At 37.9% G+C, this 51880-nt stretch carries 44 protein-coding genes and 3 pseudogenes; 37 read left to right on the forward strand and 10 right to left on the reverse strand.

Annotated elements, in window-relative coordinates:
• Positions 1-250: 250 nt before the first annotated feature.
• The gene (locus EAL44_RS06890; RefSeq protein ID WP_121076199.1) at positions 251-754 is read left to right on the forward strand and encodes a pyruvate kinase; all 504 of its coding nucleotides are present in this window, start codon (positions 251-253) and stop codon (positions 752-754) included.
• A 645-nt stretch (positions 755-1399) separates the two neighbouring features.
• Here EAL44_RS06890 and EAL44_RS06895 read toward each other — a convergent pair.
• Positions 1400-2278, reverse strand: a complete 879-nt coding sequence (locus tag EAL44_RS06895; RefSeq protein ID WP_121076201.1) for a YihY/virulence factor BrkB family protein — start codon at positions 2276-2278, stop codon at positions 1400-1402.
• Entirely contained in the window at positions 2278-3126 is an 849-nt protein-coding gene (locus tag EAL44_RS06900; RefSeq protein ID WP_001155601.1) for a biotin synthase, read from the reverse strand. Before EAL44_RS06900 ends, EAL44_RS06895 begins: the two co-directional genes overlap by 1 nt.
• A 199-nt stretch (positions 3127-3325) precedes the next feature.
• On the opposite strand from EAL44_RS06900, the gene EAL44_RS06905 reads away from it, so the two are divergent.
• The 3 genes from EAL44_RS06905 (at position 3326) to EAL44_RS06915 (ending at position 8966) form a co-directional block, all read left to right on the forward strand.
• Positions 3326-5872 carry a DEAD/DEAH box helicase family protein gene (locus EAL44_RS06905; RefSeq protein ID WP_240448914.1) on the forward strand — a complete coding sequence of 849 codons (2547 nt, stop codon included), beginning with the start codon at positions 3326-3328 and terminating at the stop codon, positions 5870-5872.
• On the forward strand, positions 5866-7824 hold the full coding sequence (locus tag EAL44_RS06910; protein WP_121076204.1) for a site-specific DNA-methyltransferase: 1959 nt from the start codon (positions 5866-5868) through the stop codon (positions 7822-7824). Before EAL44_RS06905 ends, EAL44_RS06910 begins: the two co-directional genes overlap by 7 nt.
• Positions 7825-8102: 278 nt before the next feature.
• Positions 8103-8966 carry a DNA/RNA non-specific endonuclease gene (locus EAL44_RS06915; protein WP_121076208.1) on the forward strand — a complete coding sequence of 288 codons (864 nt, stop codon included), beginning with the start codon at positions 8103-8105 and terminating at the stop codon, positions 8964-8966.
• Between the two features lie 57 nt (positions 8967-9023).
• Here EAL44_RS06915 and EAL44_RS06920 read toward each other — a convergent pair whose 3' ends face one another.
• The 4 genes from EAL44_RS06920 to EAL44_RS06935 all read right to left on the reverse strand — a co-directional run bounded on the left by EAL44_RS06920 (position 9024) and on the right by EAL44_RS06935 (position 13336).
• Positions 9024-9221, reverse strand: coding sequence for a hypothetical protein (locus EAL44_RS06920; RefSeq protein WP_162970401.1), 198 nt, complete (start codon positions 9219-9221; stop codon positions 9024-9026).
• Positions 9222-9293: 72 nt separating this feature from the next.
• Positions 9294-10121 (reverse strand): prephenate dehydrogenase, encoded by an 828-nt coding sequence (locus EAL44_RS06925; RefSeq protein ID WP_121076211.1) that lies wholly within the window; start codon positions 10119-10121, stop codon positions 9294-9296.
• Between the two features lie 8 nt (positions 10122-10129).
• Complete coding sequence (gene lon / locus EAL44_RS06930; protein ID WP_121076215.1) at positions 10130-12631, reverse strand: endopeptidase La; 2502 nt, start codon at positions 12629-12631, stop codon at positions 10130-10132.
• Positions 12632-12673: 42 nt separating this feature from the next.
• Positions 12674-13336 carry an outer membrane protein assembly factor BamD gene (locus EAL44_RS06935; protein ID WP_121076301.1) on the reverse strand — a complete coding sequence of 221 codons (663 nt, stop codon included), beginning with the start codon at positions 13334-13336 and terminating at the stop codon, positions 12674-12676.
• Positions 13337-13751: 415 nt separating this feature from the next.
• On the opposite strand from EAL44_RS06935, the gene fliW reads away from it, so the two are divergent.
• On the forward strand, positions 13752-14141 hold the full coding sequence (gene fliW, locus EAL44_RS06940; protein ID WP_120907546.1) for a flagellar assembly protein FliW: 390 nt from the start codon (positions 13752-13754) through the stop codon (positions 14139-14141).
• On the opposite strand, the gene EAL44_RS08010 is transcribed toward fliW, so the two are convergent.
• On the reverse strand, positions 14126-14275 hold the full coding sequence (locus tag EAL44_RS08010; protein WP_121076304.1) for a flavoprotein oxidoreductase: 150 nt from the start codon (positions 14273-14275) through the stop codon (positions 14126-14128). The genes fliW and EAL44_RS08010 overlap by 16 nt on opposite strands.
• A 47-nt stretch (positions 14276-14322) precedes the next feature.
• On the opposite strand from EAL44_RS08010, the gene fabZ reads away from it, so the two are divergent.
• From fabZ to mreC, 5 genes are read left to right on the forward strand one after another with little or no spacing between them, the layout of a single operon-like run.
• Positions 14323-14802 carry a 3-hydroxyacyl-ACP dehydratase FabZ gene (gene fabZ / locus EAL44_RS06950; RefSeq protein WP_121076218.1) on the forward strand — a complete coding sequence of 160 codons (480 nt, stop codon included), beginning with the start codon at positions 14323-14325 and terminating at the stop codon, positions 14800-14802.
• A gap of 2 nt (positions 14803-14804) precedes the next feature.
• On the forward strand, positions 14805-15617 hold the full coding sequence (gene lpxA, locus EAL44_RS06955; RefSeq protein WP_121076221.1) for an acyl-ACP--UDP-N-acetylglucosamine O-acyltransferase: 813 nt from the start codon (positions 14805-14807) through the stop codon (positions 15615-15617).
• 1 nt (position 15618) lies between these two features.
• Positions 15619-16965 carry an ATP-dependent protease ATP-binding subunit ClpX gene (gene clpX, locus EAL44_RS06960; RefSeq protein WP_121076224.1) on the forward strand — a complete coding sequence of 449 codons (1347 nt, stop codon included), beginning with the start codon at positions 15619-15621 and terminating at the stop codon, positions 16963-16965.
• A gap of 52 nt (positions 16966-17017) precedes the next feature.
• Positions 17018-18061: a rod shape-determining protein gene (locus EAL44_RS06965; protein ID WP_000577744.1), complete on the forward strand. Its 1044-nt coding sequence runs from the start codon at positions 17018-17020 to the stop codon at positions 18059-18061.
• A gap of 3 nt (positions 18062-18064) precedes the next feature.
• Positions 18065-18811: a rod shape-determining protein MreC gene (mreC, locus tag EAL44_RS06970; protein ID WP_121076227.1), complete on the forward strand. Its 747-nt coding sequence runs from the start codon at positions 18065-18067 to the stop codon at positions 18809-18811.
• 54 nt (positions 18812-18865) lie between these two features.
• Here the strand turns inward: mreC and EAL44_RS06975 are convergent, their stop codons facing one another.
• Positions 18866-21769: a DEAD/DEAH box helicase family protein gene (locus tag EAL44_RS06975; protein ID WP_121076230.1), complete on the reverse strand. Its 2904-nt coding sequence runs from the start codon at positions 21767-21769 to the stop codon at positions 18866-18868.
• Positions 21770-21778: 9 nt separating this feature from the next.
• A complete protein-coding gene (locus tag EAL44_RS06980; RefSeq protein ID WP_121076233.1) occupies positions 21779-24031 on the reverse strand; it encodes a site-specific DNA-methyltransferase in 2253 nt (750 codons plus the stop codon).
• 248 nt (positions 24032-24279) lie between these two features.
• Between EAL44_RS06980 and EAL44_RS06985 the strand changes: the two genes are divergently transcribed.
• The 27 genes and pseudogenes from EAL44_RS06985 (at position 24280) to EAL44_RS07115 (ending at position 51633) form a co-directional block, all read left to right on the forward strand.
• A complete protein-coding gene (locus EAL44_RS06985; protein WP_121076235.1) occupies positions 24280-25143 on the forward strand; it encodes a DNA-methyltransferase in 864 nt (287 codons plus the stop codon).
• Positions 25130-25912, forward strand: a complete 783-nt coding sequence (locus tag EAL44_RS06990) for a DNA methyltransferase (RefSeq protein ID WP_121076238.1) — start codon at positions 25130-25132, stop codon at positions 25910-25912. Before EAL44_RS06985 ends, EAL44_RS06990 begins: the two co-directional genes overlap by 14 nt.
• Positions 25913-25927: 15 nt before the next feature.
• Complete coding sequence (locus EAL44_RS06995; RefSeq protein ID WP_121076241.1) at positions 25928-27199, forward strand: restriction endonuclease subunit R; 1272 nt, start codon at positions 25928-25930, stop codon at positions 27197-27199.
• Positions 27200-27286: 87 nt separating this feature from the next.
• Complete coding sequence (gene crdR / locus EAL44_RS07000; protein ID WP_121076244.1) at positions 27287-27928, forward strand: copper response regulator transcription factor CrdR; 642 nt, start codon at positions 27287-27289, stop codon at positions 27926-27928.
• Entirely contained in the window at positions 27894-29096 is a 1203-nt protein-coding gene (crdS, locus tag EAL44_RS07005) for a copper-sensing histidine kinase CrdS (protein WP_121076247.1), read from the forward strand. Before crdR ends, crdS begins: the two co-directional genes overlap by 35 nt.
• Before the next feature lie 2 nt (positions 29097-29098).
• Positions 29099-30493, forward strand: coding sequence for an NAD(P)H-hydrate dehydratase (locus EAL44_RS07010; RefSeq protein ID WP_121076250.1), 1395 nt, complete (start codon positions 29099-29101; stop codon positions 30491-30493).
• Between the two features lie 10 nt (positions 30494-30503).
• Complete coding sequence (locus tag EAL44_RS07015; RefSeq protein WP_121076252.1) at positions 30504-31970, forward strand: replicative DNA helicase; 1467 nt, start codon at positions 30504-30506, stop codon at positions 31968-31970.
• Positions 31967-33280 (forward strand): ComEC/Rec2 family competence protein, encoded by a 1314-nt coding sequence (locus EAL44_RS07020; protein ID WP_162970402.1) that lies wholly within the window; start codon positions 31967-31969, stop codon positions 33278-33280. Before EAL44_RS07015 ends, EAL44_RS07020 begins: the two co-directional genes overlap by 4 nt.
• A gap of 26 nt (positions 33281-33306) precedes the next feature.
• Positions 33307-34191: a menaquinone biosynthesis prenyltransferase MqnP gene (gene mqnP / locus EAL44_RS07025; protein WP_121076254.1), complete on the forward strand. Its 885-nt coding sequence runs from the start codon at positions 33307-33309 to the stop codon at positions 34189-34191.
• Positions 34184-34678 carry a hypothetical protein gene (locus EAL44_RS07030; protein ID WP_171973282.1) on the forward strand — a complete coding sequence of 165 codons (495 nt, stop codon included), beginning with the start codon at positions 34184-34186 and terminating at the stop codon, positions 34676-34678. Before mqnP ends, EAL44_RS07030 begins: the two co-directional genes overlap by 8 nt.
• Before the next feature lie 12 nt (positions 34679-34690).
• Positions 34691-35197 (forward strand): DUF6115 domain-containing protein, encoded by a 507-nt coding sequence (locus tag EAL44_RS07035; RefSeq protein WP_000953090.1) that lies wholly within the window; start codon positions 34691-34693, stop codon positions 35195-35197.
• Positions 35191-35994, forward strand: coding sequence for a phosphatidylserine decarboxylase (locus EAL44_RS07040; protein ID WP_121076257.1), 804 nt, complete (start codon positions 35191-35193; stop codon positions 35992-35994). The genes EAL44_RS07035 and EAL44_RS07040 overlap by 7 nt, the downstream gene beginning before the upstream one ends.
• On the forward strand, positions 35984-36994 hold the full coding sequence (nadA, locus tag EAL44_RS07045) for a quinolinate synthase NadA (RefSeq protein ID WP_121076259.1): 1011 nt from the start codon (positions 35984-35986) through the stop codon (positions 36992-36994). The genes EAL44_RS07040 and nadA overlap by 11 nt, the downstream gene beginning before the upstream one ends.
• Entirely contained in the window at positions 36994-37815 is an 822-nt protein-coding gene (gene nadC / locus EAL44_RS07050; RefSeq protein WP_121076262.1) for a carboxylating nicotinate-nucleotide diphosphorylase, read from the forward strand. The genes nadA and nadC overlap by 1 nt, the downstream gene beginning before the upstream one ends.
• Before the next feature lie 24 nt (positions 37816-37839).
• Positions 37840-40323 (forward strand): annotated as a pseudogene (locus EAL44_RS07055) (N-6 DNA methylase).
• A complete protein-coding gene (locus tag EAL44_RS07870) occupies positions 40323-41384 on the forward strand; it encodes a type ISP restriction/modification enzyme (protein ID WP_240448916.1) in 1062 nt (353 codons plus the stop codon). Before EAL44_RS07055 ends, EAL44_RS07870 begins: the two are co-directional and overlap by 1 nt.
• A gap of 128 nt (positions 41385-41512) precedes the next feature.
• The gene (locus EAL44_RS07065; protein WP_121076265.1) at positions 41513-42592 is read left to right on the forward strand and encodes a DNA-methyltransferase; all 1080 of its coding nucleotides are present in this window, start codon (positions 41513-41515) and stop codon (positions 42590-42592) included.
• Positions 42592-43463 (forward strand): annotated as a pseudogene (locus EAL44_RS07070) (HpyAIV family type II restriction enzyme). The gene EAL44_RS07065 and the pseudogene EAL44_RS07070 overlap by 1 nt, the downstream one beginning before the upstream one ends.
• Positions 43453-43578 (forward strand): annotated as a pseudogene (locus EAL44_RS08015) (DNA methyltransferase); the annotation flags it as partial. The pseudogenes EAL44_RS07070 and EAL44_RS08015, both read left to right, overlap by 11 nt.
• A gap of 110 nt (positions 43579-43688) precedes the next feature.
• Positions 43689-45053, forward strand: coding sequence for a S41 family peptidase (locus EAL44_RS07075; protein WP_162970404.1), 1365 nt, complete (start codon positions 43689-43691; stop codon positions 45051-45053).
• Positions 45054-45059: 6 nt separating this feature from the next.
• Positions 45060-46223, forward strand: a complete 1164-nt coding sequence (locus EAL44_RS07080; RefSeq protein ID WP_121076271.1) for an SH3 domain-containing protein — start codon at positions 45060-45062, stop codon at positions 46221-46223.
• Positions 46210-46923 (forward strand): 1-acyl-sn-glycerol-3-phosphate acyltransferase, encoded by a 714-nt coding sequence (locus EAL44_RS07085; RefSeq protein ID WP_121076274.1) that lies wholly within the window; start codon positions 46210-46212, stop codon positions 46921-46923. Before EAL44_RS07080 ends, EAL44_RS07085 begins: the two co-directional genes overlap by 14 nt.
• The gene (ung, locus tag EAL44_RS07090) at positions 46920-47621 is read left to right on the forward strand and encodes a uracil-DNA glycosylase (protein ID WP_121076277.1); all 702 of its coding nucleotides are present in this window, start codon (positions 46920-46922) and stop codon (positions 47619-47621) included. The genes EAL44_RS07085 and ung overlap by 4 nt, the downstream gene beginning before the upstream one ends.
• A gap of 88 nt (positions 47622-47709) precedes the next feature.
• Complete coding sequence (gene gap, locus EAL44_RS07100; protein WP_121076283.1) at positions 47710-48702, forward strand: type I glyceraldehyde-3-phosphate dehydrogenase; 993 nt, start codon at positions 47710-47712, stop codon at positions 48700-48702.
• A gap of 15 nt (positions 48703-48717) precedes the next feature.
• Positions 48718-49926, forward strand: coding sequence for a phosphoglycerate kinase (locus EAL44_RS07105; RefSeq protein ID WP_121076286.1), 1209 nt, complete (start codon positions 48718-48720; stop codon positions 49924-49926).
• Positions 49927-49941: 15 nt separating this feature from the next.
• The gene (gene corA, locus EAL44_RS07110) at positions 49942-50898 is read left to right on the forward strand and encodes a magnesium/cobalt transporter CorA (protein ID WP_121076289.1); all 957 of its coding nucleotides are present in this window, start codon (positions 49942-49944) and stop codon (positions 50896-50898) included.
• Positions 50899-50904: 6 nt separating this feature from the next.
• Positions 50905-51633, forward strand: coding sequence for a TerC family protein (locus EAL44_RS07115; protein WP_121076292.1), 729 nt, complete (start codon positions 50905-50907; stop codon positions 51631-51633).
• 116 nt (positions 51634-51749) lie between these two features.
• Here the strand turns inward: EAL44_RS07115 and EAL44_RS07120 are convergent.
• The coding region (locus tag EAL44_RS07120; protein ID WP_120869318.1) for an outer membrane beta-barrel protein at positions 51750-51880 on the reverse strand (131 nt) is incomplete at its 5' end.

Genomic DNA, 51880 nt, shown 5'->3' on the forward strand with positions numbered 1-51880 from the left:
ATTCCGAACCTGGAAGTCAAGCTCTTCATCGCTGATAATACTGCTCTTTTCAAGAGTGGGAATGTAGGTCGGTGCAGGGATAGGGAAATGTTTTTTAGTCTTGCTTTTTATTTGATTTCATTATTGACTAATTGTTTTGTTTGTTTAGGGGTTATTTAGTTTTTTACGCTAAAGTTTCTCAGTTTCTGGAGATGAGAGGTATGGGCAATTAAGAAAATGGGTAGAGAATACCAACAATTAGGAGGTTTTTATGGTCGTAGATGTTTCAAGCATTCCTTTTCAAGAATTTTGGCACATGCAAATCCATCAGCAACATCTGCAAGTAAGATGGGATGTGCATGATGTGTGCCAAATTTTAGAAGAATACCACTTCATTGGTTTAGCGGATTGGGAAGAGAGCAAAGGACAAATTAGAGATTTTTTAGAAGTGATGCGGGTGAATGACATTGTAGCCATCAAGCATGGACAACAACTTGTAGCGCTCGCACAAGTCATCGGCGGGGCGTATAACATTCACAAAGATCGGGCATTATGTGTTAGCGAAGAAGAATACCCTTTAGTGGATTGGATACATTACAGGCGACCCGTTAAGATTTTAGATTGGGCAAAAGAGGGGCAGACGATCCCACAGGGTAGAGGCACTTTAAATAAGTGCGTAAGTCCGGGGACAGAAACCTCGCAAATCATTATGGGGTGGTATGAAAAGGTGCAAGAAGCCTTAAAAGCCAAAGGTGAAAGAGTTGTCTTAGTTTAAAAATCTCACATGTTACCCTTTGCAAGGGTGGGAATGTAGGTCGGTGCAGGGATAGGGAAATGTTTTTTTAGTCTTGCTTTTTATCTTATTTCATTATTGACTCATTGTTTTGTTTGTTTGGTGGTTTAATGTTTTATGGTTTTATTCAAAGTTTTTAGGGTTAAGAAAACGAGTTTGAAAACAAAATAAAATCTGAAGCGATAAAATAAAACTTAAAATCATAACATAAGATCTAAAATCCAATTTTTTAGGAAGTTTAATACCTTTGGTGAGAAAAGAGTCCGCATCAATTAAACATGGATTTAAGAAAAAAGTTTTATTCGTTAGGGAATATAAATAAAACTCTTATCTAAGCTTTTTTTTAAAGGAAGTTTATGAAGTTTTTAAAATCCCTAAACTGCACTTAAATTCTAAAGAGCGCTAAGAAATGTTTTTAGAAAGTTTTATTCTTTAAAAAGTTATCGCTTACAATCAAGCTCTTTAGTTTGATTGTAAGAAACGCTTCTAGCGTTTTAGATTTTTATTCTTTATTCTTTATTCCGTGAGTGTTGCTTTTTTATTTCTTTTGTTTTTAGCTTTTTAGTTTGGGGTGTTGTGGGGTTTGTGTTTAGATTTTTAGAACCGATCTAAAAGAAAACTTTTTCATCAAGTTTCTTTTGTAAAAAAGCCTAAAAATTTCTTAAACACTTCTTTAGGATCGAATGCATCACACACCTTGCACCCATACATGCCAATTAAAATCACAAACCAGCTCACATACACCCAACTCATCAAAAACCACAAAATAGAAACGCTCCCATACAGCTCATGGTAGGTGCGGTTGTATAACACATAATAGGTGAAAGCCCATTTTAACACATGCCAAGAAACGCTCGTAAAAAACACCCATAAAAACACCCAAAAATAATGTTTAAACACCTTATTCGTGGGAATGGTAAAAAGGATCAAAAAAAACGCGTAAGTACCTATCCATCTTAAAACATGCAACAAGCTTGAATCTTTATCTTCAAAAAACACTTGGATCTTAATATCAAAAAACACCACCAAAGGCAGAGCGAATAAAAACACTAAAGTCGTGCCAAACCCCCAAAATAAAAAGATTTCTTTACCCTTAAAATGCACATAATCTCTGGGCTTTGCGTCAAAAATTTTTGATGCGATGGAGCGGTAGTTTTCACAAAAAAGCACCAACGCCACCACAATGGACATCTCTTCAAGCGTGCCTAAAGTCATGTCTGTTTTTTTAAAATTTTCTAAAAAATCTTTAATCGCGCCAATGAGTTTAGGAGCGTTAGGGAAAATCAAGGCTTCCATTTCACCGCTGTGTGCTTGCAAGTAATGAGACACAAAAAGACTAAACACAAACAACAAAATAGGCGATAAAGACAAAATCGTATAAAAACTCAAGCTGGAAGCGTAGTAAAACAATTCGCTCAAGCCCAAAAAGGCGTTTTTCAGACGCTCGGGGAAAATCATTTTAAGAAGGCGTAAAAACCCTCTAACGCTTTTAAAAAGTTCTCTCATTAATGACAGCTTGTCGCCATTGTCAAGCCATAAGAGAGCAGTTTTTCTATATCTTTTTTAGGGGCTTTGCCTTTGGTGGTCAAATAGTCCCCTAACACCACCGCATTGATGCCGTATTCAAAAAGCTTGGCTTCCTGTTTGTCGTTATCTTTAAACACCACTTCACGCCCCCCAGCCACCATAAGCCTAGCGTTAGGCAAAAACTCTTTAGCCAAAAGCACGCATTCTAGGGCTTCATCCGCGCTTAAAGTCTCTGCATCAATGGGCAATACCGGGTTTTTAATGAAAAAATTAATCGGCGTGGTGTGCGGGGAGAGTGAAGCTAGCGCCCTGAGCATTTCAATCCGATCTTCCCAACTCTCATTAAGCCCAAAAATCCCCCCACTGCACAAGCCTAACCCCGCCCTTAAAGCGTTTTCGCATGTGATAAACCTTTCTTCCCATGTGTGCGTGGAACAAATCTTAGGGAAGAAATTTTGCGAAGTCTCTAAATTATGGTTATAGCTGTGAATGCCCGCATCTCTTAAAAACTCTAGTTGATCCAAATCCGCGCGCCCGCAGCATGCGATTAGATGCAAGCCCAATTCTTCTTTGTTGATGGCTTTAGCTAATTTAGCGATGTATTCGCATTTTTCATCGTCTAATTCGCGCCCTGAAGTAACCAGACAAAACCCTAAAGCCCCTAATTCCCTTAACGCTCTAGCCTCTTGTAAAACCACTTTTTCATCTTTAAATTTATAGCGCTTGATCGCTCCTTGGTGGTGTGAGCTTTGCGTGCAATAAGCGCAATCTTCCTTGCAATCCCCACTGCGCACATTGGAAATAGAACATAAAAAAATCTCTTGCATAATCATTCCTTTGTTTTAAAAAAGTTGGTTTTTTGAGATTGATTATAGCAAAGAAAAAGAATCGCTTTTGATTTTAAGGGCTTTATTCCATTAAATATTAAAACTAAAACTTTGTTTGATTTTAATTCAAGCTCGCACCTCTAAAGTCAATCTTAAAACTTTACGCTATAATTTCTTCACTTTTTCATTAAGGGATTTCATGCAAGATTCATCCATTCAAAGTTACCCCCCCCAATCAGCGATAAAAAATCACGCACCCAATAATAAAGAAAATAATGAAGAGATAGATCTACCCACCCATATCACCAGTAATTTAAAAAAAGAGCTTAGAGATTACCAAAAGCAAGCGATATATAATTATTTAGAAAAACGCCAATTTAACCCAACTCAAAAGCATTTCATGTTTGAAATGGCGACCGGTAGCGGCAAAACCTTAGTGATGGCGGGTTTGATTTTAGAATGCTACAAGCAAGGCTATCAAAACTTTATCTTTTTTGTGAATAGCGCCAGCATTTTAGAAAAAACGAAATTGAATTTTACAGACAGCGTTTCATCAAAATACCTTTTTAGCGAGAATATCAATATCAATGACAAAAACATAGAAATTAAAAGCATCAATAATTTAAACGAAAGCCATAACAACGCTATCAACATTTATTTTAGCACCATTCAAGGCTTGTTTTCATTATTCACTAGAGCTAAAGAAAACGCTATCACCATAGAGGATTTAAAAGATCAAAAATTAGTTTTTTTAGCGGATGAAGCGCACCATTTAAACACAGAGACTAAAAAGAAATTAAATGATAGTGAGGCTAACGAAAAACGCAACTGGGAAAGCGTGGTGAAATTAGCCCTAGAACAAAATAAAGACAATTTATTGCTGGAATTTAGCGCCACTATCCCTAAAGAAAAAAGCGTTAAAGAAAAATATGAAAACTTAAAAGTGATCACTTACACCTTAAAAGAATTTAGCGAGGATAAATTTTGCAAAAACATCTACTCCCTTTCCTATGAAAACAAAGAATTAGAAACGCGCTTTTTAGGGGCATGCGTTTCCAGTTTGTATAAAGAATTACTAGCCCAACACCACAATATTGAAAACTTTAAACCATGTATTTTGTTTAAAAGCGAGAGGATTGAAGAGAGTAAAAAAAATCAAGAGCGCTTCAACACCTTTTTAGAAAATTTAAGCCCTTTAGATTTAGAAAATTTTTTCAATCACAGCCGTAACGCTTTTTTTAAAAATGCTAAAAACTTTTTTGATGAGAAAAATTACACCGCTAATCTTGTGGCATTCTTGCAAACGAAATTCAAAAAAAGCACCCAGATCAACACCAATAACGAAAAAGAATTAGAAAAAGGCATGCTTTTACTAAACTCCCTAGAAGACAGAGACAACCCAAAAAGAGTGATTTTTAGCGTGGATAAGCTCAATGAAGGCTGGGATGTGTTGAATTTGTTTGACATTGTCAGGCTTAAAAATAAAGCGAATCAAAAAGATACCATTAAAGACGCCCAACTCATAGGGCGAGGAGCGAGATACTACCCCTTTAGTTACAACGATTTCAAGCCAAGCCGCATAGAGTTTTACCAACGCAAGTTTGATTTTTCCAACCCCTTAAGCGCGCTAGAGAGATTAGACTACCATGCCATTTATGACAGCGAGTTTATCGCTAAATTAAAAAAAGAGTTACAAGATTTAGGATTAGGATTCATTGAAAAGGAAAAAACAACTATCCCCTTAACGCCCACCAAGCGTTTCAAATGCTACTATGCGAGCAATACAAAAGACAAGAATAAAAACTTATTCAATATGGATTATTCAGGCTCTGTTGAAGCTAAAATCAAAAGTTTGCATGTCCCTTTATTTGCTTTTGATGTGCGTGAAAAGCAAGTGGATTTTAAAGAAGAAAATAAAGGCGATAGAACTTACTATATACCCCACACCTTAGATAAAATCCCCCTAAACTATTTTTTAAAAGCCCTTAATTTAAAAAACCTGGATTTCAAAACGCTTAAAAAAGCCTTTAAAAAACATGCCTTTAACAATAAAGTGGGATTTATAGAGCGGTATGTTTCTTCATTAAAAACAAACTTTCATAAAAGCCAAAAGTTTGACGACAACAAAACGCTTTTAAAGCTCGCTGTTTATATCATTGAAAACTTAAAAGACACGCTTTTAAAAGAGCAAGATAAACCTAGCGTGAGCGCGTTAGAATTAAAAGAATTTGAAACGCACAATAAAAGCCTTAGCGCTAGCGAGTTGGAAAAAGACATTCCCTTTTATGAATGGCTGCTTTTTAAGGACATGCGAAAACTAGACAGCGATTTAGAAAGGGATTTTTTAGATTTTATCAATAAAAATAAAGAGGTTTTAGACAAGAAATTCAAAGAATGGTGCGTTTTAAGGAACGATCATTTCGCTGAATTAAAAATTTATTGCAATATAGAAAATAGCCCCTTTTACGCGCAAGGTTTTGAGCCGGATTTTATCCTTTTCGCTCAAACGCATGAAGATGAATTTTTAGGCTTCACTTGTTACATGGAAGCTAAAGGCGAACATTTAGAGCCTTCTAACGCTTGGAAAAAAGAATTTTTAGAAATGCTAGAAAACGCCACGCTTAAAAGCCATAACAAAAAACTCCATTTAAAAGGCTTGCCTTTTTTCACGCTCCATAATAATAAAGCAGTAAATGATGAATTTGCAACCGCTTTCCATCAAACTTTTAAGGACCACAAATGTTAAAAACCCCACTCAAAACCCTACTAGACACTTTAATTAATCATTTCACTAAAGAACGCTTAGAGACTTTAATCATACAACATGATGAAAAGCTTTTAACTTTCATGCTTGAGCATGAAAACGCTAACGACTATAAAAACGCTTTTTTTAAAACGATCGCTAATTCGCTCGTATTCAATAAAGAAGCACTATCGGAATGTTTAGAAAAATATTTAGAAATAAAAGAATTAGATCGCTCTTTCACAAGATTTAAAAATAAAATAGGATTATATTCACAAGGGCGTCCTATCAAATCCAGCGAATTAGTCGTTTTGAATTTCCCTTTTAAAGACAATGTTTTACTCGGTAACGCTAAAGATAACAACACCAAATCTAACGAGCTTTTTTACCATGAAATATTGCATAAAAAAGAAATTGACACGCTTTTAAGCCCGAAAGCGTTGTGTCATTTTGAAATGCATGGACAAGGCGATTTAGAAAGCGCCTTAAAAGATAAAAACACAAACTACCTTATCAAGGGTAATAATTTGATCGCTCTGCATTCTTTAAAAAAGAAATTCGCTAAACAAGTGAAATGCATCTACATTGATCCTCCTTATAATACCGGTAATGACAGCTTTAACTATAACGATAATTTTAACCACAGCTCTTGGCTAGTGTTTATGAAAAACAGGCTTGAAGCGGCTAGGGAGTTTTTAAGCGATGATGGCGTGATTTTTGTGCAATGCGATGACAACGAACAAGCCTATTTAAAGGTTTTAATGGATGAGATTTTTCTTAGAGAGAATTTTGTGAATTGTATAGTGTGTGAAATGAGCAATGAGTCAGGAAATAAAATTCAACATGCAATTCAAGGAAAAAAATTTCCAAAGGTTAAAGAGTATATATTGGTTTATGCAAAAAATAAGGAAAATGTATGCTTAACAATACAGAAAGTTCAAAAAAGAAAATGGGATAAAGAATATAACATTATCATTCCAACGCTGTCAAAATATATTTCTAATACAATAGATACTTTAATTGCTAGTAATAACGAAAAAGAACTTAATGAGATTTTATCTTGTCATAGGCTCATGCCTTTAAGTCAATATTTGCAAAATAATAATATCAAAGAACAAGATGAATGGAAGTTTGAAAACTCATATAGAATTTTTGCATCAAAACCTAATATAGCACTTAGGGATAAGGCAATTACTCTACATTTTAATTCTCAAATTTATGCTTTAAAAAATTCTCATGAAAATATTAAAATCATAAGGACAGATTTTAATAGAAACACAGATACGGCAAGAATTGAATTAGTTTCTGCAAAAAACAACCAATCTGTATTTTTAAGTGATATTTGGAAAAAAATTGTTACAACAGGAGGAGTTGCACAAGAAGGGGGTGTAATTTTAAAAAATGGTAAAAAGCCAGAACATTTACTAGAAATTATTTTAAGGTCAGCCACCCAAGAAAACGACCTCGTGTTAGACTTTTTTGCCGGGAGCGGGACGACTTGCGCGGTGGCGCACAAAATGAAACGCCGCTACATTGGCATCGAGCAAATGGACTATATAGAAACCATCACTAAAGAAAGGTTGAAAAAAGTCATAGAGGGCGAGCAAGGGGGCATTTCTAAAAAATGCGGTTTTAAAGGGGGCGGGAGTTTTGTCTATGCTGAATTGAAAGAAGTGAATCTAGAAATTAAAAAACAAATCCTTAACGCTAAAAGCGCGAGCGAATGCCTAAAAATCTTTAACGATCTAAATGAGCGCATTTTAAAACGCGCCGATAATAAGATGGATGAAATTGACAGCGAAGAGTTCCACAATTTAGATTTAAACGAGCAAAAAAGAAAATGTTGCGCTTCTTTAGACTCTAATGAAGACTATTTGAACTTGGGCGATATTGACGAAGACGCATGGGAGATAGATGAGATCACTAAAAAATACAATGAAATTTTTTATTCTTGAGTTTGATCATTCAATGCGTGCCATTTAACGCATCAAAACGCTATGCCTATTTAGTGGGCAAAAATAAACAATATAGAATAAACAATGTGGTTTAAAAGCTAGAGGAATTTAAACGCTTGGGCTAAAAAATTTTTAGCTCTGCTTGACATAAGGATAACTAATCCGCTAGTAGTAAGCATCCGCTCGCTATAAACTCGCTATAAAATAAAAAAGATCATTAAAAATAAACTATTAAAAATATTATTGTAGTATTCAAGCCAACCAACAAGGAGTGAAACATGAAAACCTTTAAAAACTGGCTCTGTTTTAGCCTGATCGCTATGAGTGGGCTCCAAGCGGACATGCTGGATAATTTCACTAAGGCTATTAACAGCTACACCGCTAAAAAGCTTAATGAAATCAAGGATCAAGTCAATAGCGCTAACCCCGCTAAAAATCACGATACCACTCATAACGCTAATGGCATGCTCATTAACATTGATTGTAAAGTCTTAAAAAATAACTTCTATTCGGTGTGTTATTCTAGCGAATTAAAAAACCCTATTTATGGCGTGAGCGTGTTGTTTGGGGATTTAGTGGATAAAAACAATATTGAAAAACGCTATGAGTTTAAAACGGACACACGATTAGCCGAATACCAACAAGCCACGACACAAGACTACACAAAAAGCGGTTTTGATAGGGGGCATTTTGTGGCGAATGACGCTTCTTTTGATTTTGCCTCTAACCCTTTAAGAGAGACTTACAGAATGACTAATATCACCCCTGAAGCCAAAAACACCAACAGGCATTCTGTTTTATTGGTGGAAAAAGAGGGCCGTAATTTGGCCAAAAAATACCATCAAGTTTTAGTAGAAGAACTCACCATCATCAAACAAGGTTATAAAACCTTTAGCTCTAAGAATATCGCTATCCCTAGCGGCTTTTGGTACCACTATGATACAAGCCTAACGGATAGCTATGAAAACGCTAAAAGCGAATGCTTTTATATCCCTAATGACAACCAAAAATATCCCTTACAAGAAATGAGAAAAGATTGTAAAGAATATGAGCGAGTTGAAAAGCAGGTGGTTTTTAAGAACAATAAAAACAATGAGTTGAATGAATTGCCTAAGTATCTTAACAACGCTAAGAAGTATTAAAACCGCTCTTAAAATGCCCGTAAAACACCGGTATTTTGGATAAAAAGGTTTAAGAAATCAAATTTCTAAATGGCTTAAAACTGGTTTTTTATTAGAAGCGATAAGGGTTTTATAGGCGTTAGAGGAATGAGATGAAATTATGATTACAATTATGGCAAACACAACAATGAATCCGAGTTTAAGATAATCTCTTAGGGTTGTTTGCTGGTTGCTGGGTAAATCCATGCTATCCATATGAAACAGCCTATAATCCATAAAAACAATCCAAATACCCCATTTCGCTTCTCGCACCCCTAAAAACAACAATATACAAAATTTTAAATTATTTTACATGAACTCCTGGAGCTTGTTCGCTTGTGCCATCCATTCTGCAAGGCTTTCATAATCGCTATTTTCTATCCAAGCCTTAGCTTGCGCGATTTCTTTTTCGCATTTTTCAATCGCTTCTAAGACATTGTCTCGGTTTTGTTTGAAAATATCTTTCCACATTAAAGGCGAGCTTTTAGACAAACGGCTCATATCCCTAAACCCCCCACCCGCTAAAGATAAAATCATCTCTGGGTCGTTTTGCTTTAAAACGCTATTGGCTAGAGCGTAGCTCAAAACATGGGGTAAATGGCTGATATAAGCCACATGGGTGTCATGCTCGTTGGATTGCATCTTAATCAAGCGCGCTTTAATGCCTAAAAAGATTTCTTTAGCGAGCTCTACTTGCTTGGTCCCTGAATCTTCTAAATCGCACAATATCACCAAAGCGTTTTCATACAGCCCCTTAACGCTCGCTTTAGGGCCATAAAATTCTGTCCCGCACATGGGGTGTGCGGCGATGAAATTTTGACGGATGCTTTTAGGGATATTGTGAATGATTTGCGCTTTTGCCCCCCCTAAATCAATAATCGTTGCGCTTTTTTTGATAGAGGTCATTTTTTTCAAACATCCAATGATGCCCTCAACCGGAATGGCCAGAAAAATCACATCGCATTCTAAAATCTTTTCAAATTCCACGCATTCATCTACAAGCCCCAAAGTCAAAGCCAATTGAGCATGCAAAGCGTTATGATCATAGCCTATAACCCTTTTAAAACGCCCCCATTCTTGTAAGGCTAGCCCTAAACTCCCCCCCATAAGCCCTAAACCAATAATGCCTGCTTTCATGCCAACTTCTAAAGTAAGGTTTTTTCTAACACTTCAGCGATGTTTTTCACCGCAACGATGTTTAAATTCTCTCGCACTTCAGCAGGGATCTCGTCTAAATCCCTTTCGTAATTTTTGATAGGAATGAGAGCGGTTTTAATGCCGGCTTTAAAAGCAGCGATCAATTTTTCTTTCAACCCTCCTATGGGTAAAACTTCCCCGCTCAAAGTCAATTCGCCCGTCATTGCCACTTCGCTTCTTGTGGCTCTATCGCACAAAATGCTCGCCATCACGCTCGCCATAGCGATCCCAGCGCTCGGTCCGTCTTTAGGCGTAGCCCCCTCAGGGACATGCAAATGCAAATCATAAGCGTTATAAACTTTCAGCGCTTTTTTCTTTTTCTTGCCCTCTGTGTCTTTAAGAGACTCGCTAGGGATTTTAGGCGCTATTAATTTTTCTTCATCTAGCAAGACTTTAACGACAGAAAAAGCGATGATAGCGGATTCTTTCATCACATCGCCTAAACTCCCGGTGAGTTTCAATTCCCCCTTACCCCTGATTTTAACCGCTTCAATTTTAAGCACATCACCGCCCACTGGCGTCCATGCCAAACCATTGACGATACCGATTTTATTTTCTTCATCTATGGGGTCAATTTCAAACACCATGCGTTCCAAATACTCTTTAAGGTTGTTGGGTGTGACAGAGACGCAGAAATCTTTACTCTCGCCTCCGCCTCTTTTTTTGTTTTCTTCATTTTCGCCTTTTTTATCTTCGTTTTTCTTGGTTCGCCCTTTTTTGTGCGGGTTATCTTCTAGGTATTTTAAAGCCGCTTTACGCATAATCGTTGCGATTTGTCTTCGTAAATCCCTAACGCCCGCTTCTCTAGTGTATTTTTCAATAATGAGTTTCAAACACTCATGGCTAATATCCACTTCGCTAGGCTTTAGGGCATGCTTTTCTAATTCTTGGGGGATGAGGTAGTTTTTAGCGATCTCTTCTTTTTCGCTAGGCGTGTAGCTGGACACGCTGATAAATTCCATTCTGTCTCTTAAGGGAGCTGGGATTCTGTCAATATTATTGGCGGTAGCGATAAAAATCACTTGCGACAAATCAATGCTGAAATTCGCATAATGATCCCTAAAAGCGATATTTTGCTCAGGGTCTAAAATCTCTAATAAAGCGCTCGCTGGATCGCCCCTAACGCTTCTATCCACCTTATCAATTTCATCTAAAACCATGACTGGATTCATCTTTTTAGCTTCAATAAGCCCTTGGACAATACGCCCAGGCATTGAGCCTATATAAGTGCGTCTGTGCCCTCTTAATTCATTCACATCTTCTAAGCCCCCTAAAGCGATCCGAACTAAAGGGCGCTCTATCGCTTTAGCGATGGAATTAGCTAGGCTCGTTTTACCCACGCCAGGAGGCCCATAAAAGCATAAAATCGTGCCTTTAGCTTTGTCTTTTTTTTCTGGATTTTTCTTGTGGCGTATTTCTAAAAGCTGCATGGTGGCAAAGTATTCTACAATGCGCTCTTTAGGCCTTTTTAAGGAATAATGATCGTTATCTAGTTGCTCCTTGACATGCTTAATGTCAAGCGCTTTTTTTTCATATTGCCCAAAAGGCACATCTAACATGGTTTCAATGTAATTTTGTAAAGTCGCGCTATCAGAGCTGTCCGCATGGGTTCGGCTTAATCGGTCAATTTGCTTTTTGATTTCCTTAAACGCTTCTTCTTTTAAAAAAGGCTTGATGCTTTCTAGTTTTTGGTAGTATTGGTTTAAATCTTCATCTCGCTGTTTGTCTGTGCCAAGCTCTTTTTGGATTTGTTTGAGCTGCTCTTTTAAGAAATATTCCTTATTGGTTTGCTCCATTTTTTGATGGACTTTGGATTTGATTTCTTTTTGGAGTTTTTGGGTTTTAGTTTCTTCTATCACAATATCAATCAAATCCAACAAGCGCTGTTCGGTGTTGTTGTTGGCAAAAAGAGAATACGCTTGATCTTTTTTTAAATGCAAGGCCGCTGCGATTAAATCAGCGATGCGGTTAGGATCGTCATTGTCTTCTAAAGCCTTGATCAAATCCGGGGGGAAGAGTGAGCTGACATTGGCTAGAGTGATCACCTTTTCTTTTAACACTTCCACGATCGCTTGAATGTTTTCTTTATCGTATTCTAAATATTCAATAGGGCTTATTTGAGCTTCCAAAAAGCCTTGCTCGTTTTCTTTGGCAGGCTCTAAAATACGCCCCTTAGCGATGCCATTAAAGAGCAATTTCACACGCCCGTTAGGCATGTTGGCTTCACGCATCACCGAGCCTATCACCCCCACATCATAATAGGGGGCTTCATTATCGTTCAATTTGTCTTTTTGGCATGCAATAAAGACTAATGATTTATTGTTTTTAGCGTAAGCCACCGCCTTAATGCTCGCGTTATTTTGTAAGAAAATAGGGGCTATCATAAAGGGGTATAAAAAAGTGTCTTCTTCTACCAATAAAGGCAGAATTTTAGGAAAATCTTCAGTCATTTTTCATCTCTCTGTTATAAATTTGTATGGTTTTGAAATATCCTACCAATCAAAAATTAACACATACCAAGGCATGTGCGATGGTTTGGGTTTAGTCTCTTTTTCTAAAGTCTCATCTATCCTTTCTAAATAGCGTTTCACGCCCTCAGGCTTGTGGCGTTTTTTATAGACATTCGCGATCGCGCGATTGAGCTCATTTTGCCCTAAAATGAATTTGATTTGCATGTATTCTACATAGGGGCGGTAACGGCTGTTAGGGTATTTTTCTATAAATTCGCCTAAACTCACAATAGCGTTAGAAATAAATTCCTGGTCTTTAGAATGGTTTTTGAAAGCGTAATAATGCGATTGCAGTTTCAAAAAGGTCAAATAATCCACATTGTCCTTAGTCCCAAAGCGCTTGATGTATTCATCAAAGTAAAAAGACGCTAAAACATACTCTTTCTTTTTCATGTGCGCTTGCCCTAAAGCTAGCATGGCTTCTGGGACAAGGGGGGAATTGATGTGTTCGCTCTGTAAAGAAGAATAATAATTGTCCGCTGTTTCTAAATTAGCAAAAAGGATTTCTCTTAAAATCCCTTGATACCAAAAAATCGCCGGTTTGTTGTATTCATCTTTTTTTTTCTTTTTGTTCGCGCAACCGGTGCCTATAACAAGAATTGCCATTGTGATAAAAAGGAAAGTTTTAAAATGTTTTAAACGCATGCCACCTGTCTTGTAAAGATTAAATTTTTTAAAAATAACTTTCATCACGCTCAAATTTATTTTTTCTTCGCTTTCTTAATTCCGTTGTATATTTTAAAGACCATTTCTCCAATCATACACACTGGGCACCACCCATCGCTAAAATGAGATTTACTAGGATTGTTTTTCTTGATTTGTGGTTTTATCTTGCTCATTCCTCACTCCTTCCTTAGTTACATTTTATAATTATTCAGTTAAACTTTCATCGTTATTCAGTCATTGAATTATACCCAAAACTAGCAAAAATTGATTTTACCAAAATTGTTTGATATAATACAGATTTTTAGTTTAGAAATCATTGAGCGCTGGTTTTAAGGCGGTCTTTTATTCTTTAAGGAGAAGATTTTGTGCTTTTTTAAAGGGAATGCAATCGCCTATGATTTTTGATGTGAAAGCGCCTATCTTAGGGTTTGAAACCATTCATAAAATGCGCTTACAAAAGGTTGATGAAATCTTTTTGCGTTTGAATAGCGCAGAAGACAATTCTGTCGTGTCTTTCACGCTAGTCAATCCCTTTGCTTTAAGAAAATACGAATTTGAAGTGCCTACCCCCTTAAAAATCCTTTTAGAATTAGAGGAAGCCAAGAGCGTTCTAGTCGCTAATATCATGGTGGTTCAAACCCCCATTGAGCTTTCCACCGTGAATTATTTAGCCCCTTTAATTTTCAATTTGGACAAGCAGCTCATGGGGCAAGTGGTTTTGGACTCTAACAAATACCCACACTATCATTTAAGAGAGAATATTCTAAGTCACACGCATGAATGATATATGAGCGGTGCATGAGTAGTGCTTGTGCAAAGCGTTTCTTTAAACTTATGGCGCAATGCATCGGCGTTTTTGCAAATACAAGCGAGCGGTTTTCTTGTGGTATAATAGCGGTTATTTTTTAGAATAACCAACGCTAAAAATGGCACTTTAGTCCAATTCAAAACAAGGAGTTTATTTTATGGAACAAAACCATCCAAACTTACAATCTCAATTTTTTATAGAGCATATCTTACAGATTTTACCTCACCGCTATCCCATGCTATTGATAGACAGAGTCGTGGAGTTAGAAGCCAATAAAAAAATTGTCGCTTATAAGAATATCACTTTTAATGAAGATGTGTTTAATGGGCATTTTCCGGATAAGCCCATTTTCCCAGGCGTTTTGATCGTAGAGGGCATGGCGCAAACGGGAGGGTTTTTAGCTTTCACTAGCTTGTGGGGGTTTGACCCTGAAATAGCCAAAACAAAAATCGTGTATTTCATGACGATTGATAAGGTTAAATTCCGCATTCCTGTAACCCCAGGCGATAAATTAGAATACCATTTAGAAGTCTTAAAGCATAAGGGCATGATCTGGCAAGTGGGCGGCACGGCTCAAGTGGATGGCAAAGTGGTCGCTGAAGCCGAATTAAAAGCCATGATCGCAGAGAGAGAATAAAAATGAGTAAGATTGCAAAAACAGCCATCATCTCTCCTAAAGCAGAGATTAATAAGGGCGTAGAGATCGGGGAATTTTGCGTGATTGGAGATGGCGTCAAACTAGATGAAGGCGTGAAACTCCATAACAATGTAACCTTACAAGGGCATACTTTTATTGGGAAAAACACCGAAATTTTCCCTTTTGCCGTGCTAGGCACACAGCCTCAAGATTTAAAATACAAGGGCGAATACAGCGAACTGATTGTTGGAGAAGACAACCTTATTCGTGAATTTTGCATGATAAATCCCGGCACTGAAGGGGGGATTAAAAAAACCCTTATTGGGGATAAAAACCTGCTCATGGCTTATGTGCATGTCGCCCATGATTGCGTGATTGGCAGCCATTGTATTTTGGCTAATGGCGTAACTTTAGCAGGGCATATTGAAATAGGCGATTATGTCAATATTGGCGGTCTTACTGCAATCCATCAGTTTGTGCGTATCGCTAAAGGCTGCATGATAGCCGGTAAGAGCGCTTTAGGCAAAGATGTGCCGCCTTATTGCACCGTAGAGGGCAATCGCGCTTTTATTAGGGGGTTAAACCGCCGCAAGATGCGCCAATTACTAGAGAGTAAGGATATTGATTTTATTTATGCGCTTTATAAAAGGTTGTTCCGCCCTATCCCCTCTTTAAGAGAGAGTGCTAAATTAGAGTTAGAAGAGCATGCCAATAACCCTTTTGTAAAAGAGATTTGCTCTTTTATTTTAGAGAGTTCTAGGGGCGTGGCGTATAAGTCAAGCGAATATTCTAGCGAAGAAAAACAAGAGGATTAAAATGAACGAAACGCTTTATTGCAGTTTTTGCAAAAAACCAGAATCCAGAGATCCCAAAAAACGCCGCATTATTTTTGCGAGCAATCTCAATAAAGATGTGTGCGTGTGCGAATATTGTATAGATGTGATGCATGGGGAATTGCACAAATACGACAGAACGGATTCTTTATTCGCGCTCAAAAGAGATAGACTAAGGAGAATGGAATCCAGCGCTTATGAAGAAGAGTTTTTGCTCTCTCGCATTCCAGCCCCTAAAGAGCTTAAGGCGGTTTTAGACAATTATGTGATAGGCCAAGAGCAGGCTAAAAAGGTTTTTTCCGTAGCCGTGTATAACCATTACAAACGCTTATCTTTTAAAGAAAAACTCAAAAAACAAGACAACCAAGACAGCAATGTGGAGTTGGAGCATTTAGAAGAAGTGGAGTTGAGCAAGTCTAATATTTTACTGATTGGGCCTACAGGATCGGGCAAGACTTTAATGGCGCAAACTCTCGCCAAGCATTTGGATATTCCTATCGCTATTAGCGATGCAACTAGCTTGACTGAAGCGGGCTATGTAGGCGAAGACGTGGAAAATATCCTTACAAGATTGTTGCAAGCGAGCGATTGGAATGTCCAAAAAGCCCAAAAAGGCATTGTGTTTATTGACGAGATTGATAAAATCAGCCGTTTGTCAGAAAACCGCTCTATCACTAGAGACGTTTCTGGCGAGGGTGTTCAGCAAGCGTTGTTGAAAATCGTTGAAGGTTCTTTGGTGAATATCCCCCCCAAAGGCGGCAGAAAGCACCCTGAGGGCAATTTCATTCAAATTGACACGAGCGACATTTTATTCATTTGCGCCGGAGCGTTTGACGGGCTAGCTGAAATCATTAAAAAACGCACCACGCAGAATGTGTTGGGTTTCACTCAAGAAAAGATGAACAAAAAAGAGCAAGAAGCGATCTTGCATTTAGTCCAAACCCATGACTTAGTAACTTATGGGCTTATCCCTGAGCTTATTGGCCGTTTGCCGGTTTTAAGCACGCTAGATAGCATCAGTTTAGAAGCGATGGTGGATATTTTACAAAAACCTAAAAACGCCCTAATCAAGCAATACCAGCAACTTTTCAAAATGGATGAAGTGGATTTGATTTTTGAAGAAGAAGCCATTAAAGAAATCGCTCAACTCGCTTTAGAGCGAAAAACCGGGGCTAGGGGCTTAAGGGCGATCATTGAAGATTTTTGTTTGGATATTATGTTTGATTTACCCAAGCTTAAGGGATCGGAAGTGCGTATCACTAAAGATTGCGTTTTAAAGCAAGCTGAACCTTTGATCATCGCTAAAACGCATTCTAAAATTCTTCCTTAAGGAATACGCTTATCAATTCAATTCAATTTAATAACAAAGGATCACAAAGGGCATGATTTTTAGCAAATTAATCGGTTTGTTTTCGCATGATATTGCCATAGATTTAGGCACGGCTAACACGATCGTGTTGGTCAAAGGGCAGGGCATTATTATCAATGAGCCTTCTATTGTGGCGGTGCGCATGGGGTTGTTTGATTCTAAAGCTTATGATATTTTGGCAGTGGGGAGCGAGGCTAAGGAAATGCTAGGCAAAACCCCTAACAGCATCAGAGCGATTCGCCCCATGAAAGATGGCGTGATTGCCGATTATGACATTACCGCTAAAATGATCCGCTATTTTATTGAAAAAGCACACAAACGAAAAACATGGATCCGACCGCGCATCATGGTGTGCGTGCCTTATGGATTGACAAGCGTGGAAAGGAATGCGGTTAAAGAGAGCGCTTTGAGCGCAGGAGCTAGAGAAGTCTTTTTAATTGAAGAGCCTATGGCAGCCGCGATCGGGGCAGGCTTGCCGGTCAAAGAGCCACAAGGGAGTTTGATTGTGGATATTGGCGGCGGCACGACTGAAATTGGCGTGATCAGCCTTGGGGGGCTAGTCATTTCTAAAAGCATTAGAGTGGCTGGGGATAAACTGGATCAAAGCATCGTGGAATACATCCGCAAAAAATTCAATTTGTTGATAGGCGAGCGCACCGGCGAAGAGATTAAAATTGAAATCGGGTGCGCGATCAAACTAGATCCGCCTCTCACAATGGAAGTGTCAGGGAGGGATCAAGTGAGCGGGCTGTTGCACACGATTGAATTGAGCTCTGATGATGTGTTTGAAGCCATTAAAGATCAGGTGAGAGAAATCTCTAGCGCTTTAAGGAGCGTGCTTGAAGAAGTGAAGCCGGATTTAGCGAAAGACATTGTGCAAAATGGCGTGGTGCTTACCGGCGGTGGGGCTTTGATTAAGGGCTTAGACAAGTATTTAAGCGATATGGTTAAACTCCCTGTGTATGTGGGCGATGAGCCTTTATTGGCGGTAGCCAAAGGCACAGGAGAAGCCATACAAGATTTGGATTTACTCAGCCGTGTGGGTTTTAGCGAATAATGCATGCGTTTTTATTTTAAATTCCTTTGGCTTTTAGGGATTTTTCTTATTTTTTATTTTTTAGACATTAAAGGCAGTTCTTCTTATATCAGCGACCGGATTAAAAACGCCTTGATGAGCGCTAAAAACAGCTTACTAGACAACATTCAAGCGTATTTTTTTCAAGCCCAAAACATTAAGGAATTTCAAAAAGAACGCTTGATTTTAGAAGCTTTAAAACTAGAAAACGCCGATTTGAAAGAGCGTTTGAATAGTATCTATCCTTTAGAAAATCCAAAAATGACTTATACCCCTACTTTCATGACTTCATTCATCAATTTAGAAGACACACACAGCGTTTCTCTCAACCCTATTGTGAATTTAGAAGAAAACAAGATTTATGGCCTTGTTTCTCACAACCAAGCCATAGGCATTGCGGTGTTAGAAAAAGGGCGCTTGAACGGGTTTTTGAACGCCCACAAGCGGTGCGCTTATAGCGTGATGATAGGCAAAAATCAAGTCTTAGGCTTTATAGGATCTAATTTCAAGCAAGAATTAGTCGTGGATTTCATTGTCCCAAGCGCTGAAATCAACATAGGCGATCAAGTGCTAACGAGCGGGCTAGATGGGATTTTTGGAGCGGGGGTGTTTGTGGGCGAAGTTTCAAGCGTTGAAGATCATTACACTTATAAAAGCGCGGTGTTGAAAAACGCTTTTTTAAGCGAAGCCAAACTTTTAAGGCATGTGTTTTTGAGCGGTGTGAAAAACTAGCGCTCTATTCAAGGCTATTCAAGCGCGTTTTTAACCCCTTTCAATGAAATCAGGCTAATCCTTTAAATCCAGAAAAAAATATTCTAGTTTCCCTTTTTCAATCCAAAGATCCCTATAACGCTCCCCCACATCATCCTTATCCCCATAAAATTTTAAAACCACTTTGATTTTGAGATTGGGATCGTCTTTAGGGTTAAAAACCTTATCTTCAAAAAGTTGATACGCATCTGCCTTATGCTCGTAATCAGTGTGTTTGCTCCCTTTAGGATCAATGAAGCAAATGATCTGCGTGCCGCCTTTTTGCAGCCAAAAGATAAAATCAGGGAAAAAGCGCCTTTCTGTAGCGTTGTCTATATAGGGAATAAACAAATTGTCTAAATGCTCATCAATCTTGCTGAACGCCCAAAAATCATAGTTTTCTTGCAGCGTTTCGGTAATCTTTAACAACTCTTCTAAAAAATCGCTCTCGCTCTTTACCTTAACCACATGCTTAAGCCAATCGCAGTTTTTGGCTTTAATGAGCGGGGTGTAGTAATGCTCTTTGAGTTTTAACAGCTCTGCATCACCAACTTTGAACGTTCTGTCTTGTTTGTGTTTTTCTGTATCATAAGGATCGATCTCGCCTTGTGCGATTTTTATTCTTTCTTTATCCAAAGGCGCATACTCTTTCACTTCTTGGATGGTTTGAATCAATTTTTCTTTTTTATCCGCCTTAACTTTAATCCTTTTAAAATGCACGATTTTCTCATTATCTAGGGCGTTAAACTCGTCTTTAGGCACTTTTTGATTGGGGTATAGCTTGCCTTTAATTTCAGAAATCATGTAGTCTAAATCTTTATAATGCCAAGTTGATACCTTTTTAAAATGTGCTTGTTGTATCATGTCTTTTAACAGCGTGTAATCTTTAGGGTCATAAATTTCATGCTTTAAAATAAAATGCTTTTCACTCATTAAATGAAAATACTCTTTTAAATCCTTAAAATTTTTTTCGCTCATTTTAAACGAAGCGCTTGGAGAAATTTGAAGAGCGTTGGTTTGTTCTTTTCGGTAGCAAGGCACGAATAAGGCGTGTTTTATGGTGGGCGTTTTTTCTAATTTGATTTCACGCCAAGAACCTCTATTCTCGCCCCTATTTTCGCTCTCTTTTTGGAACTTTAAAATCGCTTCAAGGCTTGCATGGTTAGTGGGTATCACAAAAAGCGTTTCTAGCATTGCAGCGTTTGGTTTCAATTTGTCTTTAATAGCTTCATCTATGTCTAAATACGCTAACCTTTGGCGTTGGTTTTTGACGCTTTCAATCCTCACACCCCTGCCAAAAGATTGTTTCACCAATTTTTTAGCGTCATCATCAAGCCCTATATTTAAAAATAAAATCACGCTAGGCCTTGTGCTATCCCACCCGGTATCAAAAGCGCGAGACCCCACTAAGATACTGATACTGCTCTTATCAATCTGGCTGAAATAGCTCTCTTCTTTAAAGCTCAAATTCTTACTCACCACCTTCACGCTCTTTAATTTTTCACGGATCCATTCTGTAATATCGCCTATTCTAATCAGGCAAAAGATTTTGTCGCTCGTGTTGAGCTTGAAAGCGATTTCTTGGTTGTTTTTAGGGTTAATAATGACTTCAATATGCCCGTTACTGGCATAAAAAACCTCTTCTTTTAAGCCTTTAAAATCCATGCTCTTTAAACCCTTTTTAAAAACTTCAGCCTTATATTCTTGTTCTTTGCCATCGCTAAAAAGAAATTCTGGGGCTTTCAATTCCTCTAATAAATCGTCTTTAGCCTTTAAAAAATCGCTTTCATCGTCATTTTCAATCACGCGCGCTAAAGTTTTAAAAAAGATTTCCGCATCGCTATTTTCCACGTTCACAGAATGCGTGAACACGAGCATTAAAGGGTCATGAAAATAGCCTTCTGTTTGATAGCGTTTTTGCATGCCTAAAAGCAATAACGCTTTTAAAAGCGCGATCTCTTTTTCCCTATCGTTTAAATCTTTCAATTCCTTAAAAGCGCCTAAATTGTTTTTCTTCAATAAAACAGACTCTTTACCATAGCCAAGCTTCACCCACTCGCCCACGCTCAAATTATACACCGCAGTGATGAGATCGCTTTCTTCAGTGAAAGTGGCGCTGAAATTGAATAAAAACCCTTTTTGAGATAATAGGCTAAAAATCGCCTGTCTTTTGCTTTCAGTCTTGTTCCCCTTATGCGCTTCATCTAAAATCACATAGTTTTCCCCATTATCCCAACAATCCTTATAATTTAAAAGGTTTTCCTTGCTTTCTTCATCGCTCATTAAATCCGCGCGGTAATAAAAAAGAGCGATTTTTTCCATTAAAAGATCTTTTGAGGTGCGGTAAAAATCCTTATTAGTAACGCTTTTAAGGTTTTTGAAATCAATTTGTTTGGAATAGTCCTTATAGCGGTTGTATTTTTCAATTTCTTTTTCAAATTGCTTGATCAAATGCTCGTTTGCACTAAAAAACATGATATTTTTCTTAGGGATCAAACCCATTCCCATAGCCACGCTTAAAAGCTCTACCAATTTGATAATGACAATCGTTTTACCGCTCCCTGTGGCCATGTAAAAGGCCAAGCGGTTGATAAAATTTTCAAACTTCACGCAATTATTTTCTACCTTAAAAGAGTTTTTTAACAAATGATTGAGTTTCTTTTTATTAAAATCGCAATTGGCGAATGAATAATGTTTTTGATAAAATGCGTAAAATTCTTTTTTATTTTCTTTGAAATCCCTAAAATAAGCGACAAGCATTCTAAAAGCGTTGATTAAGGCTTGCTGTTGGTAATCTAAAAGCTCCTTATTATTATCAAAGCTTTTAAAGTCCAGCATTTCTAACGGATCGTTAATCTCGTTAGCGTTCAATTCCTCTTCAGCGAGTTTTTGAGCGACAAAAATTTCATTATTCCTTACTTCTTGTTTTTTCTTTGCCATTGTTCTTCCTTACCAAATGAGCGCTTCTTTTAGGGCTTTTAAAATTTCTACTTCTTTATCATTCCCTTTAAATTTCACCACCCTTTCATTGAAAAACTCCACTCCAACGCCGTGTAAATTTTCTAAAGTCTCTTTAATATCCACGCCCGTTTTTTCTAGCGCTTCTATATTGAGCGTGTAAGATTCGTTTTTGCATTCCACTAAATCGCTGTATTGTTCATCATACGCTAGGGGTTTGATTTTGTCTTCATACTTGATTTTTCTTAAAATCTCTTCATAGCTTTCCAATTCATAAACTTTGACTACCCCACCTCCATTAAATTCTTTAATTGCACCGCTTTTAAAACCGCCTATAACCTTTTTAAGGCGAGGCAAAATCACGCTATCAAAATGCTCCCCCATTTCAATACCGATATACTTCCTCTTCATTTTGTGCGCCACCGCGCAAGTCGTCCCGCTCCCAGCGAAAAAGTCTAAAATAATAGAGTTTTCATTACTACTCGCTTTGATTATCCTTTCTAGCAATTTTTCCGGTTTTTGGGTTAAATTTTCATCACTTTTTACCCTTTCGGTTGAAGTAGAACCGATGATAGCTATATTCCATAAAGTATCTACATAACGCTCATGAGATAATTCATAAATAACCTTACCATTTTCATCTCTTGCTCTCATATTTTTACCATCTCGCCCTTCTCGTTTGCTTAAAAGGACTGGCTCGCTTCTTGGCTCTTTTTGTCTATAGAAAATATATTCTTCACCTTTAGAATAATTTAAAATTGTTTCGGTATTTTTAGCAAAACTATTACCACTGTTTGCCATTTTATTAGAGTAATACCATATAATTTCGTTCCTAAAATTTTCTTTACCAAAAATATCATTAAGTAGTATACGCCCCAAATAATTCGCATTGTTATCCAAATGCAAATAAAAGCTCCCTTGAGGGCTTAAAAAATCATAAGCGAGTTCCAAGCGGTTATGCATAAGGCTTAGCCATGTGCTATCTTGAAACCTATCTATGTAAGCAAAATCGCTACCGGTGTTAAAGGGCGGATCAATATAAATACAATCAATGGCTTCTTTATAGCGGTTTTTAAGGGAGTTTAGGGCTTGGTAGTTTTCGCTTTTAATGAGCGTGCCGTTGATTTCATTTTCGCTGAATAAGCTTTTAACCTCTTCTTCTAAATCTTTAAAATAGAGAGTGTCTAGGGGCAAAAACTCGTTTTCTAAAAGATTATCTGTAATTTTTAAATTCAAGTCTTGCCATTCTTTAACTTGTTTGGGGTAGTTTGGGTGGCTTGTGATCTTGTTCAAATCGTAGTTTTTAGCTTTGAGTTTGTCTAGGCTTACGATGAAATGCGAGTTTAACACAAAGCGAGGTTTGTTCCAGATCTTACAGAGTTCATTTTCAAACTCGCTCACTAATACAATCACTTCTAAAGCCACTTCTTTAATAATGTTGATTCCATTAAGGCGTTTGTGATCAAAATCAGTCATTTCTTTAAAAAGGTATTCAAACAGATACAAATCCAACTGCTCTTTTAAAAACCCTAGCGCGTTTTTATGGATGAAATAATCCATGCTGCCTTGCTTTTTGAATTTCACCAACGCTTTTTTTAACACTTCTTCATCAAGTTTGACGCCTTGATTGGAGCATTCTTTGAGGATTCCATTCGTTTTTGTTTGAGTCCCCTTGCTGCTGAGCGTAACCTTAAAGTTTAGGGTGTTAGTTTGTGTGTCTATATCTTTTAAATCAAAGATTAAATCTGTTTTTTCATTGTTCTTTTTGCTTTCTAGTAAAGAAGTATCAAAATTAAAAAGAATGCCCTCTAATTCAAAGCAAAAATCCTTATAAAGGGTTTCGCTTTTCACGTAATAAAGATCTTTAGTTTTATAAAATAAAGCGGTGTCTTTTTTAAGGGAACATTTTTCATAATCGCTTTTGGTATAAAGATTATCGTAAAGGGGCGTGTCGCTGAAATAAATCCCTCCATTAGCGCTGAAATAACGCTTGAAAAAGCTATAGAGTTTGTCAAACAATTCTTCTTTGAGATCGTTGTTGTTTTGGCATTTTGAATCAATGAGTTTTTTTAATTCTTGTTTTTTATGGTGGTAATACTGGCTTTTAGCCTTCATGAGGTTGATCATGCCATTTTTCACCGCTTTAGGGGTAGGATCTAAAAGGCTTTCTTGTTTGTCTTCAATCTTAACGCCTATGAAAAGGTTTTCTAAAACTTCATAAAATTGCGCTTCGTTCGTTTTCATCATCACGCTCCTTAAAAAACATGAAAAAGTATTATAACAAAGCCCACCCATTAAGCGCTACAATACCCCCATGCAAAAAAGATTTTTTTTACTAGAAGACGATTACCTTTTAAGCGAGAGTATCAAGGAGTTTGGCTTGTTGAAAATTTAGATTGCCTTGACTGACTCATTTTTTTAAAATACCCCTATTTCATTGTAAAATTATCTCTGTGAAACCCATTGAAGTTTAATAAAAGGTAAAAATAGGATTGAATATCAATAAAGTGTTTTATCATAGCAGCACCAACATGAATGAAGTGCCAGATAATAGCGTGGATTTGATCATCACAAGCCCGCCTTATTTCAACATTAAAGATTACACGAAAAATGGCACACAAGACTTACAGCATTCAGCCCAACATGTTGAAGATTTGGGGGCGTTAGAAAAATATGAAGATTATCTTTTAGGTCTTTTAAAAGTTTGGCTTGAGTGCTACAGGGTTCTAAAACCCAATGGTAAGTTATGCATCAATGTGCCTTTAATGCCCATGCTTAAAAAGGTTTTAAACACGCACTATAACCGCCATATTTTTGATTTGCATGCTGATATTCAACACTCCATTTTGCATGATTTAAATAATACGCTAGAAAACAAGCCTAAAATGTTCTTACTAGATGTCTATATTTGGAAACGCGCAAATCCTACTAAAAGATTGATGTTTGGGAGCTACCCTTATCCTAGAAATTTTTATGCGCAAAACACTATAGAATTTATCGGCGTGTTTGTCAAAGACGGCAAACCCAAACAACCCACAGAGGAGCAAAAAGAACAAAGCCAATTGACTCAAGAGGAATGGGTGGAATTTACCAAACAAATTTGGGAAATCCCAATCCCTAATAAAAACGATATTGCTTTTGGCAAGCATGCGGCTTTAATGCCGGCTGAATTAGCAAGGCGTTTGATTAGATTGTATAGTTGCGTGGGCGATGTGGTGCTAGATCCATTTAGCGGGAGCGGGACAACCTTAAGAGAAGCAAAACTTTTAAAAAGAAATTTTATAGGTTATGAACTCTATGAAAATTATAAGCCCTTGATTGAGCAAAAATTAGGAAACTTGTTTGATTTTGAATAAGATTTATATAGAAGATGTTTTCACATTTTTAGACAAATTAGAAGATAAAAGCGTTGATTTAGCCATTATTGATCCTCCTTACAATCTTAAAATTGCTTCATGGGATAGTTTTAAAAATGATGAAGAGTTTTTAACATTTTCTTACGCTTGGATTGATAAAGTACTACCCAAAATCAAAGACACAGGGAGTTTTTATATCTTTAATACCCCCTTTAATTGCGCTTTATTTTTAGCGTATTTGCGCCATAAAAAAGCGCATTTTTTAAATTTTATCACTTGGGTTAAAAAAGATGGGTTTGCCAACGCCAAAAAGCGTTATAACCATGCGCAAGAAAGCATTTTATTTTATAGCATGCACAAGAAAAACTACACCTTTAATGCCGATGAAATCCGCACCGCTTATGAATCCACCGAACGCATCAAACATGCTCAAAGTAAGGGGATTTTAAAAAACAACAAACGCTGGTTCCCTAACCCTAAGGGCAAATTATGCCTTGATGTGTGGGAAATCACTTCACAAAGGCATGTTGAAAAAGAGAAGGGTAAAATCCTTAAGCCAAAACACCCCAGCATTAAACCTAAAGCGCTCATTGAGCGCATGATAAAGGCTAGCTCTAATGAAAACGATTTGATTTTAGATTTATTTAGTGGCAGTGGCATGACTAGCTTAGTGGCTAAAAGTTTGGGGCGTAATTTTATAGGGTGTGAAACCCATGCTGAATATGTGCATGAGAGTTTGGAAATGTTTAGGTATAATGAATACAAATAAAAAAGGATATTTAACATGCCAAAATTAGAAAAAATTTTGCAAGAAATCGCACAGCTTGATCCTAGTAAAGAGTGTTTGAAATTCTTAGCCAATCGCATAAAAAGCTCTGATTATAGGGGCTTGCACTTATCCCAACACAATCGTTACAATCAAAATAAGATTAAAACCATTATTCAAGCTATTTTTAATGAAGTGGGAGGAGATTTTTTACAAATCCGCACCACCGATATGAGCAAACGCCCTAGCAATATCATAGGCGAAGAGGTTTATGCAAAAGTGGTGGATAATATCTGCAAGTCTGAAATGCCTCAAGATAATTCAGGAAAAAAGAATCAAGTAACCCAAGATAGCTTGAGGAAAAATCTTTTCGTAGATATGCATAGAATGGGGCTGATTGAACGCTACAATAAAAATAAAGAACCTACAAACCCCTACATTCAAAGCAATATTAAATATATCCGTTTAACTCCCTTAGCTATAGAATTTTTAAACGCGCAAGATTTGTCAAGAAAAAATTTTTGTTACACGCAAGCTTTAGAAAATCTTTTAAAAGGTTTTGGGGCAGAATGCAGAGAGGTGATGATAGAGCTTGAAAATCATTATTTAGACATTGAAGAAATGATGCTTTTTGTTACATTTTTAAATATTGAAAATTTTACTAGAAGTGAAATTATAGAATATGTTAAAGAATATAGGAGTTTAAGCCGTATCCAAAAAGAAAAATTAAAAGAGTTAGTGCAAGGCTATTGCAATCCTAATCATTTTAATGGGAATAAGTTAGAAAAGAGAGATTATCATAATTGGAAAAATCAAGCCCAACAAATTTTTAGTTTGCTAGAACAAAGCGTGTTTTTTGAAACCAATAAAGAGAGGCTTATTTTAAAAACGCTCAATGAAGAAAACAAACAAAACGATAAAAAGCTCAAACGCTCCATTAAAGAAAAAGCCCTTTATTTTGAAAAACATGGCGTAAAAAAAGAAAAGGGTTTTGAGTTGCACCATATTGTGCCTTTATGCTTGGCTCGCTCTATAGAAGAATTTGATCTTTTGGATAAATGGGAAAATTTAATCTATATTGACGCTTTTAACCATGCAAAAATATCTCAAACGCAGAATAAACATATTTGTTTGTATTTTAAAAATTGCGATGTGATTTTATCTAAAGGCTTAAAAGAAGAACAAGAAAGCCTTTATTTTACTTATATTGAAAATGTGTTATATAAACTTGATTTACAAAATGTCATGTTGAAATACAATAAAGATTTATTGCATTCTAAAAACGGCTGATAAAATAAGGCGGTGTCTTTTTTAAGAGAGCGTTTTTCATAACCGCTTTTGGTATAAAGGCTATAGAATTAGCGCTACAATACCCCCATGCAAAAAAAGATTTTTTTACTAGAAGACGATTACCTTTTAAGCGAGAGTATCAAGGAGTTTTTAGAGCATTTAGGCTATGAAGTGTTTTGCGCTTTTAACGGGAAAGAAGCTTATGAAAGGCTCTCTATTGAGCGTTTTAATCTCTTGCTTTTAGACGTGCAAGTGCCTGAAATGAATAGCTTGGAATTGTTCAAGCGCATCAAAAACGATTTTTTAATCTCTACGCCTGTGATTTTTATCACCGCCTTACAAGATAACGCTACCTTAAAAAACGCTTTTAATTTAGGGGCGAGCGATTATTTGAAAAAGCCTTTTGATTTGGACGAATTGGAAGCGCGCATTAAAAGGTTTTTCAATGATGATCCCATAGAAATTATGCCTAACATTTTTTATCACCAACACTCTTTGGATATTAAAGGGAAAAAGGAAATTCTAGCGCCCAAAACCGCCCAACTTTTAGAATACTTTTTAGAGCATAAGGGGCAAATCATCAGCTCTCAAGTGTTAGAGAATAACTTATGGGAGCAAGCGATTGATGATTCCACTTTGCGCACTTACATTAAAGTGTTGCGCAAGCTTTTGGGTAAAAATTGTATAGAAACGCATAAGGGGGTGGGCTATCGCTTTAACCCACTATGAAAAAAAATCCCTCAAACTCTTTTTAGGGACTTATTTAGGCTCTTCGTTTGTGTTAATGCTAGTGATTAGCGTTTTAGCGTTTAATTATGAAAAAAACGAAAAAATCAAAATGATACGCATGGACATGGACAAAATGGCTTCTAAGATCGCTAGTGAAGTGGTTGCCTTGCACATGCAAACGCATGGGGATTATCATAACGCTTTAAACGCTCTCATATCACGCTATAAAGACACTTCCATAGCCCTTTTTGATAATAAAAAGCGTGTTTTATACTCCAATATCCCTGAAAGCGCGGATCTGATTAAAACCCATAAAGAGGGGGGTTTTTTCAGTTTTAAGGGGGAATATTACCTGTTCAGCGATGAAACTTTCGCTCATTTAGGCGTGGCTAAAATGCTTTTTAAAAATTCTAAACCCCTTCGTTTTTCTTCTTTGTATCGTAATATTGTTTTAGTGTTTGTCATAGCGTTTTTATGCGTGATAGGGGTTTCTGTGTTTTTAGGGCGTTTGTTTTTAAAGCCCATTAGGAATGAAATCACGCGCATCGATCATTTTTTAAAAAACACCACGCATGAATTAAACACCCCCATGAGCGCTTTAGTCTTGTCTTTAAAAACCCTAGAAGACAACCAACAACACCGCCGCATTAAAATCGCTATCCAGCGCATGAGTTTTTTATACCGCTCGCTCTCTTATTTAGTGATGCAAGATATTGAGCGCGAATCCTTTGTGCTTTTAGATTTAAAAGCCCTAATTATTAAAGAAAACACGCTTTTTAGCGAGATGATAGACTACCACAAGCTGGAATTTAAAAGCGATCTAGTAGAGATGGCGTTTAAGGCTAAAGAGCAGGATTTTATTTCGCTTTATAGCAATTTGCTCATGAATGCGATCAAATACAGCGTCATGCACGGGTATATCCACATAGAGCTAACGCATGAGTTTTTGAAAGTGAAAAATTTGGGGTATGAAATCCCTAAAGACAAGATCACCGAATTAAGCGTTCGTTACGCGCGTTTCAATTCTAGCGTGTTGGGTTATGGTATAGGGTTAGATTTAGTGAAAAAAGTGTGCGAAAAGTATAAAATGCGTTTAGAAATTCATAGCGAACCCTCTTTAAAGGGATCGTTTCATGAAAATTCGTTCTGTATTCATTTTCAAGGATAAAGATGCTTTCAGTGTATGAAAAAGGGAATGCCCTAGACAAAAGGGCGCTTGAAGAATGGCTTTTAAGCGAAGACATTTTAATGGAAAACGCTGCTATGGCTTTAGAAAGGGTGGTTTTACAAAACGCTTCTTTAGGTGCTAAAGTCATTATCCTTTGTGGGAGTGGGGATAACGGAGGCGATGGCTATGCGTTAGCCAGGCGTTTAGCGGGGCGTTTTAAAGTGTTAGTCTTTGAAATGAAACTAGCCAAAAGCCCCATGTGCCAATTGCAAAAAGAAAGGGCCAAAAAAGTGGGGGTAATCATCAAAGCATGGGAAGAAAAGAATGAAGATTTAGAATGCGATGTTTTAGTGGATTGCGTGGTAGGGAGCGCTTTTAAGGGCGAATTAGAGCCGTTTTTAGACTTTGAAAGCCTTTCTCAAAAAGCGCGCTTTAAAATCGCTTGCGACATTCCTAGCGGGATAGATTCTAAAGGGAGGGTGGATAAGAGAGCGTTTAAAGCGGATATGACTATCAGCATGGGCGCTATCAAATCATGCTTACTAAGCGATAGGGCTAAAGACTATGTAGGGGAATTGAAAGTGGGGCATTTGGGGGTTTTTAATCAAATTTATGAGATCCCAACAGACACTTTTTTATTAGAAAAAAGCGATCTCAAACTGCCCTTAAGGGATAGAAAAAACGCTCATAAGGGCGATTACGGGCATGCGCATGTTCTTTTAGGCAAGCATAGTGGGGCGGGGTTATTGAGCGCTTTAAGCGCGTTGAGTTTTGGATCTGGGGTGGTGAGCGTTCAAGCGTTAGAATGCGAGATAACTTCTAATAACAAGCCTTTAGAATTGGTCTTTTGTGAAAATTTCCCTAAAAAGCTCAGCGCGTTCGCTCTTGGCATGGGTTTAGAAAATATTCCAAAGGATTTTAAGAAGTGGCTTGGATTAGCCCCATGCGTTTTAGATGCGGGCGTTTTTTACCATAAAGAGGTATTGCAAGCTTTAGAAAAAGAAGTGATCTTAACCCCTCACCCTAAAGAGTTTTTATCGTTATTAAAATCAGTGGGGATCAATATAAGCATGCTAGAATTATTAGACAATAAACTAGAAATCGCAAGGGATTTTTCTCAAAAATACCCCAAAGTGGTTTTGCTTTTAAAGGGGGCTAATACCCTAATCGCTCATCAAGGGCGAACTTTTATCAACAATTTAGGGAGCGTGGCTTTAGCCAAAGCTGGGAGTGGCGATGTGTTAGCGGGGCTGATTGTAAGCCTGCTTTCTCAAAATTATACGCCTTTAGACGCCGCTATTAACGCAAGCCTAGCGCACGCCCTAGCGGGTTTAGAATTTAAGAATAATTACGCTTTAACGCCCTTAGATTTGATAGAAAAGATCAAACGACTATAAAAGGATAAAAATGGATCATTTAAAGCATTTGCAGCAATTGCAAAACATTGAAAGGATCGTGCTTTCAGGCATTGTGTTGGCCAATCATAAGATTGAAGAGGTCCATAGCGTTTTAGAGCCTAGCGACTTTTACTACCCGCCTAACGGCTTGTTTTTTGAAATCGCTTTAAAACTGCATGAAGAAGATTGCCCCATTGATGAGAATTTTATCCGCCAAAAAATGCCTAAAGACAAGAAAATCAATGAAGAAGATCTAGTCGCTATTTTTGCAGCAAGCCCCATAGATAATATTGAAGCCTATGTGGAAGAGATTAAAAACGCTTCCATTAAACGAAAACTTTTTGGCTTGGCTAACACCATTAGAGAGCAAGCCCTAGAAAGCGCGCAAAAATCCAGCGATATTTTAGGCGCTGTGGAGCGAGAAGTCTATGCGCTATTGAATGGCAGCACCATAGAGGGCTTTAGGGATATTAAAGAAGTGCTTGAAAGCACGATGGATCTCATTACAGAAAACCAAAGAAAGGGGAGTTTGGAAGTTACTGGCATACCGACTGGCTTTGTCCAATTGGATAATTATACGAGCGGTTTCAATAAGGGGAGTTTAGTCATTATAGGGGCAAGGCCGTCTATGGGTAAAACCAGTTTGATGATGAACATGGTCTTATCCGCGCTCAATGACGATAGGGGGGTAGCGGTTTTTAGTTTGGAAATGTCCGCAGAGCAACTCGCTTTAAGGGCGTTATCGGATCTCACTTCTATTAACATGCATGATTTAGAAAGCGGGAGGCTTGATGATGATCAATGGGAAAATTTAGCCAAATGCTACGATCATCTTTCTTGCAAAAAACTCTTTTTCTACGATAAAAGCTATGTGAGGATAGAGCAAATCCGCTTGCAACTGCGAAAGCTTAAATCCCAACACAAGGAATTGGGTATCGCTTTTATTGACTATTTGCAACTCATGTCAGGGAGCAAAGCCACTAAAGAACGCCATGAGCAAATCGCTGAAATTTCAAGGGAGCTTAAAACCTTAGCCAGAGAGTTAGAAATCCCTATCATAGCGTTAGTCCAACTCAACCGTAGCCTAGAAAATAGGGACGATAAACGGCCCATTCTTTCGGATATTAAAGACAGCGGAGGGATTGAACAAGATGCGGATATTGTTTTATTTTTGTATAGAGGCTATATCTATCAAATGAGGGCTGAAGACAACAAAATAGACAAACTCAAAAAAGAAGGCAAAGTTGAAGAAGCGCAAGAGTTGCACCTGAAAGTTAATGAAGAAAGGCGTATCCACAAACAAAATGGCAGTATTGAAGAGGCTGAAATCATTGTGGCTAAAAACAGGAATGGGGCTACAGGAACGGTTTATACGCGCTTTAACGCTCCTTTCACGCGCTATGAAGACATGCCCATAGATTCTCATTTAGAAGAGGGACAAGAAACTAAAGTGGATTATGATATAGTTACAACTTGAAAGACAAAACTTTTCAGGGGGCGTTTGAACTTCTTGCAACCCCCAAAGAATACTTATGGTGTGGGGTTATTTTAAGCCTTTTGTTGGCGATCAATCTCTATTTAGAATACTTGAATTACCAAAAGCTTGATTTTTCAAAACCTACAAGCTTGAACGCTCAAATCTTATTACAATACCCTAAAACGAAAGATCAAAAAACCTATTTTGTTTTAAAGCTCCAATCAAAGGGCATGATCTTTTACACCACCATTAAAGAGCCCTTAAAAAACCTCCAATACCGCCACGCACATTTTTTTGGCAGGATCAAATCTTGTTCGTTCTTAGAATCGTTAAAATCATGCTTTTTTCAAACCTATTCTTTTTCTTTAACACGCAAACAAGATTTCAAATCGCATGCACGCCATTTCATTGATAGCGTTCATTCCAACGCTTTGGTGGGCAATTTGTATCGAGCGTTATTCATAGGGGATAGCTTGAATAAAGACTTAAGAGATAGGGCTAACGCGCTAGGGATCAACCACTTACTAGCCATTAGCGGGTTTCATTTAGGGATTTTGAGCGCGAGCGTGTATTTTCTTTTTTCTCTTTTTTATACCCCCTTACAAAAACGCTATTTCCCTTACAGGAACGCTTTTTATGATATAGGGGTTTTGGTGTGGGTTTTTTTGCTGGGGTATTTATTGCTATTAGATTTTTTACCCTCTTTTTTCAGGGCGTTTTTAATGGGCTTATTAGGGTTTTTGGCATGCTTTTTTGGGGTAAGGATTTTGAGTTTTAAACTTTTGATTTTAGCGTGCTGTATTGCAATAGCTCTGCTTCCTAAATTGCTTTTTAGCGTGGGGTTTTTGCTCTCTGTGTGTGGGGTATGGTATATCTTTTTATTTTTAAAACACACTCAAATTTTTTTTAAAGATTCTTCTTTTTTAATGCGATCTTTTCAAGCGATCGCTTTAAGCGTGTTAGTGTTTTTGAACATGCTCATTATCGCGCATGCCTTTTTCCCTATGTTTTCGCCCTACCAGCTCTTTAGCATTCCTTTAGGCTTGATTTTTATCGTGTTTTTCCCTTTGAGTTTGTTCTTGCATGCGGTGGGTTTGGGATCTTTATTGGATCATTTTTTAAGCATGCCTTTAACAATCCCTACGATTTCGGTTCCTTCACCCTTATGGCTTTTAGGGGCGCATTTGTTTTTAACGATTCTAAGTGCGCGTTTTTTTAAGGTTTATTTAAGCATGAATGTTTTAAGCGCGGGCTTTTTCTTGTATTGTTGCTATCAATATATTATAATGCCTAGTTCAATTGTAGGTTAGAAAAGTCATTTTTAGGGATCAAATAATTGCTTAAAAAAATCACGCACCAAATCAAAGCTTTAAGCGAATTGGTCGCTTTGGAGCATACGATATTTTCTAGCATGTTTTTACTCATGGCTATGGTCATAAGCTCCTATCAAAAAAATCAAACGCTCTTTTTTGGGTTAGAAACCTTAATCCTTTGCTTTTTAGCCTTATTAGGGGCAAGAAACTTCGCTATGGGGTTTAACCGCTTGGTGGATAGGGATATTGATAAGGATAACCCAAGGACGAAAAACCGCCCGAGCGTGGATGGTAGGATCAGCGTTAAAGGCATGGTCATTTTTAGCGCTTCAAACGCCCTTTTATTCGTGGGGGTGAGCTATTTCATTAACCCTTTAGCTTTCAAGCTCTCGTTACCTTTTTTAATCATTTTAGGGGGGTATTCGTATTTCAAGCGCTTTTCTTCTTTGGCGCATTTCATCGTGGGTTTGGCTTTGGGTTTAGCCCCTATTGCGGGAAGCGTGGCGGTTTTAGGGGATATTCCTTTATGGAATGTCTTTTTGGCTTTAGGGGTGATGCTGTGGGTGGCTGGGTTTGATTTGCTCTATTCTTTACAGGATATGGAGTTTGATAAACAAAGGGGCTTGTTTTCCATTCCTAGTCAATTAGGGGAAAAATGGTGCTTGAATCTTTCAAGGCTCTCGCACCTTGTAGCACTGATATGCTGGCTTTTTTTTGTGAAATGCTATCATGGGGGGCTTTTTGCGTATTTAGGCTTAGGGGTTTCAGCCTTGATCTTGCTCTATGAGCAGATCTTAGTGGCCAGAGATTATAAAAACATCCCTAAAGCCTTTTTTGTGAGTAATGGCTATTTGGGGGTGGTGTTTTTTATTTTCATCGTCCTTGATGTGGGGTTCAAACATGCATGAGTTGGTTTTAAGATCCCAAGCTTTAGGGTTTGAAACGCGCTTAGTCCAGTGCGATTTGTCGTTCTCTTATGAAAGGTTTATTTCTAAAAGCAAACGTTCTTTAGCGGTGTTAGAAGAATTTGATTGGTTAAATTCTGGCTTTGATTTTTCACGCTTGAACGTTGAAAATGACACTTTGGAATTGCTTAAAGCGCTGTATTTCAAATTAGAAAAATTAGAGAGCCTGCTTTTAAAAGAAAACTTGCTTGAATTGGAGCAAAATAACCGCATCATCGCTTTAGGGCATGGACTTATTTGCTTAAAAAAACAAAGCCTGATAGCGCCTCAAACTTATTATGGGCGTTGCGTGTTAGAGGGGAAAATCCTAGCCTTTTTTGGCGTGGCAAGGGATAAAGATTTTTTAGAAATCACGCGCATGCATGCCTTAGATATTAAGCGTTATGATTCTTTCATTGTCCATAGCGAAAGAAAAGGCTTAAAATTATGAACGGGAGCAATCATGTTATCTTCTAATGATTTGTTTATGGTCGTTTTAGGAGCGATTTTATTAGTATTGGTGTGCTTGGTGGGGTATTTGTATCTTAAAGAAAAAGAGTTTTACCATAAAATGAGGCGTTTAGAAAAAACCTTAGACGAATCCTATCAAGAAAATTATATTTATTCTAAGCGTTTGAAAGAATTAGAGGGGCGTTTGGAAGGCCTTTCTTTAGAAAAGAGCGCTAAAGAGGATAGCTCATTAAAAACGACCCTTTCACACCTTTATAACCAGCTGCAAGAAATCCAAAAATCCATGGACAAAGAACGCGATTATTTAGAAGAAAAAATCATTACTTTAGAAAACAAATTCAAAGACATGGGGCATTATGCCGCTAGCGATGAAATCAACGAAAAACAGGTTTTGAAAATGTATCAAGAGGGTTATAGCGTGGATTCTATTTCTAAAGAATTTAAAGTGAGTAAGGGCGAGGTGGAATTTATACTGAACATGGCAGGGTTAAAATGGTAGCTTTAAGCAACGCTCTTTCAAGGGTTTTTGGCTCTGTGGCTGGCTATAAATTCCCTTCTTTTATCCAAAAAGGCATCAACGCCCTTTACATTAAGATCTTTAAAATTGATTTGAGCGAGTTTGAGCCTTTAGAAAACTATAAGAGTTTGAACGCCCTTTTCACGCGCTCCTTAAAAAAAGAACGGCCCTTTGACAAAGCCCCTAATATTTGCATTGCGCCTTGCGACGCTTTGATCACCGAATGCGCTTTTTTAGACAACGATACCGCTTTACAGATTAAAGGCATGCCCTATAAAGCGCATGAATTAGTGGGCGAAATCAACCCCTTAAGCCCTTCTTTTTTCTATGCGAATTTTTACCTTTCGCCAAAAGATTACCACCACTACCACGCCCCTTGCGATTTAGAAATTGTAGAAGCTCGTTATTTTGCGGGGAAATTACTACCAGTCAATAAACCCTCATTACACAAAAACAACAATCTGTTTGTGGGCAATGAACGGGTGGTGCTTGTTGCAAAAGACATTCAAGGCAATAGGTTGTATTTTGTAGCGGTGGGAGCGTTAAATGTGGGTAAAATGCGTTTTAATTTTGATAAGAATATCCAAACTAACGCTAAAGTCCGTTTCATGCAAACCTACTCTTACAACCCCCCCATTAAGGTTAAAAAGGGGGATAATTTAGGGAATTTTGAAATGGGCTCTACTATCGTTTTATTCATTCAAAACACCGCTTTTAAAGATTTGAAAGAAAAAAGCGTGAAGTTTGGGGAAAGTATAGGGGAATTTCATGCCAACTGACAACGATTTAAAAACTTCTATTGTGGAATTGTTGAACGATTTAGACGCGCTTTTAGTGGCTCACTTTTATCAAAAAGATGAGATTGTAGAGTTAGCCCACCACACAGGCGATAGCTTGGAATTGGCCAAAATCGCAAGCCAGAGTGATAAAAACCTCATCGTGTTTTGCGGGGTGCATTTCATGGGTGAGAGCGTGAAAGCCCTAGCCTTTGACAAGCAAGTGATCATGCCCAAACTCTCATGCTGTTCTATGGCGAGGATGATAGACAGCCATTACTACGATAAAAGCGTTCATTTATTGAAAGAATACGGCGTTAAAGAATTTTACCCTATCACTTATATCAATTCTAACGCTGAAGTGAAAGCCAAAGTCGCTAAAGATAACGGCGTGGTCTGCACCAGCAGGAACGCTTCTAAAATCTTTAATCACGCTTTAAAACAAAATAAAAAAATCTTTTTTTTACCGGATAAATGCTTGGGGGAAAATCTAGCCTTAGAAAACGGCTTAAAAAGCGCGGTTTTAGGCGTGAATAATCAAGAAGAAATCAAAAACGCTGATGTGGTTTGTTATAACGGCTTTTGTTCGGTGCATCAGCTCTTCAAACTAGAAGACATTGAATTTTACCGCCAAAAATACCCAGATATTTTAATCGCTGTCCATCCAGAGTGCGAGCCTAGTGTAGTTTCTAATGCGGATTTTAGCGGATCAACGAGTCAAATCATAGAATTTGTAGAAAAGCTAAGCCCTAATCAAAAAGTCGCCATAGGCACTGAAAGCCATTTAGTCAATCGCTTGAAAGCCAAGCGCCATAATGAAAACACTTTCATTCTTTCTAGCACGCTCGCCTTTTGCCCCACCATGAACGAAACGACTTTAAAAGATTTGTTTGAAGTCTTAAAAGCCTATAAAAACCACAGGGCTTATAATACGATTGAATTAAAAGATGAGGTGGCGCGCTTAGCCAAACTCGCTTTAACTAAAATGATGGAGTTGTCCTAATGGAGATAAAAACCTTTTTAGAATGCGCTTTAAAAGAAGATTTAGGGCATGGGGATTTGTTTGAAAGGGTGTTAGAAAAGGATTTTAAAGCCACGGCTTTTGTTAGGGCTAAACAAGAGGGCGTGTTTTCAGGCGAAAAATACGCTTTAGAGTTGCTTCAAATGACCGGCATTGAATGCACTCAAACCATTAAAGATAAAGAGCGTTTCAAGCCTAAAGACACCCTAATGGAGATTAGGGGGGATTTTAGCATGCTTTTAAAGATTGAGCGCACCCTTTTAAATCTTTTGCAACACAGCAGCGGAATCGCCACTTTAACGAGTCGTTTTGTAGAAGCTTTAAATTCTCACAAAGTGCGTTTGTTGGACACGAGAAAAACCAGACCCCTTTTAAGGATCTTTGAAAAATATTCGGTGCTTAATGGGGGAGCGAGCAACCACCGCTTGGGGCTAGATGACGCTTTAATGCTTAAGGATACGCATTTAAAGCATGTGAAAGACTTAAAAAGCTTTTTAACGCATGCCAGAAAAAACTTGCCTTTCACAGCTAAAATTGAAATTGAATGCGAGAGCTTTGAAGAGGCCAAAAACGCCATGAATGCGGGAGCGGATATTGTGATGTGCGATAACATGAGCGTTGGAGAAACAAAAGAAATTGCCGCTTACAGAGAGGCGCATTACCCTTTTGTCTTATTGGAAGCGAGCGGGAACATCTCGCTAGAGAGTATCAACGCTTACGCCAAAAGCGGCGTGGATGCCATTAGCGTAGGGGCTTTAATCCATCAAGCCACTTTCATTGACATGCACATGAAGATGGCTTAAAAACTTTAAAAAGGGGTTATTGGCATGCTAAAAGAATATTTAGAAGGCATTAAAAACATCACGCCTGAAAGTAATGAACTCACGCACCGCCCTTCTTTATATACCTTGCTTAAGGGTTTAAAAGAAAATTTCAATAAAGAATTTAAGATTGAACATGAGCCTGAAAGAAAGCAAGGAAGCCAGCCTGATTTTCGCATCTCTTATCAAGGGCTAAACATTGGCTATATAGAAAATAAAAGGGTAGGGACTAATCTTAACCAGCTCTTAAAAAGCGATCAAGTTCTTAAATACTTAGAATTGAATCCTAACCTCATGCTCACCGATTACCTTAATTTCATGTGGGTAGGGAAAGATGAATAGAATAAACCTTTAATCAAAAGAGAAATTTCTATCGCTAGCCTTGATGAACTTTCTAAATCTCTAAAACCAAAACCACAAACCGAGCGCGATCTCATTGAATTTTTTAGAGGCTTTTTCAATTACGAACCAGCCCCTATTACTAACGCTAAAGATTTCGCAACGCATTTGAGCGCACCCACCAAGTATTTAAAAGACGCTTTAATCGCATACCAAAAAGACACGCATGTTTCTAGCATTTTTAACAATTTTAAAGAATATCTTTATGAAGAATTGAGTTTTGAAGACTTTAGCGATGCGTTCGCTCAAACGCTCACCTACAGCCTTTTTATAGCCAAGCTCAACCACCCTTTTGAAAAAATTAATTTGGATAACGTGAGAAGCTCCATCCCTAAAAATTTCGCTGTGATCAGAGAAATGGCGGATTTTTTAAAGAAGCTTGATGCAATCAAAGAAATCCAATGGCTTTTAAATGAAATTTTAAGCTTGATCAATCATGTTGATATGGACTCTATCATTAAAGATTTGAATGACGATAAAGACCCTTATTTACACTTTTATGAAACCTTTTTAAGCGCTTATGACCCTAAATTGCGAGAGAAAAAGGGCGTGTATTACACCCCAGATTCTGTGGTGAGATTCATCATTAACGCTTTGGATAGCCTGCTCAAAACGCATTTCAAAGACGCTCCCTTAGGCTTAAAAAGCGCTTTAGATAACGAAAACATCAAGCTCTTAGATTTTGCTACCGGCACCGGCACTTTTTTATTGGAAGCGTTTAGAAAGGCGCTAGAAACGAGACAAACAAGCGATGGAGGCACCTCCACTAAAGAGGACAAATACCAAAACCTCTTGAAGCAATTCTATGGGTTTGAATACTTGATCGCTCCTTATGCGATCGCTCATTTGAATCTCAGCCAAGCCTTTAAGGAGGAATTTAAAAAACCTCTCAAAGAAAACGATGCGCTTAAAATCATTTTAACCAACACCCTCATACAGCCTAGTGAAATCGTTGCTTATCGTGGGCTAAACCCGATTTTTGAAAAAGAACTTTCAAACGCTCAAGAAATTAAAAAAAATGAAAAGATTCTTGTCATCACCGGTAACCCCCCTTATAGCGGGGCGAGCAGTAATGAGGGCTTGTTTGAATGGGAAGTGAAAGCCACTTACGGCATAGAGCCTGAATTTCAAACCATAGAAATTGAAAAAAAGGTTAAACTCACCGACAAAATCCAAACGCTTTTAAAGAACATTCAAACCCAAAAAGAAAGCAACAGCAAAAAAGACCTAAAGGCCCTTAAAAGTCTCCATTCCAAATACAAACTACAAAAGGAGAAAAACCCTAAATGGCTCTTAGACGATTATGTGAAATTCATGCGTTTCGCTCAAAACAAGATCGAATCATTAGGGCATGGCCTTTTTGGCTTTATCTCTAACAACGCTTTTTTAGACAACCCTACTTTTAGGGGGTTAAGATGCTCTCTTTTAGAATGCTACGATGAGCTTTATATCCTAAACTTGCATGGAAACGCTAGGAAAAAGGAGAAAACCCCACAAGGCACAACAGATGAAAATGTTTTCAATATCATGCAAGGTGTGTCCATCAACCTCTTTGTCAAAAAGGTGCAAGCCACCAAGCAAAAAATTTTGCAAAAAATCTATTATTATGATGTGTATGGTGAAAGGGCTGAAAAATACGCTTTTTTAGACCAAAATGATTTGAATAGTATCAATTGGCTTGAGCTTGCCCCAAGAGAGCCTTTTTACTCACTCATACCCCAAGAAACGCCCTTGTTAGAGGAATACGAGCAAGGCTTTAGCGTTCAGGAGATGTTTCAAGTTGGAAGCACCGGTATCTGTTCGCAACGAGACCATGTCGTTTTCCATAAGGACAAAGAAAGCTTGCTAAAGCTTCTAAAAGATTTTTCAACTTTAGAGCCTAGCGAGTTACGCAGAAAATATGATATTAGCGACTCTGATGCCATTAATGGTTAGAGACTGTGCCAATACCGCCCTTTTGATTATCGTTGGACTTATTACACTGGTGAAAGTGGGTTTTTAGTTGGACCCGTATATCAAGTTTTTAAACACATGTTACCCCCCCAACAAACCCTAAAACACCCCATCAAACGCGCAAAAATATCGCGCTAATTACTTCTCGCAGATTTTGTCAATCACAAAAAAGCGGCGTAGGATTTGTTAGTAATAAAATTTCAGATTTGCGCACTTGGACATGTCCAGGAATGGAGGGAGGCGATTACGTAAATCCACTATACCATAACCCCAACTACACCGAAAATTTTACGCCAAAATTTAGAAGCTTTATAGACAAGCATTATAGCCACCATTTTGAGCCGCTAGAGGTTTTAGGCTATATCTATGCGCTATTGTATTCCCCAAACTACCGCAAGCGTTATGAAGACTTCCTCAAAATCGATTACCCTAAAATCCTTTTCACAAACAATAAAGATTTGTTCAGGGCTTTAAGCCTTTTAGGGATTGAACTGATCGGCTTGCATGTCTTAAATAAAGAAAGCTTGAATCACAGCTTTGACAAATTAAAAGATGCCACCATAGGCGAATCCTACTATAAAGAAGCGCATGATCGTAACCCCATTATCAAAAAACCCTCTCATAACGAACCAGAACAACGCCTTTATATCAACCATAGCGCTTATTTTAGGGGGGTGAGTAAAGAAATTTATCATTACATGATAGGGGGGTATAGCGTTTTAGAAAAATATTTAAAAAGCCATACAAACGAGCGTTGCGACTTTGATCATGTAAGCAACATCATTAAAGTCATCGCGCGCACGATTGAAATCCAAAAAACGCTTGGATTTTTGACGAGCGATTTGCCCCATTTAAAAGGGAATGACAGCAAAGCCTTAATGCAAGAAATCTTGCAAAATCCACCCCCCCCCCCCCATTTAATGCCAATATCGCCCTTATCTTATCGCGCCAAGCCAAAGCCATCGGAGATTTTGACTTTGATGCCGCATTCATCAGCAAAGAAGCAAGCGATAACAATATCTATCGCAGAGGCGGAGGTTCAGCCTTCCCTTTATTCTGCCTTATCTAATCTCGCTCTCATTTGCGATAGAGGCTCTAAAGTAAGCCCCATTTCTAATGTTTTTGTAACGGGCATGCTTTGCGATTTGCATTTGAATGGATCGGGGAGTTATGCGTTTTTGTTGTATCGTTTAAAATAGGTGGGGATAGATAGCTTCTATCATTTGATGCATTTGATGAGAACAAAGCTAGAGATTAAACATTAAGATAGCCTTAAAATGCTTGTGTTAAAATGGCTAGAGTAGCAGATATAAAAGGTTAGTCAATCATGGATTTTTTAAAAGAAAACTTAAATACTATCATAGAGGGGGATTGTTTAGAAAAATTAAAAGATTTTCCTGACAGAAGCGTTGATTTTATCTTTGCTGACCCCCCATATTTTATGCAAACAGAGGGGGAATTGAAGCGTTTTGAAGGCACAAAATTTCAAGGCGTTGAGGATCATTGGGATAAATTTGGATCTTTTGAAGAATACGATACCTTTTGTTTGGGTTGGCTAAAAGAATGCCAAAGGATTTTAAAAGATAATGGCAGTATTTGTGTGATAGGGAGTTTCCAAAATATTTTTAGAATTGGTTTTCATTTGCAAAATTTAGGGTTTTGGATACTCAATGATATTATTTGGCATAAGAGCAACCCGGTGCCTAATTTTGCTGGCAAGAGATTGTGTAACGCTCATGAAACGCTTATTTGGTGCGCTAAACACAAAAACAGCAAAGTTACCTTTAATTATAAAACAATGAAGTATCTCAATAATGACAAACAAGAAAAATCAGTTTGGCAAATCCCTATTTGCATTGGTAACGAAAGACTAAAAGATGCGCAAGGTAAAAAAGTGCATTCCACGCAAAAACCAGAAGCGCTCTTAAAAAAAATCATTTTAAGCGCGACTAAACCTAAAGATATTATTTTAGATCCCTTTTTTGGCACAGGCACAACAGGGGCTGTGGCTAAATCCATGAACAGGTATTTTATCGGCATTGAAAAAGATTCTTTTTATATTAAAGAAGCAGTAAAACGCCTTAATAACACTAAGGATAAAAGCGATTTTATCACTAATTTAGAATTAGAAACTAAACCCCCAAAAATCCCTATAAGTCTTTTAATTTCTAAACAATTATTAAAAATCGGGGATTTTTTATACTCGCCTAACAAAGAAAAAATTTGTCAAGTTTTAGAAAACGGACAAGTGAGGGATAATGAAAACTATGAAACTTCTATTCATAAGATGAGCGCTAAATATTTGAATAAAACCAACCATAATGGCTGGAAATTTTTTTATGCGTATTACCAAAATCAATTTTTATTGCTAGATGAATTGCGTTATATCTGCCAAAAGAACTCTTAATGGACTATCAAACCTTTAACGAGATTTTTAATCGTTTTGTTTTTGGAACATCTAAAGCAAAATTACTTGAAAATATTGCTGAAAACCCTGAACGCTATTTGGGGATTTTTAGACCCACTAAGCCTAAGACAAAACTATTACAAAATTTATTGACTTCCCATGAGATTAAGTTTGGCGATGCGTTTGAATGCTTAATAGAACAATATTTAAAAGAGCATAACTTTTCACCTTTATCTAAAAAAATTCCTTATTACAATAAGGATAAAGAAAAAAGGGAATCTTTAGAATTAGATCAGTTTGCTAAAAAAGATAACACCTATTATTTTATAGAACAAAAAATGCGAGACGACCATGACAGCGCCAAAAAGAGAGGGCAAATAGATAACTTTGAAAGAAAATTAGAGGCTTTAATCCATCGTTATGGCGAAAACATTCAAGGCTATTTTTACTTTATAGATGAGAGTTTGAATAAAAATCAAAATTATTATAAAGAAGAATTGCAAAAATTATCTGTTGATTATGGCGCGCCTTTGAAATTGTGTTATGGTAAGGGGTTGTTTGAATCTCTTAATATCCCGCAAGTTTGGGCTGAGGTTTTAAACCATTTAGTGCGATGGCGTGAAATTTTACCGGACTTACCCAGTTTGAATTTTGATGAAAATCCTTTAGAGAGCTTTAAAGAAATCAAAGATTTAGCGCCAAGCGTTTATAGAAAGCTTTTGGATAATGATGAAATTTTCAATCTTGTGTTAATTTTATTCCCAGAACAAAAAGTTTTAAAAATGTTAGTGGAGCATTTAGACGACAAAATAAAACGATTTATCAGCAATTAGCGTCAAAGTTAGAGGAAAAGTTATTGTCTTTGCGATAGAGGCTCTAAAGTAAGCCCTATTTCTAATGTTTTTGTAACGAACACGCTTTGTGATTTGCATTTGAATGGATCGGGGAGTTATGCGTTTTTGTTGTATCGTTTAGGCTCAAAATGAGTGAATGAATGGGCATGTTATCTAAATTTTAGATAGAATAAACGCAAAAAATTGAATAAAACCTTAAAGGTGATTCTTTCTAATCTCAAAAATGGGTGGTGCTATTAACAATGACAAAACGACTTTTTAAAGGGTTGTTAGCGATTTCTCTTGCGGTGAGTTTGCATGGTGGTGAAGTTAAGGAAAAAAAGCCGGTCAAGCCGGTTAAAGAAGATCCGCAAGAATTAGCAGCTAAAAGGGTGGAAGCGTTCAATCGTTTCACGAATGTGGTTACAGAAATTGAAAAAAAATATGTGGATAAAATCAGTATTTCTGAGATCATGACTAAAGCGATTGAAGGCTTGCTCTCTAATTTGGACGCGCATTCAGCGTATTTGAATGAAAAGAAGTTTAAGGAATTTCAAGCCCAAACCGAGGGCGAATTTGGGGGGCTTGGGATCACGGTGGGCATGCGCGATGGCGTTTTGACCGTTATTGCTCCCTTAGAAGGCACTCCCGCTTACAAGGCTGGGGTTAAAGCGGGCGATAACATTTTAAAAATCAATAACGAAAGCACGCTGAGCATGAGCATTGATGATGCGATCAACCTCATGCGCGGCAAGCCAAAAACCCCTATTCAGATCACCGTTGTAAGAAAAAACGAGCCAAAACCCTTGGTGTTTAACATTGTTAGAGACATCATTAAAGTCCCCTCTGTCTATGTGAAAAAGATTGAAAAAACCCCTTATTTGTATGTGAGAGTCAATTCTTTTGATAAAAATGTTACCAAATCGGTTTTAGACGGCTTGAAAGCTAACCCTAAAACTAAAGGGATCGTGTTGGATTTAAGAGGCAATCCTGGAGGGTTATTAAACCAAGCGGTAGGCTTGTCTAACCTCTTTATTAAAGAGGGGGTTTTAGTCTCTCAAAAAGGCAAAAACAAAGAAGAAAATTTAGAATACAAGGCTAACGGCAGAGCCCCTTATACCAATTTGCCTATAGCGGTGTTAGTCAATGGCGGTTCAGCGAGCGCGAGCGAGATTGTCGCAGGGGCACTGCAAGATCACAAACGGGCCATCATTATCGGTGAAAAAACCTTTGGTAAGGGAAGCGTGCAGATGCTGCTCCCTGTCAATAAAGATGAAGCCATTAAGATCACGACCGCGCGCTACTATTTGCCGAGCGGGCGCACCATTCAAGCTAAAGGGATCACGCCTGATATTGTGATTTATCCGGGTAAAGTGCCAGAAAATGAAAACAAATTCAGCTTGAAAGAAGCGGATTTGAAACATCATTTAGAGCAAGAGCTTAAAAAGATTGATGATAAAACCCCTAATTCCAAAGAGGCGGATAAAGACAAGAAAAATGAAGAGGAAAAAGAGGTTACTCCTAAAATGATCAATGATGACATTCAACTAAAAACCGCTATTGACAGCTTGAAAACCTGGTCTATCGTGGATGAGAAAATGGATGAAAAAGCGCCTAAGAAGAAATAAAAACTCATGGGGTTTTTATTTGAAAAATCGTTAATGGGTTTTTTAGCTCATTCAATCAAAACCCTTAAAATCATTGGCTTGATTTTAAGCTTTTTGGCCATTTTTTTGGCTGCTGAAAACACTCATGAGCCAGAAGAAATCAAGGCTAAAGTGGCTTATGTGAAAATCTCTCAATTAGAAGATTTGGAAAACAACCCGGTTTATATCGGTCAAACCATAGGCGTAACTTATGATTTATTATTGTTTGATGCTGAGTTTTTGGAAGCTAAAATCAAAGACGGGTTGGATAAAACCCAAATTGAGCTTTTAAACAAGATGCCTAAATGGAAAAAAGTGGAAAAAGAGCTTTTCAGAGCGACCTATTATTACAAGATTAAGGGCATAAAAGCGAGTATTCCGCCTTTAGAAGTGAGCGCGTTCTCCAATAAAGACAAATATATAGATCATTCCATAGCCCCAAAAGTTACTTTGCAAGTAACGGATTTATCCAAAAACCCTCGTTATGCAAAAATCATGGCTAAAGATTTGCAAGTCTTGCAATACAAAACCAAAGATTACGACGATAAAAACAATATTTTGGTGATGGAATTAGCGTTCAAAGAAGCCACTTGGGAAGATTTTCACATCAAAGAAGCGATCAAGCAAGGGTTTGATAACGCTTCTTTAAACCAGACCAAGGCTAAAGAAGGGAGCGTTTTTTATTATTGCGTGTTGCCTAAAACCCTTCAAAACCTTTCTTTTGATTATTTTTCGCTTTCAAATAGGCAGTTTAAGACCTTATCTTTTTCAACCATTCCCACTCAAGACACTACCGGTATTCAAAGCGATCTCATCCCTAAAAACAATTTTTTAGTCTTTTCTAATGTGGCGTTGCTCGCTTTGTGCGTGTTTTTCTTGGTGTTGTTTTTCATTTTTGGGCGCAAACTCATTTTTTTAGGGCTTGGGATTTTGTGCTTAGGGTTTGTTTTGTATCACCTTTTATTCACGCAAAAATCAGCCCTATTGCTCGCTCATAAAAAAATCCGCATTCTGCCCACGCAAAATTCCACCATTTTAGGGCTTTCTAAAAATGAAATGCCGATTAAAATTGTAGGTTCGCATGATGATTATTACAAAATCCTAACGCCGCATGAACAAATAGGATGGGTCAAAAAAGATGAAATCAAATAAAAAGTCAAATCGTTTGAGAGCGATTTATAGGGCTTTAGTGATCGCTATAGGACTAGCTGTTATCATTGTTTTCAATTATTTTAACCGCAAAAATAATAACGCGCGCTCCAGCCGTAAAACTTGCGCATGTTTTTTCACGCTCACAGGGGTTACTTTAGAAAAAATAGGCGCTTTTGATACGGACGCTAAACTCATTGTCTTAAACCACCAAAGCTTACTAGACATTATTTATTTAGAAGCCTACCATCCTAGTAATATTTGCTGGATCGCTAAAAAAGAACTAGGCGAAATCCCCTTTTATGGGCATGCCTTAACGGATACCGGAATGATTTTAATTGACAGAGAGGATAAAAAGGGGATTGTGAGCCTTTTGAAAGCGTGTAAGGAAAAGCTAGACCAAAACCGCCCCTTAGTGATTTTCCCTGAAGGCACTAGAGGTAAAGGGGGAGAAAAATTCCTCCCTTTCAAGCAAGGGGCTAAGATTATCGCCGAAAAATTCCAGCTCAAAATCCAGCCCATGGTGTTAATCAATTCCATTAAAATCTTTAATTCCAAGCCCCTAGAAGCCTATAAAGCGCGCACCCGTTTAGTCATGCTAGAAAGCTATACTCCTGATTTTAACTCGCCCACCTGGTATGAAGAATTACAAGAACGCATGCAAAAAGAGTATTTAAAACACTACCACGAACTAAACGCATGAAGCTTTTTGACTACGCTCCTTTGAGTTTGGTTTGGCGGGAGTTTTTGCAAAGCGAATTTAAAAAGCCTTATTTCTTAGAAATAGAAAAACGCTATTTAGAAGCCCTAAAAAGCCCTAAAACCATTTTCCCCAAAAGCTCCAATCTGTTTTATGCGCTCAATCTAACGCCCCCTAGCGCAGTTAAAATCATCCTTTTAGGGCAAGATCCCTACCATTCCACCTACCTAGACAATGAGCAAGAATTGCCGGTGGCGATAGGCTTGAGCTTTAGCGTGGAAAAAAACGCCCCCATCCCCCCAAGCTTAAAAAATATTTTTAAAGAATTGCATGCGAATTTAGGCGTGCCTGTGCCTTGTTGTGGGGATTTGAGCGCATGGGCTAAAAGGGGCATGCTGTTATTGAACGCCATTTTAAGCGTGGAAAAAAACCAAGCCGCTTCGCACAAACACATTGGCTGGGAAGCTTTTAGCGATCAAATACTGATGCGCCTTTTTGAAACGACCGCCCCTTTAATCGTGGTGTTACTAGGGAAAGTCGCCCAAAAAAAGATCGCGCTAATTCCCCCTAATAAGCATATCATCATCACAGCCCCTCACCCTAGCCCATTATCTAGGGGGTTTTTAGGGAGTGGGGTTTTTACAAGCGTTCAAAAAGCTTATAGAGAGGTTTATCGCAAGGATTTTGATTTTAGTTTGTGATGAATGCTTGATGAGACAGAACCCCTTAAGAATGCCTTCATTTAAAAGCATTTGTGATAAAATAGTAATTTTTAAATAAAGGGAAAACATGCCAATTAGAATCGCTATCAATGGGACCGGGCGCATCGGTTTGTGCGCTATAAGAATTGCTAGTCAAAGAAAAGATATAGAGATTGTAGCCATCAATTCTACCGCTGAATTAGAAACTCTTTTGCATTTGATCCGTCATGACAGCGTGCATGGGCATTTTGAAGCCCAATTAAACGCCAATAGAACCCTAAATATCGGGCATAGTAAAAAGATTGTAGTGTTGAGCGAGCGAGACATTAACAAGCTTGATTTTTCTGTCGCTAACGCAGAAATCGTCATAGAATGCACGGGGAAATTCAATTCCTTAGAAGCTTCAAGCGCTCATCTTAAAAACAGCGTGAAAAAAGTCATCATCTCCGCTCCCGCGCAAAATACGCCCACCTTTGTCTATGGGGTGAATCACACCCATTACCATAACGAAAGCGTGATTTCTAACGCCTCTTGCACGACTAACGCTACCGCTCCTTTATTAAAAATCTTAGATGAAGCCTTTAAAGTAGAAAACGCGCTTTTAACCACCATCCACAGCTACACTAACGATCAAAACCTTTTAGACACCAAGCACAAAGACATCCGCCGCGCTAGAGCGGCTGGTTTAAACCTTATCCCCACAAGCACCGGCGTGAGCAAAGCCATTTCGCTAGTCTTACCGCATTTAGGCCCTAAAGTTACAGGGCTTGCGATTAGAGTGCCTACCCCTAATGTGAGCTTAGTGGATCTATCTTTGAGCTTTAAAAAAGTTGTGAGTAAAGCAAGCGTTCAGCATGCGCTTAAAGACGCTTGTAAGCATGCCTTTAAAGGGGTTGTGAGTATTGATGAAGAAAGGCTTGTTTCAAGCGATTTTATTTCTTCGCCTTTTAGCGCGATCGTGATTGATGATCAAATCATGACAATAGGCGAAAAAAATGCTAAAGTATTGGCATGGTATGATAATGAAATGGGTTATAGCGAGCGCTTGATAGACATGGCGCAATATATAGCACAAAATTAAAAGAAAGGATTTTTCATGTTAGCTAAAATGTCGTTTATGCAAAACGTTAAAAACATTCAAGAGGTGGAAGTGAGCCATAAAAGGGTGCTTGTTAGAGTGGATTTTAATGTGCCTTTAGATGAAAATTTGAATATTACTGATGATACGCGCATTAGAGAGAGCTTGCCTACCATCCAATATTGTATTGACAACAAGGCTAAAGATATTATTTTAGTGAGCCACTTGGGCCGCCCTAAAGGGGTTGAAGAAAAATTGAGCTTGAAGCCCTTTTTAAAACGCCTTGAAAGACTCTTAAATCATGAAGTGGTTTTTTCTCAAAATATCGTGCAATTAAAACAAGCCTTAAACGAAAACGCGCCCACAAGGATTTTTCTTTTAGAAAACATCCGCTTTTTAAAAGGCGAAGAAGAAAATGATGAAAATCTGGCTAAAGATTTAGCGAGTTTGTGCGATGTGTTTGTGAATGACGCTTTTGGCACGAGCCACAGAAAGCATGCCAGCACTTATGGCACCGCCAAATTCGCCCCCGTTAAAGTGAGCGGGTTTTTACTCAAAAAAGAAATTGATTCGTTTTATCAAGCGTTTAACCACCCTTTACGCCCCTTATTGTTGATTGTAGGGGGGGCTAAGGTCAGCTCCAAACTCACCCTATTAAAAAATATTTTAGATCTCATTGACAAACTCATCATTGCGGGAGCGATGAGCAACACCTTCTTAAAAGCCTTAGGTTATGATGTGCAAGATTCTTCTGTAGAAGACGCTTTACTAAAAGACGCCCTAGAGTTATTGCAAAGCGCGAAAGAAAAAAAAGTCAAAGTCTATTTACCCATAGACGCTGTAACCACTGATGATATTCTTAACCCTAAACACATCAAAATTTCGCCCGTCCAAGACATTGAGCCTAAACACAAGATCGCTGACATAGGGCCTGCGAGCATGAAATTGTTTTCTGAAGTCATAGAGAGCGCGCCCACCATTTTATGGAATGGCCCTTTAGGCGTGCATGAAAAACAAGAATTTGCTAGAGGCACAACCTTTTTAGCCCACAAAATCGCTGACACTTACGCTTTCTCGCTCATTGGTGGGGGCGATACCATTGATGCGATCAACCGTGCGGGCGAAAAGGATAACATGAGTTTTATTTCTACCGGTGGGGGAGCGAGTTTGGAATTGTTAGAGGGCAAAATTTTACCTTGTTTTGAGGTTTTGGATAAACGCCATTAACTCTAAGGATCGCTTATGGTGAACGTGTTTTTCAAGCAACAAAAATTTGTCATTAAAAAACGCTTTAATGATTTTAATGGTTTTGATATAGAAGAAAATGAAGTTTTATGGTTTGAATTAATCAACCCTACGCCCAATGAATTAGCCACTCTAAGCCAAGAATACGCTATCCACTACAACACAGACCATTCCCAACGAGTCTCATCAGTAACAAAATATTGGGAAGACAGCTCTAGCGTTACGATCAACGCTTTTTTCACCAACCAGGATGAAAATGAGACTTTCCACACGGAAATGGCGACCTTTATTTTGTCTAATAACATTCTTTTCACGATTTATTACGGGACTTTAGAAATCTTTGATTCTATCCAAAAAAAGGTTTTAGCGAGTCCTAAAAAATTTGAAGACGGGTTTGATGTTTTAACCAAAATCTTTGAAGTGTATTTTGAAAAAGGCGTGGAATGTTTGGAGTGGATCAACAAACAAACGAGCCTGTTGCGTAAAAACATCATTTTCAAAGAAACTTCTACGCATGATGATATTTTAGTGCACTTGTCCAATTTGCAAGAATTTAATGTGGCTTTAAGGGATTCTTTTTTTGACAAACGGCGCATTATCACCGCTTTATTAAGGAGCAATAAAGTGGATAGCGATACTAAAAATAATTTAAATATCATTTTAACCGATTTTAGCTCTTTGGTGGAGTCTACAACGGTCAATCTCAACTCGCTTGATAACATTCAAAACCTGTTCGCTTCTCAAGTCAATGTGGAGCAAAATAAAATCATCAAGCTCTTCACTGTGGCGACTATGGCGATGATGCCCCCCACATTGATTGGCACGATTTATGGCATGAATTTTAAATTCATGCCGGAGTTAGAATGGCAATACGGGTATCTTTTCGCGCTGATTGTCATGGCGATTTCTACGATCCTCCCGGTGATTTATTTCAAAAAGAAAGGCTGGTTGTAGCCTTTTATGGAATTTTTATCCTCACTCTTAGACGCTCTTTCTACACCGCATGGCATAGTCTCCTTGGCTACGCTCACGCTTTTAGAGATCGTTCTAGGGATTGATAATATCATTTTTATCACGGTGATGGTCTATAAACTCCCCAAACACCAGCAAAATAAGGCCATGATTTTAGGCTTGGGCTTAGCGATGATCGCTCGTATAGGGCTTTTAGGGAGCTTGTTTTTCATCAGCCATTTGCAAAAGCCTTTATTCACTATAGCGGGCATGAGCTTTTCATGGCGTGATGTGGTGCTGCTTGTAGGGGGGGCGTTTTTGGCTTTTAAAGCGTTAGTGGAATTAAAAGAGCAGATCTATCCTAAAGAAAAACACCAAGAAAAAGCGTTTGGCTTTTTCATCACCTTAATAGAAATCACATTTTTAGACATTGTCTTTTCTTTAGACTCCGTGATCACGGCTATTGGGATCGCTAAACACCTAGAAGTCATGGCGCTTGCTATCATTTTATCTGTAATCGTGATGATGTTTTTTTCCAAAATCGTTGGCGATTTTATTGAAAGGCATTATCGCATCAAAACTTTAGCCTTTGTGTTTTTGCTCGTTGTGGGCGTGTTTTTGTTTTTAGAAGGCTTGCATTTGCATGTTGATAAAAATTATTTGTATGCGGGTATTGGTTTTGCCTTGCTCATAGAATGCTTAAACATTTTCATAGAAAAGAAAATGAAAAAAAGTTAAAAAGCGTTTTTTAAAAGGCTTTCATGTTTTTGTGAACAACCAAATTTTAATCAAAATTCATAAGCACATAGGGGCATTTCGCAATGAAGCCCCCTTAAAAAGAGAATTTGCACCACCTAGTAAGCAAACACATAATTGAGATACACGCTATAGAGCCTTCGGTATTTGAGTTCAGCCCCCATGAAAGAGTAATAATCCGTGTTAATGGTGGGGATTTTCACGCCCAATTCCATGCCATGCTGAGCGG

It is taken from the genome of Helicobacter pylori (assembly GCF_003637685.1).
Lineage (GTDB): Bacteria > Campylobacterota > Campylobacteria > Campylobacterales > Helicobacteraceae > Helicobacter > Helicobacter pylori_CJ.

Coding starts and splice junctions, on each gene's coding strand:
- fabZ (WP_121076218.1), top strand. CDS start 14,323: ATGGAACAAAACCATCCAAACTTACAATCTCAATTTTTTATAGAGCAT.
- mreC (WP_121076227.1), top strand. CDS start 18,065: ATGCGTTTTTATTTTAAATTCCTTTGGCTTTTAGGGATTTTTCTTATT.
- EAL44_RS07085 (WP_121076274.1), top strand. CDS start 46,210: ATGAAATCAAATAAAAAGTCAAATCGTTTGAGAGCGATTTATAGGGCT.
- gap (WP_121076283.1), top strand. CDS start 47,710: ATGCCAATTAGAATCGCTATCAATGGGACCGGGCGCATCGGTTTGTGC.
- EAL44_RS06995 (WP_121076241.1), top strand. CDS start 25,928: ATGCCAAAATTAGAAAAAATTTTGCAAGAAATCGCACAGCTTGATCCT.
- EAL44_RS07010 (WP_121076250.1), top strand. CDS start 29,099: ATGCTTTCAGTGTATGAAAAAGGGAATGCCCTAGACAAAAGGGCGCTT.
- EAL44_RS06915 (WP_121076208.1), top strand. CDS start 8,103: ATGAAAACCTTTAAAAACTGGCTCTGTTTTAGCCTGATCGCTATGAGT.
- EAL44_RS07105 (WP_121076286.1), top strand. CDS start 48,718: ATGTTAGCTAAAATGTCGTTTATGCAAAACGTTAAAAACATTCAAGAG.
- EAL44_RS06975 (WP_121076230.1), bottom strand. CDS start 21,769: ATGGCAAAGAAAAAACAAGAAGTAAGGAATAATGAAATTTTTGTCGCT.
- EAL44_RS06925 (WP_121076211.1), bottom strand. CDS start 10,121: ATGAAAGCAGGCATTATTGGTTTAGGGCTTATGGGGGGGAGTTTAGGG.
- corA (WP_121076289.1), top strand. CDS start 49,942: ATGGTGAACGTGTTTTTCAAGCAACAAAAATTTGTCATTAAAAAACGC.
- EAL44_RS06920 (WP_162970401.1), bottom strand. CDS start 9,221: ATGGATTATAGGCTGTTTCATATGGATAGCATGGATTTACCCAGCAAC.
- EAL44_RS06905 (WP_240448914.1), top strand. CDS start 3,326: ATGCAAGATTCATCCATTCAAAGTTACCCCCCCCAATCAGCGATAAAA.
- EAL44_RS07040 (WP_121076257.1), top strand. CDS start 35,191: ATGGTAGCTTTAAGCAACGCTCTTTCAAGGGTTTTTGGCTCTGTGGCT.
- EAL44_RS07015 (WP_121076252.1), top strand. CDS start 30,504: ATGGATCATTTAAAGCATTTGCAGCAATTGCAAAACATTGAAAGGATC.
- EAL44_RS06890 (WP_121076199.1), top strand. CDS start 251: ATGGTCGTAGATGTTTCAAGCATTCCTTTTCAAGAATTTTGGCACATG.
- EAL44_RS06910 (WP_121076204.1), top strand. CDS start 5,866: ATGTTAAAAACCCCACTCAAAACCCTACTAGACACTTTAATTAATCAT.
- EAL44_RS07080 (WP_121076271.1), top strand. CDS start 45,060: ATGGGGTTTTTATTTGAAAAATCGTTAATGGGTTTTTTAGCTCATTCA.
- EAL44_RS06935 (WP_121076301.1), bottom strand. CDS start 13,336: ATGCGTTTAAAACATTTTAAAACTTTCCTTTTTATCACAATGGCAATT.
- EAL44_RS07075 (WP_162970404.1), top strand. CDS start 43,689: ATGACAAAACGACTTTTTAAAGGGTTGTTAGCGATTTCTCTTGCGGTG.
- clpX (WP_121076224.1), top strand. CDS start 15,619: ATGAACGAAACGCTTTATTGCAGTTTTTGCAAAAAACCAGAATCCAGA.
- nadA (WP_121076259.1), top strand. CDS start 35,984: ATGCCAACTGACAACGATTTAAAAACTTCTATTGTGGAATTGTTGAAC.
- lon (WP_121076215.1), bottom strand. CDS start 12,631: ATGACTGAAGATTTTCCTAAAATTCTGCCTTTATTGGTAGAAGAAGAC.
- fliW (WP_120907546.1), top strand. CDS start 13,752: ATGATTTTTGATGTGAAAGCGCCTATCTTAGGGTTTGAAACCATTCAT.
- EAL44_RS07115 (WP_121076292.1), top strand. CDS start 50,905: ATGGAATTTTTATCCTCACTCTTAGACGCTCTTTCTACACCGCATGGC.
- EAL44_RS06900 (WP_001155601.1), bottom strand. CDS start 3,126: ATGCAAGAGATTTTTTTATGTTCTATTTCCAATGTGCGCAGTGGGGAT.
- crdR (WP_121076244.1), top strand. CDS start 27,287: ATGCAAAAAAAGATTTTTTTACTAGAAGACGATTACCTTTTAAGCGAG.
- ung (WP_121076277.1), top strand. CDS start 46,920: ATGAAGCTTTTTGACTACGCTCCTTTGAGTTTGGTTTGGCGGGAGTTT.
- lpxA (WP_121076221.1), top strand. CDS start 14,805: ATGAGTAAGATTGCAAAAACAGCCATCATCTCTCCTAAAGCAGAGATT.
- nadC (WP_121076262.1), top strand. CDS start 36,994: ATGGAGATAAAAACCTTTTTAGAATGCGCTTTAAAAGAAGATTTAGGG.
- EAL44_RS06895 (WP_121076201.1), bottom strand. CDS start 2,278: ATGAGAGAACTTTTTAAAAGCGTTAGAGGGTTTTTACGCCTTCTTAAA.
- EAL44_RS07065 (WP_121076265.1), top strand. CDS start 41,513: ATGGATTTTTTAAAAGAAAACTTAAATACTATCATAGAGGGGGATTGT.
- EAL44_RS06980 (WP_121076233.1), bottom strand. CDS start 24,031: ATGAAAACGAACGAAGCGCAATTTTATGAAGTTTTAGAAAACCTTTTC.
- EAL44_RS07030 (WP_171973282.1), top strand. CDS start 34,184: ATGCATGAGTTGGTTTTAAGATCCCAAGCTTTAGGGTTTGAAACGCGC.
- EAL44_RS07035 (WP_000953090.1), top strand. CDS start 34,691: ATGTTATCTTCTAATGATTTGTTTATGGTCGTTTTAGGAGCGATTTTA.
- EAL44_RS06965 (WP_000577744.1), top strand. CDS start 17,018: ATGATTTTTAGCAAATTAATCGGTTTGTTTTCGCATGATATTGCCATA.